Annotated in this window: 52 protein-coding genes, 2 tRNA genes and 3 pseudogenes (1 of these 57 running past the window's edge); 24 read left to right on the forward strand and 33 right to left on the reverse strand. The window is 41.5% G+C overall.

Annotated features, from left to right (window positions below):
• From EHQ64_RS07260 to EHQ64_RS07330, 15 genes and pseudogenes are all read right to left on the reverse strand, one after another.
• Positions 1-1,233: pseudogene (locus EHQ64_RS07260) on the reverse strand (peptidase M23); the annotation flags it as partial.
• Positions 1,226-1,423 carry a hypothetical protein gene (locus tag EHQ64_RS07265; protein ID WP_135648831.1) on the reverse strand — a complete coding sequence of 66 codons (198 nt, stop codon included), beginning with the start codon at positions 1,421-1,423 and terminating at the stop codon, positions 1,226-1,228. The pseudogene EHQ64_RS07260 and the gene EHQ64_RS07265, both read right to left, overlap by 8 nt.
• A 4-nt stretch (positions 1,424-1,427) precedes the next feature.
• Positions 1,428-1,712, reverse strand: coding sequence for an MORN repeat-containing protein (locus EHQ64_RS07270; RefSeq protein ID WP_135648832.1), 285 nt, complete (start codon positions 1,710-1,712; stop codon positions 1,428-1,430).
• Between the two features lie 25 nt (positions 1,713-1,737).
• Positions 1,738-2,160 (reverse strand): hypothetical protein, encoded by a 423-nt coding sequence (locus tag EHQ64_RS07275; protein WP_246048629.1) that lies wholly within the window; start codon positions 2,158-2,160, stop codon positions 1,738-1,740.
• 133 nt (positions 2,161-2,293) lie between these two features.
• On the reverse strand, positions 2,294-2,437 hold the full coding sequence (locus EHQ64_RS20175; RefSeq protein WP_167882371.1) for a hypothetical protein: 144 nt from the start codon (positions 2,435-2,437) through the stop codon (positions 2,294-2,296).
• A 161-nt stretch (positions 2,438-2,598) separates the two neighbouring features.
• Positions 2,599-3,795: an RtcB family protein gene (locus EHQ64_RS07280; RefSeq protein WP_135648833.1), complete on the reverse strand. Its 1,197-nt coding sequence runs from the start codon at positions 3,793-3,795 to the stop codon at positions 2,599-2,601.
• Between the two features lie 150 nt (positions 3,796-3,945).
• On the reverse strand, positions 3,946-4,347 hold the full coding sequence (locus tag EHQ64_RS07285; RefSeq protein WP_135648834.1) for a hypothetical protein: 402 nt from the start codon (positions 4,345-4,347) through the stop codon (positions 3,946-3,948).
• A gap of 313 nt (positions 4,348-4,660) precedes the next feature.
• Positions 4,661-7,817: pseudogene (locus EHQ64_RS07290) on the reverse strand (efflux RND transporter permease subunit); the annotation flags it as partial.
• Complete coding sequence (locus tag EHQ64_RS07295; RefSeq protein WP_135648836.1) at positions 7,814-8,557, reverse strand: hypothetical protein; 744 nt, start codon at positions 8,555-8,557, stop codon at positions 7,814-7,816. The pseudogene EHQ64_RS07290 and the gene EHQ64_RS07295, both read right to left, overlap by 4 nt.
• Positions 8,558-8,562: 5 nt before the next feature.
• Complete coding sequence (locus tag EHQ64_RS07300; protein ID WP_135648837.1) at positions 8,563-9,558, reverse strand: efflux RND transporter periplasmic adaptor subunit; 996 nt, start codon at positions 9,556-9,558, stop codon at positions 8,563-8,565.
• Positions 9,555-10,805 (reverse strand): annotated as a pseudogene (locus EHQ64_RS07305) (TolC family protein); the annotation flags it as partial. The gene EHQ64_RS07300 and the pseudogene EHQ64_RS07305, both read right to left, overlap by 4 nt.
• Before the next feature lie 742 nt (positions 10,806-11,547).
• Positions 11,548-12,027, reverse strand: a complete 480-nt coding sequence (locus tag EHQ64_RS07315) for a hypothetical protein (protein WP_135648839.1) — start codon at positions 12,025-12,027, stop codon at positions 11,548-11,550.
• Positions 12,024-14,741, reverse strand: a complete 2,718-nt coding sequence (gene secA / locus EHQ64_RS07320; RefSeq protein ID WP_135648840.1) for a preprotein translocase subunit SecA — start codon at positions 14,739-14,741, stop codon at positions 12,024-12,026. The genes EHQ64_RS07315 and secA overlap by 4 nt, the downstream gene beginning before the upstream one ends.
• Positions 14,742-14,808: 67 nt before the next feature.
• Positions 14,809-15,504 (reverse strand): type 1 glutamine amidotransferase, encoded by a 696-nt coding sequence (locus tag EHQ64_RS07325; protein WP_135648841.1) that lies wholly within the window; start codon positions 15,502-15,504, stop codon positions 14,809-14,811.
• Positions 15,501-16,130 carry a TlpA family protein disulfide reductase gene (locus EHQ64_RS07330; RefSeq protein WP_135648842.1) on the reverse strand — a complete coding sequence of 210 codons (630 nt, stop codon included), beginning with the start codon at positions 16,128-16,130 and terminating at the stop codon, positions 15,501-15,503. Before EHQ64_RS07330 ends, EHQ64_RS07325 begins: the two co-directional genes overlap by 4 nt.
• Positions 16,131-16,216: 86 nt before the next feature.
• On the opposite strand from EHQ64_RS07330, the gene EHQ64_RS20180 reads away from it, so the two are divergent.
• The 8 genes from EHQ64_RS20180 to EHQ64_RS07370 all read left to right on the forward strand — a co-directional run bounded on the left by EHQ64_RS20180 (position 16,217) and on the right by EHQ64_RS07370 (position 22,293).
• Positions 16,217-16,753 carry a DNA primase gene (locus EHQ64_RS20180; RefSeq protein ID WP_167882372.1) on the forward strand — a complete coding sequence of 179 codons (537 nt, stop codon included), beginning with the start codon at positions 16,217-16,219 and terminating at the stop codon, positions 16,751-16,753.
• 42 nt (positions 16,754-16,795) lie between these two features.
• A complete protein-coding gene (locus EHQ64_RS07340; RefSeq protein ID WP_135648843.1) occupies positions 16,796-18,118 on the forward strand; it encodes a 6-hydroxymethylpterin diphosphokinase MptE-like protein in 1,323 nt (440 codons plus the stop codon).
• 120 nt (positions 18,119-18,238) lie between these two features.
• Positions 18,239-18,730 carry a response regulator gene (locus EHQ64_RS07345; protein WP_135648844.1) on the forward strand — a complete coding sequence of 164 codons (492 nt, stop codon included), beginning with the start codon at positions 18,239-18,241 and terminating at the stop codon, positions 18,728-18,730.
• On the forward strand, positions 18,663-20,054 hold the full coding sequence (locus EHQ64_RS07350; protein WP_135648845.1) for a HEAT repeat domain-containing protein: 1,392 nt from the start codon (positions 18,663-18,665) through the stop codon (positions 20,052-20,054). Before EHQ64_RS07345 ends, EHQ64_RS07350 begins: the two co-directional genes overlap by 68 nt.
• Positions 20,055-20,056: 2 nt before the next feature.
• A complete protein-coding gene (locus EHQ64_RS07355; RefSeq protein WP_135648846.1) occupies positions 20,057-20,551 on the forward strand; it encodes an LIC_11959 family protein in 495 nt (164 codons plus the stop codon).
• Positions 20,548-21,045 (forward strand): hypothetical protein, encoded by a 498-nt coding sequence (locus tag EHQ64_RS07360; protein WP_135648847.1) that lies wholly within the window; start codon positions 20,548-20,550, stop codon positions 21,043-21,045. The genes EHQ64_RS07355 and EHQ64_RS07360 overlap by 4 nt, the downstream gene beginning before the upstream one ends.
• A gap of 50 nt (positions 21,046-21,095) precedes the next feature.
• Positions 21,096-21,169: transfer RNA gene (locus EHQ64_RS07365), tRNA-Ile, on the forward strand.
• 584 nt (positions 21,170-21,753) lie between these two features.
• Positions 21,754-22,293, forward strand: coding sequence for a GNAT family N-acetyltransferase (locus EHQ64_RS07370; RefSeq protein WP_135648848.1), 540 nt, complete (start codon positions 21,754-21,756; stop codon positions 22,291-22,293).
• Positions 22,294-22,573: 280 nt separating this feature from the next.
• Here the strand turns inward: EHQ64_RS07370 and EHQ64_RS07375 are convergent, their stop codons facing one another.
• Positions 22,574-22,903: a hypothetical protein gene (locus EHQ64_RS07375; RefSeq protein WP_135648849.1), complete on the reverse strand. Its 330-nt coding sequence runs from the start codon at positions 22,901-22,903 to the stop codon at positions 22,574-22,576.
• A 238-nt stretch (positions 22,904-23,141) separates the two neighbouring features.
• Between EHQ64_RS07375 and EHQ64_RS07380 the strand changes: the two genes are divergently transcribed.
• From EHQ64_RS07380 to EHQ64_RS07400, 5 genes are all read left to right on the forward strand, one after another.
• Positions 23,142-25,001, forward strand: a complete 1,860-nt coding sequence (locus EHQ64_RS07380) for a PAS domain S-box protein (RefSeq protein WP_135648850.1) — start codon at positions 23,142-23,144, stop codon at positions 24,999-25,001.
• A 114-nt stretch (positions 25,002-25,115) separates the two neighbouring features.
• Entirely contained in the window at positions 25,116-26,993 is a 1,878-nt protein-coding gene (locus EHQ64_RS07385; protein ID WP_135648851.1) for an alpha/beta fold hydrolase, read from the forward strand.
• A 60-nt stretch (positions 26,994-27,053) separates the two neighbouring features.
• Entirely contained in the window at positions 27,054-27,629 is a 576-nt protein-coding gene (locus tag EHQ64_RS07390; protein ID WP_008592198.1) for a bifunctional nuclease domain-containing protein, read from the forward strand.
• A gap of 99 nt (positions 27,630-27,728) precedes the next feature.
• Positions 27,729-28,082: a phasin-related domain-containing protein gene (locus EHQ64_RS07395; protein WP_135648852.1), complete on the forward strand. Its 354-nt coding sequence runs from the start codon at positions 27,729-27,731 to the stop codon at positions 28,080-28,082.
• Between the two features lie 76 nt (positions 28,083-28,158).
• On the forward strand, positions 28,159-29,475 hold the full coding sequence (locus tag EHQ64_RS07400; RefSeq protein WP_135648853.1) for an MFS transporter: 1,317 nt from the start codon (positions 28,159-28,161) through the stop codon (positions 29,473-29,475).
• Here EHQ64_RS07400 and EHQ64_RS07405 read toward each other — a convergent pair.
• From EHQ64_RS07405 to EHQ64_RS20185, 7 genes are all read right to left on the reverse strand, one after another.
• Positions 29,472-30,080, reverse strand: a complete 609-nt coding sequence (locus tag EHQ64_RS07405) for a hypothetical protein (protein ID WP_135648854.1) — start codon at positions 30,078-30,080, stop codon at positions 29,472-29,474. The two genes, EHQ64_RS07400 and EHQ64_RS07405, sit on opposite strands and share 4 nt — an antisense overlap.
• A gap of 210 nt (positions 30,081-30,290) precedes the next feature.
• On the reverse strand, positions 30,291-31,517 hold the full coding sequence (locus EHQ64_RS07410; protein ID WP_135648855.1) for an Lsa36 family surface (lipo)protein: 1,227 nt from the start codon (positions 31,515-31,517) through the stop codon (positions 30,291-30,293).
• A gap of 34 nt (positions 31,518-31,551) precedes the next feature.
• Positions 31,552-32,682 carry an acyl-CoA dehydrogenase family protein gene (locus EHQ64_RS07415; RefSeq protein ID WP_135648856.1) on the reverse strand — a complete coding sequence of 377 codons (1,131 nt, stop codon included), beginning with the start codon at positions 32,680-32,682 and terminating at the stop codon, positions 31,552-31,554.
• Between the two features lie 14 nt (positions 32,683-32,696).
• The gene (locus EHQ64_RS07420; RefSeq protein WP_135648857.1) at positions 32,697-34,847 is read right to left on the reverse strand and encodes a cAMP/cGMP-dependent 3',5'-cyclic-AMP/GMP phosphodiesterase; all 2,151 of its coding nucleotides are present in this window, start codon (positions 34,845-34,847) and stop codon (positions 32,697-32,699) included.
• Positions 34,848-34,879: 32 nt separating this feature from the next.
• Positions 34,880-35,194, reverse strand: a complete 315-nt coding sequence (gene trxA / locus EHQ64_RS07425) for a thioredoxin (RefSeq protein WP_135648858.1) — start codon at positions 35,192-35,194, stop codon at positions 34,880-34,882.
• 53 nt (positions 35,195-35,247) lie between these two features.
• Positions 35,248-36,057, reverse strand: a complete 810-nt coding sequence (locus EHQ64_RS07430; RefSeq protein ID WP_135648859.1) for a hypothetical protein — start codon at positions 36,055-36,057, stop codon at positions 35,248-35,250.
• Positions 36,058-36,062: 5 nt separating this feature from the next.
• Positions 36,063-36,230, reverse strand: a complete 168-nt coding sequence (locus EHQ64_RS20185) for a hypothetical protein (RefSeq protein WP_167882373.1) — start codon at positions 36,228-36,230, stop codon at positions 36,063-36,065.
• A 116-nt stretch (positions 36,231-36,346) separates the two neighbouring features.
• On the opposite strand from EHQ64_RS20185, the gene EHQ64_RS07435 reads away from it, so the two are divergent.
• From EHQ64_RS07435 to EHQ64_RS07450, 4 genes are all read left to right on the forward strand, one after another.
• On the forward strand, positions 36,347-36,592 hold the full coding sequence (locus tag EHQ64_RS07435) for a Sec-independent protein translocase subunit TatA/TatB (protein WP_135648860.1): 246 nt from the start codon (positions 36,347-36,349) through the stop codon (positions 36,590-36,592).
• A 128-nt stretch (positions 36,593-36,720) separates the two neighbouring features.
• Entirely contained in the window at positions 36,721-37,524 is an 804-nt protein-coding gene (tatC, locus tag EHQ64_RS07440) for a twin-arginine translocase subunit TatC (RefSeq protein ID WP_135648861.1), read from the forward strand.
• A gap of 3 nt (positions 37,525-37,527) precedes the next feature.
• Complete coding sequence (gene rktP / locus EHQ64_RS07445; protein ID WP_135648862.1) at positions 37,528-38,628, forward strand: Arg-Lys translocation region protein phosphatase RktP; 1,101 nt, start codon at positions 37,528-37,530, stop codon at positions 38,626-38,628.
• Positions 38,629-38,880: 252 nt separating this feature from the next.
• Positions 38,881-39,927, forward strand: coding sequence for an NAD(P)-dependent alcohol dehydrogenase (locus EHQ64_RS07450; protein ID WP_135648863.1), 1,047 nt, complete (start codon positions 38,881-38,883; stop codon positions 39,925-39,927).
• Positions 39,928-40,006: 79 nt separating this feature from the next.
• Here EHQ64_RS07450 and clpX read toward each other — a convergent pair whose 3' ends face one another.
• From clpX to EHQ64_RS07475, 5 genes are all read right to left on the reverse strand, one after another.
• Entirely contained in the window at positions 40,007-41,278 is a 1,272-nt protein-coding gene (gene clpX, locus EHQ64_RS07455) for an ATP-dependent Clp protease ATP-binding subunit ClpX (protein ID WP_135648864.1), read from the reverse strand.
• Positions 41,279-41,290: 12 nt separating this feature from the next.
• Complete coding sequence (gene clpP, locus EHQ64_RS07460) at positions 41,291-41,884, reverse strand: ATP-dependent Clp endopeptidase proteolytic subunit ClpP (RefSeq protein ID WP_008592146.1); 594 nt, start codon at positions 41,882-41,884, stop codon at positions 41,291-41,293.
• Positions 41,875-43,266, reverse strand: coding sequence for a trigger factor (gene tig / locus EHQ64_RS07465; protein ID WP_135648865.1), 1,392 nt, complete (start codon positions 43,264-43,266; stop codon positions 41,875-41,877). Before tig ends, clpP begins: the two co-directional genes overlap by 10 nt.
• A gap of 130 nt (positions 43,267-43,396) precedes the next feature.
• Positions 43,397-43,468: transfer RNA gene (locus EHQ64_RS07470), tRNA-Gly, on the reverse strand.
• A gap of 169 nt (positions 43,469-43,637) precedes the next feature.
• Positions 43,638-44,234, reverse strand: a complete 597-nt coding sequence (locus tag EHQ64_RS07475) for a DJ-1/PfpI family protein (protein WP_135648866.1) — start codon at positions 44,232-44,234, stop codon at positions 43,638-43,640.
• A gap of 107 nt (positions 44,235-44,341) precedes the next feature.
• On the opposite strand from EHQ64_RS07475, the gene EHQ64_RS07480 reads away from it, so the two are divergent.
• From EHQ64_RS07480 to EHQ64_RS07495, 4 genes are read left to right on the forward strand one after another with little or no spacing between them, the layout of a single operon-like run.
• Positions 44,342-44,728 (forward strand): ArsR/SmtB family transcription factor, encoded by a 387-nt coding sequence (locus tag EHQ64_RS07480; RefSeq protein ID WP_135648867.1) that lies wholly within the window; start codon positions 44,342-44,344, stop codon positions 44,726-44,728.
• Positions 44,725-45,231, forward strand: a complete 507-nt coding sequence (locus EHQ64_RS07485) for an SRPBCC family protein (RefSeq protein ID WP_135648868.1) — start codon at positions 44,725-44,727, stop codon at positions 45,229-45,231. The genes EHQ64_RS07480 and EHQ64_RS07485 overlap by 4 nt, the downstream gene beginning before the upstream one ends.
• A gap of 6 nt (positions 45,232-45,237) precedes the next feature.
• On the forward strand, positions 45,238-45,642 hold the full coding sequence (locus EHQ64_RS07490; protein ID WP_135648869.1) for a hypothetical protein: 405 nt from the start codon (positions 45,238-45,240) through the stop codon (positions 45,640-45,642).
• Between the two features lie 4 nt (positions 45,643-45,646).
• Positions 45,647-46,099 carry a VOC family protein gene (locus EHQ64_RS07495; RefSeq protein ID WP_135648870.1) on the forward strand — a complete coding sequence of 151 codons (453 nt, stop codon included), beginning with the start codon at positions 45,647-45,649 and terminating at the stop codon, positions 46,097-46,099.
• A 48-nt stretch (positions 46,100-46,147) separates the two neighbouring features.
• Here EHQ64_RS07495 and EHQ64_RS07500 read toward each other — a convergent pair whose 3' ends face one another.
• Complete coding sequence (locus tag EHQ64_RS07500; RefSeq protein ID WP_246048630.1) at positions 46,148-46,720, reverse strand: arylesterase; 573 nt, start codon at positions 46,718-46,720, stop codon at positions 46,148-46,150.
• Positions 46,721-46,934: 214 nt separating this feature from the next.
• On the opposite strand from EHQ64_RS07500, the gene EHQ64_RS07505 reads away from it, so the two are divergent.
• Together EHQ64_RS07505 and hemW are read left to right on the forward strand one after the other, a co-directional pair.
• Positions 46,935-48,719, forward strand: coding sequence for a glycoside hydrolase family 3 protein (locus EHQ64_RS07505; RefSeq protein WP_135648872.1), 1,785 nt, complete (start codon positions 46,935-46,937; stop codon positions 48,717-48,719).
• A gap of 1 nt (position 48,720) precedes the next feature.
• Entirely contained in the window at positions 48,721-49,884 is a 1,164-nt protein-coding gene (gene hemW, locus EHQ64_RS07510) for a radical SAM family heme chaperone HemW (protein ID WP_135648873.1), read from the forward strand.
• Here hemW and EHQ64_RS07515 read toward each other — a convergent pair.
• The 4 genes from EHQ64_RS07515 to ilvB all read right to left on the reverse strand — a co-directional run bounded on the left by EHQ64_RS07515 (position 49,881) and on the right by ilvB (position 56,663).
• Positions 49,881-51,956: a methyl-accepting chemotaxis protein gene (locus tag EHQ64_RS07515; protein ID WP_135648874.1), complete on the reverse strand. Its 2,076-nt coding sequence runs from the start codon at positions 51,954-51,956 to the stop codon at positions 49,881-49,883. The two genes, hemW and EHQ64_RS07515, sit on opposite strands and share 4 nt — an antisense overlap.
• A gap of 158 nt (positions 51,957-52,114) precedes the next feature.
• Positions 52,115-54,190 (reverse strand): methyl-accepting chemotaxis protein, encoded by a 2,076-nt coding sequence (locus EHQ64_RS07520; RefSeq protein WP_135648875.1) that lies wholly within the window; start codon positions 54,188-54,190, stop codon positions 52,115-52,117.
• Between the two features lie 287 nt (positions 54,191-54,477).
• On the reverse strand, positions 54,478-54,957 hold the full coding sequence (gene ilvN / locus EHQ64_RS07525) for an acetolactate synthase small subunit (RefSeq protein ID WP_135648876.1): 480 nt from the start codon (positions 54,955-54,957) through the stop codon (positions 54,478-54,480).
• Positions 54,954-56,663, reverse strand: coding sequence for a biosynthetic-type acetolactate synthase large subunit (gene ilvB / locus EHQ64_RS07530; RefSeq protein ID WP_210410825.1), 1,710 nt, complete (start codon positions 56,661-56,663; stop codon positions 54,954-54,956). Before ilvB ends, ilvN begins: the two co-directional genes overlap by 4 nt.
• A gap of 354 nt (positions 56,664-57,017) precedes the next feature.
• Between ilvB and EHQ64_RS07535 the strand changes: the two genes are divergently transcribed.
• Positions 57,018-57,671: the 5' portion of a tetratricopeptide repeat protein gene (locus tag EHQ64_RS07535; protein ID WP_135648878.1), read on the forward strand. The gene runs 465 nt beyond the window's last position; the window shows 654 of its 1,119 coding nt (coding positions 1-654); its start codon is at positions 57,018-57,020; its stop codon lies off the right edge, out of view.

The following is a 57,671-nucleotide window of genomic DNA, read 5'->3' on the forward strand; positions in this document are numbered from 1 at the left end:
AGATCTTTGTTTGTTCAACTCCTCCATCTCTTTGGCTTTATCGTCTAGATAAGAGAGGATTGCAGTATTTGCAGTGAGATTGATTCCTGTTCCAGCAGCTTGTTGGAGTTCGGACAACCTTCTTAAGTCGTCCGGACTTGTAAGAAGTGAATTCATATCCATTAGAAGAGAAGCGATCTCGTCCTGTGCTTCCATCGCTTTCTCGCTATCTGCTGCGATTACATCTGAGATCCCAGCAGTCGTCACTTCTTCCGGAAGTTGAGAAGTGAGATAATTCAGAACATCATTGAGTCCCGCGAGTAATTCTCCTCCGATAGAACGGTTTGCAAGTTCTTCGGATCTTGCGATGAGCTCTTTGACCTTATCTGCTTGCTCATCTCCTTGTTTTAAGAGTTGCTGAGAGTCGGAGATCATACTCTGGATATTTTTATAATCAATTCCTGATTGAGAAAGTGCGTATACTTGATCTTGGTTCTTGCGAATCTCATTTGCGACATCATTTGCGCTCATGGAACCTTTGCTTAATAGGCTCAGACCGTATACGATATAGGAATTTTTCGTATAATTTAATGTGCTTGTGGTGACCTGGTTTCCAGCGAATTCGCTAAGAGAGCCGTATCCGGAAGTCAATTTTTCTTGAGCAAGTTTCTGTTGTTTGATCGCAAGTCCTTTGTAGTATTCCGCTGTATCAAAATCTCCCTGGCTTGCAAATGTTTGAGAGAGTTCAGTATATTTCTTTTCTTGAATAAAGATCTCATTCACATCTTGGAGTAAGATTTTCTCTTGGTCCATGACCACTGCCTGCAAAGAAGCAGCCTGGTTAATATCTGCGAGCTTCCCTGCGTAGGAAGAATTTGTATTATCTGCTGCAGTCTTTCTTTCATCGAAACCAAATCCACTTGAGTTTCCATCGATCTCTTCCTGCCAGAAGGTTTGAGCAGAGTTATACCCAATGACACCTGTTTGGATTTGGCCCAGATCATTTGCATCATATGCATAAGCTCCGGTTCCATACAACATTTCAACAAGTTGATTGATTCTGTTACTTGCATCTAAGTCTGCAGTTCCGTATGCTTCTGCTCGGGCATAACTATCCCGTATACGAGCACTTAAGTCTGCACCATCTTGGTTCCATTGAGATTCGGATGCCTTGTTAGAAATAGCTTGGCTTAAACTATCTGCAGCTCCTTTATAATAATACACATCTACAAGTTTATTAGCAGTATCATACAAATTCCCAGAGTTCTGTTCTGAACTTGTGAATTGCTTTTTGAGGATCTTTCTGGAGCGCTTCTACACCTTGTAGATTACGATTTTCCGCTTCTTTCAAATTTTTCTCCCCTTTCTCTTTGCAGTCCACATGATTTAACGTGGTCAGGAATAAAACGAAAACAAATGAGCTTATATTCAGATTTTTAGACATAAAACTATTTAGTCCTATTCTTATTCAAACTTTCCTTAGGACCTTCTTTTCCGTCGATCCAGCGTCCGCTAAAAAGCACTTTACGATCCTTATCGACAAGAATTCCGAATCCGTCTGGGTCTCCATCTTTCCATTGGCCCACATATTTTTTTCCGTCCCAATATGTCATAGAACCGAATCCGTTACGGCAATTACCTTCACATTTTCCTTTAAAGAAGAACCAATATACAGCTCCTACCAAGACTACGAGTAATACAGACGCAGAGATTAAAATTGCTTTTTGTTTCATTTTATAACTATCTAATAGAAATTGATTATAGGAATGCGATTACCAATCTAAATATCGGATAAATCAAGGCTAAGTATCCGATTGCTAAGATCCATTTTTTATAACGAGAACAAAAGGCAAGAAATTTAGAGAATTTCCCAGGCGTTGAACCAAGCTCATCTATCGGTTCTTCAACGTTAGCCGAAAGTTTTTTCTTCTTTTTAGTAACTTTTTCAGGAACTTCTTCCTTGTCTGCATTCTCTAATTCTGCACCCAACCATAATAGTCTCTGTTTTTCGATCGGCCTTTTAAAAACAGATTCGGGAATTGTATAATGCGAAGAATAGTCCAAAACGATCGATTGGCAATCTGAGCAGTCATTTATATGTTTTTTCATTAAAAATGAAATTGTGCCGGATTTTAATATATCTTCCAATGCATCGGGAGTCATCTTAATGGAACAAGTCATACAAATAGCTCTATATACTTACTTTGGGAAATATAGAGAATCGAGCAAATAAGAAATAACGAAAGAATGATAAGAGAAGAAAGCTGGCTCGAACTAGGTCCTATCCCAAATGATAGAACCTCCTTTGGGTGATTCAAAAATCCAGATCGGATTGACCTGACATAGCAACTAAATGTTTTCTAAATGAATGAGGAAGGATATTCCAACAAGATTTGAACGTTCTTTTCCAAAAACCCGATTCTGCTCGTTTCAGTTTGGATTTTAAGTGTTCGCTCATCTTGCTACCCTCTAAGATCTTGGAGCGAAAAAAATGGTAAAATCCTTCTATAGTTAGTAGGTTTCTAGTATCGGAATTTTAAAATCCATCTAAGAAATGGCCTGTTCCCTAGATAGATTTTTCGTATTTTTTTAGTCGGATAATGGACAGTTTCGAAATGGCTATCCTTTCACACAAAGGACTTGTCTAAGTTCGGAAACTACTTCCACCAAATCCTTTTGGGCTTCGATCACATCATGGATGTCTTTATAAGCTCCCGGAATTTCGTCCAGAACGCCAGTATCCTTTCTGCATTCTACACCTTTGGTTTGTTCCAAAAGATCCGATTCTGTGAATTTCCTTTTGGCTTCTCCTCTACTCATTCTTCTACCAGCTCCATGAGAAGCGGATTCGAATGATTCTGGATTTCCTAAACCTTTTACGATGAAAGAACGAGTTCCCATAGAACCAGGAATGATCCCAAATTCACCCTTCTTAGCGCTGATCGCACCCTTACGAGTAACCACCACATCTTCTCCGAAATGAGTTTCTTCGGAAACATAATTATGGTGACAGATCACTCTAGATACTTCTTGGATCTGAGGAAAAAATTTCTTCAAAGCTTCGAAATACAACTCAATCATAGTAAGACGATTTAAATACGCATACCTTTGAGCCCAGAATAGATCTCTTCTGTATTCTTCCATCTCCACTGTTCCGGAAAGAAATACTGCAAGATCACGATCCGGCAGAAGTTCGTTATGAGCGAGTTTACGCGCTCTATGAATATGGAATTCCGCAAGTTCCTTTCCGATATTTCTAGAACCAGAGTGAAGCATCATCCAAACTCTGTTCTCAGTATCCAAACAAAGTTCTATAAAATGGTTTCCGCCACCCAAAGTCCCGCACTGGCTTAAAGAACGTTCGTATAATGGTTTTGCTCTCTCCGAAAGTGTTTCAAACTCTTGTTTAAACAAAGATTTTGCGAGAGCATACGTCTCTCCATGTTTAAAAAGTTTTTCCACCACCGGACGTTTATGCATACTGAACCCGACCGGGATATTTTTCTCGATCTCGGAACGGATCTCTTTCAAAGAATCCGGTAGATCATTCCCAGTTAAGTTCGTAAGAACTGCCGCCATTCCGCATCCTATGTCCACACCTACCGCAGCAGGCGCGACTGCATCCTTCATAGCAATAACGGATCCGACTGTAGCTCCTTTTCCGTAATGTACGTCCGGCATCACCGCCACATGTTTGAACACCCATGGCAGAGAAGCTATATTACGTAATTGTTGTAAAGCGGAAGACTCCACTTTATCCACGTCGGTCCATAACTTGACCTTTACTTTTTCTCCTTTTAATTCTGATTTACACATTGTTTAACCTAATTGATTCGAATGATATATACGAACGATAGGAAGAGACAGACAGATTTTTTATTTAAAGTGGATTTAATTTTTGAGAAGAAGTTTTGAAAGAAATTCCTAAACGAATTCGAAATTCCCTCCAAAACTTTTGGATCTTTCTTAAGCGGCTAAAACCCCGTATACTATGATTACGATCCCAACAATATTTGCAGTCACTCCGATCCCACCAAGGATTTTTCCAAGCGGAGGATTTTCTTTAAATTCATCCTTAATTCCTTGGAGCCAATTTACAGTATCTTTGAGAGCCAGAAATCCGGAAGAAACTGCGAATGAGATTGCTCCTATAATGGAAAGGGTCTCCGAAAGTGGAGCCAATTGGAAAGCGAATATCAATCCCAAGAGCATGGCACCTTGCATTAGAGATCCAATATGGGCGGCTTGTAAATATCTGGAGGGAAATTCCGCTTTCTTTCGAGCGAACGCGTATGCAAAACCGGTCAAACTTCCATAAGCTAAGTTTAAAACTCCGGTCAAGATGAGAATTTTTTCGGGTAAGTTCATAGTCATCACCTATTTGTATTAGGCTTTAGTGCATATTTTTGGATCGAAACCAAGTCAATTCGGTTTTAACAAATTCCAATTCCAGAAAAAATAAAAAAGGCTGCGAACTCGCAGCCTTTTTTTCGTTTGAAAAATCTATTTTGATCCGATCAACGTTTCTTTTTCGTAAGAAGTTTTTTCTTCACCTTCTTACCTCCGTTTCTATGTACCGGAACATCATTCAATTCGTCATCATCATAAAGAGAGACGTAAGCTTCCGGATGTAAAGCCATTGAACTCGTTCCACCCGTATTACCTGAACTCTGAGGTTTTTGTTTTTTCCCCATGATTACAATGTACAAGCTAGGCATAACAGTTAGTATCAGAAGAAGAGCAGAAGCAAGTCCTCCTACCATCACAGTAGCTAATGGCCTTTGCACGTCCGAACCTACTCCGGTTGCAATTGTTGCAGGGATCAAACCGAGCATTGCGAGTAACATTGTCATTAATCTAGGTCGAAGCTGAGTCACTGCGGAATGGATCGAAGCTTCCGTAACGCTCATATTCGGATGATCTCTCAGAATATGATTTGCTTTGGATACGAACAAGATCCCTGCCATAGTCGCGATCCCGAAAAGAGAAATAAATCCGACTCCGGCTGATACGTTAAAATAATACCCTCGTCCTAGAAGAGCGTAAATTCCTCCAAGTAAGGATAAAGGAATACAGGACAGGGCAACAATCACTGATTTCAGATCTCTGTATAATAGGAATAGTAATCCGAAAATGATCCCGATCGTTAGCGGGATCACGATGGCCAACTGCTTTCCTACGCGAGCCAGGTTTTCATACTGACCACCGTAACGAACTTCGTATCCATCCGGGATCTTGATTTCCTTATTCACTCTGTTCCTAAGTTCAGATACGAATCCACCCTGGTCTCTTCCCCTTACATTCAATCGAACCGTAAGAGTACGTTTTCCATCCTGACGGAAAATCATCGTAGGAGAATCTTCCTGAGTAATATCCGCGACCTGAGAAAGTGGGATCCTTTCTCCCTTAGGCGAAATGATCGGAATACTCGCAATCTCTCTTGCGGATTGTCTATAATCCTTAGAGAAACGAACTGCAATCCCGAATAAGGCACGCTCTTTAGGAGGATTGTCCATAGGACCTTCGTAAAGATAGCTGATAGGTTCCATACCTACTGCAGCCTCGATCACTCTTTGGATATCTTCCACATTGATACCATATCTCGCGGCTACTGCACGTTTGATCCGGATCACAAGCTGAGGAGCTGGAGCTTCCTGTTCGATCCCGTATTCACTCGCCCCTTTCATAGAAGCTACTATATCAAGGATTTGTAATGAAAGTTCCCTCATAATATGTAAGTCCTGTCCCGATACGAATACCGCCAAGTCGGCAATTGTACCCATAATCGCCTCGGACAAGTTGTCCATAATCGGCTGGGAGAAACTCACTCTCACTCCAGGAAGCCCGCTCTCCAGATTATCTCTCATCCGGAGAAGTAATTGTTCCTTAGTGATCCTTTCCTTCCACTGTTTATAATCTTTTAAACCAACATAAACTTCCAAACGGTTCGGAGGTAGAGGATCCGTTCCGTCGTCATTACGTCCGTACTGAGATAAGATCATGTTTACTTGTTCATTTTTATAAATGATCTCTCGGACCTTAGGCACGAATTTTTTGGCCTCTGGCAATGAGATCCCCACTGGGAAATACAATCTTAAGGTAAATCCACCTTCATCCAAAGAAGGTAGGAACTCCGTCCCTAAAGACAAACCTCCCACGACCAAAAGAGCAGTTACGATAGAGAAAGCGATCGTTACCACTCGTTTAGAACGATCTACTAAGTAATGTACGATCTTCTCGTATTTTGATTCTACCCAATGATATACAGGGTTATGCCATTCGATCGGTTTGTCAGAATTACTTTCGAAATATTTTCGGAAGAAGAAGGACATTAAAACCGGAACTACTGTCATCGTGAAGAGCAATGCACCGAAAATCGCGAAGGATAAGGTGAATGCCATCGGCTTGAATAATCGTCCTTCTATCCTTTCAAATGAGAAGATAGGAAGATACGCGAGAATGATGATCATGATCGCGAATAAGATCTCAGTTCCGACTTCAGTCGCACATTCGTAGGTAAATCGAACGATCCCCTTTTGTTTGTCGTCGGGCGAAGCTTCCTTATAGCGCCTCATGATATTTTCAACCATTACTACGGCACTATCCACCACGATCCCGAAGTCCACCGCACCTAGAGAGAGTAAACTCGCTGAGATCCCGGAGGCGTTCATGACCGTAAACGAGAACAATAAAGCGAATGGGATCGTCGCGACCACAACTACCGAAGCTCTAAAACTTCCGATAAAGAAGATCACGACCAAACTCACCACACCTATCCCTTCGATAAGAGTGGTCCCAACTGTTCTAAGAGTATAATTTACTAAGTCCGCACGATCATAAGTAGTTCTTAATCTAGTGCCATCCGGCATATACTTTTCGTTGATCTCTTGGACCTTGGCCCTTACTCTTTCGCCGAAAGCATTCGGTTCCACCCAACGTCTCATTGCAACGAGACCTTGTACTGCGGAATCTACGTCAATCAAACCTTCCGTATCGTTTTGGACTGTATATCCCAAGACCCCGCTCGGGATTGGGTGAGAGATTTCCACACTACCCACATCTCGAACATAAACCGGAACCCCGTTCACGGTTTTAACTACGATATCTTCAATATCTTCAGGAGTACGGATCGCACCCAAGGATCTGATAGGGAGTGATTGTTCCCCTTGTAATAGGAAGTTACCACCAGTGTTCAAGTTATTGTCTTGGATCGCATCGATCACTTCTGCGACAGTAACCTTATATCGGATCAGTTTATCTGGAGAAGTCACAACGTGATACTGTTTAGGCAAACCCCCGAACGTAACCACGTCTGCAATCCCTGAGATCTGAAGCATTTTAGGAATTACGATCCAGTCCTGGATACTCCTAAGCTCCATTGGAGTTTTGGTACCGTCGACGGATTCCACAACATAACGAAATACTTCCCCGACAGGAGAACTCATAGGAGCCAGAGTAGGACTTACTTCTTCCGGGATCACAGCGTCCCGAACCTTCTCCATAAGCCTCATACGTGCGAAATAATCGTCTGTTCCTTCTTCGAATACGAACTGGAATACAACGAGACCATTAATGGTCCTTGATCTACGAACGATCACATTCGGAGTAGAATGGAGCACCCTTTCTATCGGCATGGTGACCCGTTCTTCCACCTCTAAAGTGGCTTTTCCGGGAAACTTCGCTACAAGACGGACCTGAGTATCTGCTATATCGGAATATGCTTCTTTTCTAATATGAATCCAAGACCATACACCTAAGACGAGCAATAATACGGATAAGACTAAAGTAATTAATTTATACCGTAACGAGCTTTCTATGATAAGATTGATGAATTTCATTGAGAAGACCTCGTATCAAACAGATATCCTATTTGTATCAGAAGTTGAGGATTCTTATAATCTCCCGACCCGATACCTCCTCCAAGCTGAAGAAAGAAATTACCCATATAAAGATCGTAAGTCAATCCTATATAACGTTGGTTCAAGGTTACCTTTTGATTATCCCTACTTTGGTATTCCAAAACAGTCGCAAGATTCGGATTTTGTTCTGCGATATAGGATCTGATAATGGCGTCTTCGTAAGTGATATCCCTATGCTGGTATCCAGGAAAATCGGAGCCGGTTTTATATTGAGTTTGCCCACCTTTTCCTAATTCGGGAGCAAATGGATCCACCTGGAACTGGCCGATAACTGCGGATATACTATGAGCCAAAAACGGAGTTTTCCAAAAACTCACACCTATATCAGCCTGCCAACCCCACCAATGCGCTCCCCAATGACCACCGGAAGCTCGAACTACTAGATCCTTAAAATAGTATCCTACGTTTACGTTAATACTTCCTGGAGTTCCTACCGAAAGTCCGTAAACGAAAAAGTTCGTCGACTTAGGAAGAGGTTTTTGATCGAAAACATCTTTTTCAGATTTATCTTCGCCAAATCTGGTTTTACGATCCGCCTCCGGAGTCCATTCCGGAACCGGGTCCTCGTTCTTATTTTCCTTATTTTTTTCCTGAGCAAAAGCAGAAGAAACGAAAGAAAATAAGAATATTATAATAATAAAACTTAATATTCTTTTCATAGAGACTAAAATCCGAAACTAAGCCCTTTTAAAAGAATTGCTCCTTCGACCACCACTTTGTCCCCTTTAGTAAGTCCTTCCAGAACATTGACTTTTTCTCTGGTGGAAATTCCTAGAACCACTTCCCTTCTGTAAAATTCGTGAGGTGTTTCCTCGATGAATACGTAATTTTTACCTTCTATCGTAACAACAGAATTGAAAGGGATCACCACAGAATCCGATTTGGTTTCTTCAGGGAATTTTACGACCGCGAACATTCCAGGTTTTAATCTATAACCTTCATTCTTGATCGCGATACGGACTTTTACAGTTCTTGTATAAGGATCTACGTTATCTCCAAGAGCCTCCGCAGTTCCATTCCACTCCTGGCTCGGAAAAGAATTAAAGACAACTTTTACTCTTTTTCCATTTTGCAGTCGAGAAAGTTGAGATTCAGGAACATCAGAAATGATCCAAGCGGTTTGGCTCGGTGCTTTTTTGATCAAAGCAGGATTTAATCCGACCGCTCTTAACTTACCTTCAAACTCCGCAAATTCAGCTTCGTCGTTATTTACTTCGGTCTCGGCTTCCACCAAATCCTTTTCGGTCGCGACTCTATGTTTGAACATGTCTTTAATACGATCCAGATTTTTACGAGATCTGTTCAGACTGTTTTTAGCATGAACATAACCTACATACAGATCGTTGAGTTCTGCTGATTCGAATAATACGATTTGTTCCCCGTCTGATACGGAAGGAGAAGTTGTAGCGATCAATCTCGCAGGAGCTTCAACATTTACGAATTCTCCCGCTTTTCCGATTTCCGCACTTTTAACGATCTCGAGCCCAGGGCTATCTTCTTTGAACTCTATCCGTTCTCCCTTGTCGTGAACGATCGCTTTTTGAGGGCGTGGAGCATTCTTCTTCTGTGCCCGGTTCAAAGTTAAGGAAACAATGGAAACGGAAACCGCCGCCACCACTAATATTAGAATAAGTTTAAGTTTGTTTGATGATGGTATCATTTCGAACCTCCTTCCGTAGCACCGGATTCGCCATTTGTCTTAGGACTCGGTACGATCAGTCCTGTTCCTACACTGTAATTCACTCCTTCGATCGCTTCCATCCTATCTGTTTGAAGCCTTAACATCTCCACAATGCTGGATCTGTAAGTTTCGAAGAAATCCGCAAATTCCAAAATTGATATATAACGTTTTTCGTAACTAAGGATCATATCTTCGGCTAGATCCGAATAATCCTTGGTGTAAGTGTTCCTAAATTTCCGATAAAGATTGTCTTTCGCCTTTGCGGTCGCCAAAGCAACGTTTACTTCGTTTTCAACTTCCAAGATCAGGTTTTTCAATTCCTGTTTTCTTACTTGAACGTTCTTTTCAGCGGCCTTGATATTTCCTTGGTTTCTATCGAAAATAGGAATATTGAACTGGGCGGTAATACCCCAATAACTCTGGAAAGCGGTTCCTCCCCTATTATACATAGGTCCGATGCCTAGATCGGGAATCGCATTCGCATGCTGCAACTCCAGGTTCGCTTCTTCGTACCGTAAGGCATGAACTGCTTTTTTCAAGTCGGGTCTATACTCCCTAGCCTTCGAAAGCATCGCGTCCAATTTTAAATTTTCGATCGGAGCCTTTTCCACGAAGTCCAGGTCCAAAACAGGAACGATCGCGATCCCTTGATTCTTGTATGACTCTTCGTTCAGAAGAACGCGAAGATCCGCTTCTTTCTCCAAAACTTTGATCCTTAGATCTTCTCTTTCTTTTCTTAGGAAGAATAGAAGTGCTTTTAGACGTAGTACTTCTGACTGAAGGACCGCTCTTCTTTTATATGCGAGTTCCGCAGAATTTACGGTCTTCTCTAGAGCGATCAAACTTTTATCGTAAAAGGCGATCGCTTCTCTATAATAATGAATAAAGTAGAAGGTCCTACGAAGTTTCGTTAACAAAGCTCTTGCAAGATCGTAGAACTCTTGTTCTCCCATCTTTGCGTTTAACTCCGCTACTCGAACTCTTTTATCGATCTTTCCACCCAATAGGAAGACTTGTTGGATCTGGAATACGGTTTGTCCGGACCTCGTAGAATCGAAGTATCTCCCGGAAGGCTCTACATAAATACTTTGATCCAAAAATATGTTTGGATTCGCATATAGTCCGGCTTGTTCGATCCCTGCCTTACGTGCATCGATATCATATTTGGCAGCGAGTAAAAGCAGGTTATTCTTCCAAAGAAGTTCCTCTGCTTTGGCCAGATCCAAGCGAACTTGGGTTCTGTCCTGATCGCCTGAAGCGGCCGCGATCTTTGCATCTGTATACAAAGTCTCGCCCAAACTCCCGGGAGCACCACCCGAAGCAGGATCTGGTTGAGAAACGGTCTGATTAGTGGTCCAGACCAAAATTAGAAACGCTAATATCTTTTTATTCATAATTGTACGAAGTTATCCCAAGAGATAAGCTTATGCTTATGCAACGACCCCCTATGGAGAATTTTCCTACACCTTCGGCGTAGAAATTGCTCCGAAGTTAAAAAACAATTAGGACAAAGTTGGTGGAGGTAGGTTGATTAAACTGAAATGCAGGAAGCGGGTTGTTCTTTTCTGGCCGCTTAGAATGACGATTTTTGAGGAGTAAGAGGAAGGAGTCCAAGGAGAACTCGAAAAGAAATCCGCGAGGAAATCAATCGGTCTACTGTCTCTTTCTCTTGCTTGGGTATAGACTAAACCTTCCGACTCGGTTAAATCCGATTCGATAAAGGTAGGCATACTCTTTTTATTTTGGGAAAGGGAAATAATGTGGCTTGCTTCTTCCTTATCCATCCATTCCAAAGAGGAAGAAAAGATAACAAGAGCGATCTGTAAAAAAATCAGCAGAATGTAAGCTACGCGCCGCACTATAATTGCCAAAAGAATATAGACGATATTTCCGTCAAGTTTTTGAGATTTCGATTAAAAAAATGGAAACTTTTTTCGCTTAAATCAGTTCACAATTAACCCATTCGACTTAACGAATAGGATCTGGCTGAATATGTCTTACTTTAAGGACAGCGCCTCTAGAAAACAAAATTCTAATTTCCTTATCTGGCCTAGACCCTTCTGCGTATTTTGAAATAGGTCGATAGTACACCCATTCTTCCATTCCAGGTGCCCAACTATTAACAATCGCCTTTTCATCCGGCTCGCCAAGAAGGTTCTTTACAAAAAGTTTATTTTGGGACATGAGTTTTTGGATCATTTCAGAACGAATATATAATTTAGAAGATGTTTCTTCCGAAATTTGAGCAGTCGCTCCAAGTAACGTTACATCGGCATCAGGGATCGCTTTTAATACAAATTCCTTACACTTTGCATCATCCGAGAATGTATCCATACATTCCGTATAAAGTTGTTTCGGGCTTTTTCCTTCTTTTCCTGCGTTTGGAAAAAAGTATGCACAATGGACCAGTGCTAAAAAAGAAATTCCTAATAAGATTCTAAATTTCATCGACGCTTCCTCCGGCTCGTTTTTCTTTCCGAACCACCCCCTCCGGAAGACACAGGTAATGCCTCTGTTGCCGGATTTCTAGGTTTTGCTCCCTGTAACTCTTGGAAGCCGCCTGTTAACTCTTGTCCTACTTTTTTATACTCTTTTTTCTCTTCCGGCAACTGGGTTTTTTCCGTAACTTCCACACGAAGTAAGAAACTTACGATCTCATACTTCATATTTTCGATTGCTTGGTCGAATAAACGGAAACCTTGCAGTTTATATTCTACGAGCGGATTTTTTTCTCCATAACCTACGGTCCAGATCCCTTCTCTGAGATGGTCCATAGAATATAGGTGCTCTTTCCAACGATGATCTAGAATATCCAGGAAGATGTTTCTTTCTAATAATTTCCAAACGTCTCCGCCGATCCGATCCGCTTTCTCTTGGTAAAAAGACTGAGCGGTATTATTTAAAGAATCGAAAATCGAAAGCTGAGCATTTTTGGATTTTTTAATTTCTTCTATATCTACATTCCAAGGAAGTCCGAGACCCTCGAACCATTCCTTAAGAGTATCCAATTCCCAACCGTTCGGGTTTCCACCTTCGCAGGTAGTAACAACTTGGGCTTCGATCATTTCTTCTAAGAAACTTTTTGCGAGTCCTGTTACATCTCCGCCTTCCAGGACTTCGTTTCTCATCTTGTAGATCACGATACGTTGGCGGTTCATCACATCATCGTATTCCAATAGATGTTTACGAATATCGAAGTTATGACCTTCTACTCTTTTCTGAGCTCTCGCAATCGCGTTAGACACCATCGGATGTTCGATCTCTTGTCCTTCCGGCATCTTGAGTCTTTCCATGATCCCGGCAATTCGATCAGACCCGAAGATCCTCATCAGATCATCTTGAAGAGAAAGATAGAATCTACTAGATCCTGGATCTCCCTGACGACCGGAACGACCTCTTAACTGGTTATCAATCCTTCTCGCCTCATGTCTTTCTGTTCCTAAAATATGCAAACCACCCGCTTCTAAAACCTCGTCGTGGTTTTTTCTCCAGATCTTTGCGCTGGTTAGGATTTCATTTGCTTTGGATTTTTTATTTTGAGAATCCAATCTTTGAGAAATAGATTCAGCTCTTTCAAAATCGGCACGAACCACAGCTTCTTTAAATTCGCTGATCACAGGATCGGATTCGTTCCAAGATTCCAAACTTTCTTTAAAAAGTTGGGCTCCTCCTAAAACGATATCCGTTCCCCTTCCAGCCATGTTTGTCGCGATCGTAACAGCGGCAGGCTTTCCTGCGTTCGCGATAATCTCAGCTTCTTTTTCGTGGAACTTAGCGTTTAATACATTATGCTGAATTCCGGATTGGGTTAGAAGTTTTGCGAGCACTTCCGATTTTTCGATGGAGATAGTTCCAACAAGAACAGGTTGTTTTTTATCTCTGCATTCCTTGATCTCATTTAGGATCGCGGTGAATTTTTCTTTTTCAGTGCGATATACTCTGTCCGCAGCGTCCTTTCTTTGAACTGGAACGTTCGGAGGAATTACGGTTACATCTAGATTATAGATCTTATGGAATTCTTCCGCTTCCGTATCCGCGGTTCCTGTCATACCAGAAAGTTTATCGTACAATCTGAAATAATTCTGAAATGTGATACTCGCAAGAGTTTGGGATTCTCTTGCGATAGGAACTCCTTCCTTCGCTTCTAAAGCCTGGTGAAGTCCATCTGAATATCTTCTACCGGACATGAGACGACCGGTGAATTCGTCTACGATGATGACTTCTCCATTTTGAACCACATAGTCCACGTCTCTTTGGAATATTTTATGGGCTTTTAATGCTTGGTGAACATGATGAACTAGATCCACGTTTTGAGGAGCGTATAAGTTCTCGATCCCTAGGATCTCTTCTACATGGGCCACACCCTTTTCGGTCATGAGTGTGTTTTTGGCCTTCTCATCTTTTTCGTAATCTTCGCCTTCGATCAGCCTAGGAATGATCTTATCGATCCTAAGATATTTATCAGTAGATTCATCCGAAGGTCCTGAAATAATGAGAGGGGTCCTTGCTTCGTCGATAAGGATCGAGTCCACCTCATCCACGATCGCAAAAAAATGAGATCTCTGTACTTTATGATCTATATGAGAGACCATATTATCTCTCAAATAATCGAAACCGTATTCGTTATTGGTTCCGTAAGTGATATCTGCAGAATACGCTCTTTTACGATCATCATGATCCATATCATGCTGGATGATCCCTACAGAAAGGCCTAAAAATTCATAAATAGGCTTCATCCAGTTCGCATCCCTTCTAGCTAGATAATCGTTCACAGTAACTACGTGAACTCCCTTACCTGCGAGAGCGTTCAGATAAATTGCTAGGGTAGAAGTTAATGTTTTACCTTCTCCAGTCTTCATCTCGGAGATATTTCCCCAATGAAGAGCTGTTCCTCCCATCATCTGCACATCGAAATGGCGCATTCCTAATTTTCTTAATGCAGCCTCTCTTACAGTTGCGAATGCCTCCGGAAGAATATCATCCAAGGTCTGTCCATTCGCTATTCTTTCCTTGAACTTACTAGTTTGAGCGGAAAGGTCCGAATCACTAAGTGCTCGGATCGATTCTTCCAATGAATTGATCTGGATTACGATCGGAGTGAGTTTTTTAAGATCTCTTTCGTATTTGCTTCCGAATAAAACTCTGAGTAATTTCTGAATCATGTATGCACCATCAATCGTTTCGTCTTAATAATAGTCCCGGATTGTAGGAACATTCCGGTGAGAAAAATTATATATCTAAAATACCTTCAAACAAGGAGCGACCCGCTCTTTCCATTTGAGACCTAAGATCTTCCATTTCGGGTCCGGGAATCCATCCAGCTTTTTTGATAAACTCGGCATGGACATTCTTCCAAACACCAAACATAGGTTCTGTTACTTCCAAATGACATTGGATCCCGAATATCCTATTCTCGAACTCGAACATTTGATTCTGATAAAAGCTACCTTCTAAAAGCCGGTTGGCTCCTTTCGGGATCTCGAATACGTCTTCATGCAAATGGAATGCAGGAAAAGTAGTCATCCCGTTCAATTTTGCGAAAGCAGGATGAGAAGGATCCGCAACTTTAACATCAGAGAAACCGACTTCCGGCCCCTTCTCCCCTTCATACACTTTCGCACCTAGAACAGTTGCCAGGATTTGAGAACCCAAACAGATCCCGATCACCTTCTTATCTCTCATAGTTACCAGATGAGAGGCAAGTTCCAGCCAGGGCCTAAAAAATTTATGCTGATTAGGATCATGAACGGTTTGAGGTCCTCCCAAAAACACGACAAGATCGAACATCTGATGCGCAGCAGGAACGATATGAACTCGTTCGTCGTACGCGTTATGATAGGTTATCCTATAATTCCTAGCTTGCAAAGAATCTAATAGAGTTCCGGGACCCTCGCAGTCCTTGAACCGAACGATGAGACATCTCATGATTGGCCGGCCATTCTTTTGAAAAAGATCACTTTCATATTTTTAGGGATTTTGTTCGGATCGGACTCCTCGCTGATCGGTCCGATAAAATTATAATATAAGATCAAAGGTTTGGTTTTGAATAGGAGTGTTTCCGGAGTTCCTGTCACAAGTCCTTCCGCTCTGTCCACTTTGAAAGGAGCTTTCATAATAAGGACCGGAAGTTGTATCCCGAATTTTTTCACTTCTTCTTTCATAAGAATAGAAGCTTGTTTCATCTTCTCTTCCGGATCCATCGCTTCCGGATTATCAAAAAATATATCCGGGTCCACGATCATATACAATTTGATTTGAGGAGTTTTTTTCAACTCGGCATTTAGATAGTTCAAGACCGGGATCTCTTTGATACAAGGAAGACAATTCGGTCCGTAAACGTTCAGCGCTACACGATCAGCTTGGATCTGACTGATGCGAACAGTCTCTCCTTCTAAACTAATACCTTCGTAATCTTGGACACCAAGATTAGATTGTTCGGAAGGAGCACAAACTGATAGAAGGCTCAAAAGTAAAAATGGGATTAGGCGGAAGAAAATCCCCTTGGAAAAGGGAAAACTAAGCCTGGAATCGGAGTTGGCCTGAGAATCCATGGGCGTTTACCAAAATCGGAGATTCTCCCCAGAATTCAAGGAATAAACGAAAGATATAAGGGATTGACAGAGAAGAGAAATTGAGAATGATGGTAGTTTCAAAGGCCTCTATCCCCTTTCAGGAATACAAAATGACCCAAAACCAGAACTCAGAATTCGATATTGTAACTTTGATTGAACTGGCCAAAAAAAACAAGTACGAAAGAGCCGTAGCAGGCTTTCAAATCCTGGATAGAATCGACAGACTCGAATTACCTAAAAAAATCAAAGGACGTAAACTAGCGGTCCAAGCAATGTTTGCACTCGCTAACGACGAAGTCCAATACAAATACGTCACAAAAGAAGAAAGAGCCACTATCGAAGCGGAAGCTCAAGGAAACGGAGCAACCTACTCTCAATTCAATGGACTCTTTGAAGCTCCTCAAGCACCAATCGCAGAAGAAGATATGGAAGAAGATTTCATTCCGGAAGAAGCTGCGAAACCTCTTATGGATATGGAAGACGGTGAAGAGGGCGAATCCTATGACGAAGAGGAAGATGATTCCGACGACGATGAGGATGAAGACGAAGATGACGACGATGATGATGATTCGGACGACGAGGAAGAAGAAGACGAGGACTGATCTATCTTTCAGTTAATCCGGCAAGCCAACGGTTCTCTGAATTTGAAGGAGGAAAATTCCTCCTTCCATCTACATTCCACTCAAAATCCAATCAAAGAGGGAGAAAGAATCTCCCTCTCTATTCCAAACATAATCCAAAAAGACGAACTACTGATCCTGATTGGGATCGGTTGCGGATATCATATATTTCCGTATTTGAAATCCGTCGAAGTGACTACAAAAATCCTTCTACTCGAGCCTTTTGAAGAACTGGAAACTCTCGTTGGGACAGAACTCCGGGAAAACCTAGGAACTCGGTCTATATTTTACGGCTGGAATCGGTTCACTTCTCTTGAAAAAACCTCCTGGCTCCCTTCCGGAACAAAAAACATACGAATTTTCATTCATCCGAACTATTCCAGACGTTATCCGGAACTCGGTAAAGAGATCCAAGACTTCTTCCAGAAGAAAGAAGAAACTTCTCAGAATAAACTCGCAAAAGAAGAATATGGAAGACTTTGGGTCCGAAACTTCTTCAAACATCTTCAAAAATGTGAAGAAAACAAAAATTCCTATCGGATACTCGGTCGCTCTTTACAAGCTCAGTCCGGAAAGATCGGATGTTTTGTAGGAGCTTCGCCAAATTTAGAATCGGAGATCGATTGGATCCGAGAGAATCGAGAGAAAATTTTTCTTTTAAGCTCGGACACCGCACTCGGATTTTTATTAGAAAATAAGATCCAACCTCATGCGGTCCTTTCGATAGATAGTGGACTTGGGACATTCTACCATTTTCCGGAAAAGATCCCGGCAGATATTCCGATCTTCACTTGGTTTGGAGGAGCTTCTCGTATCTTCGATCTAAAAAATCCTAAGATCATTTATCTTTCCACTCATCCATTGGACCAAATCTTAGGAGCCAAATTTTATCCCAAGGCGCCCATCTTAGAAAATCCAAGCTTGAATGTAGCTGGGCTTGCTGTTTCTCTACTCAAGTCTTTAGGAGCAGAATCTGTTCTACTCAAAGGTTTCGGATTTTCCAGAGAAGGAAGTAAGACTCATTGTAGGTCTACAGGATATGAAAGATACGATCGATTTTTCCTGCATAGAAGAAGAAGTTTATTCAATTCGAGATATATTCCTGAATCCAGATGGAAAACAAGGACCAGTGTAGCCGAAATATTGCAGAAATGGAGCCCAATTCCTCTGATCTCTAAATTGGATCCGAAGGTCCAAACATTTTCTGATTGGGAAACTTCTTTGGAGAATTGCCCCTCCAATTTTCCAGGGACCGGAACAGAATGGAGAAAAATCTGCTCTCAGATCTCCGAACTTCCGGCCGACATCAAAATGTATCTTTCAAGAGAAACAAGGCTCCTAGACTAACTAACCCAAATTCAGTCGAAGAACCTACAAAAAGAATAGATTCTTCCTACTTGACATTCAAAGCGAAATCCTCAAGACTCTCTAGTTCCGGGAAGCCGCCCCGCCTTTCGGTCAAGGATTATGAATAAAGGTTATATTATTTGTGTCGATGATGAAGTGTCGGTTTTGGAGACTCTCCAGGAACAACTTCATAACGAATTCGGTAAAACTCACGAGATCGAAACAGCAAGAAGTGCGGAAGAGGCACTCGCTCTTTTGGATGAGATACAGGCTTCCGGCTTTGTGATCGAAGTCATCATCACGGACCAGGTAATGCCTGGAATGAAAGGAGCCGAATTCTTAGAGTCGGTCCATAAGATATCTCCGGATTCGATCAAAATACTGCTTACAGGTCAGGCCGGCCTAGATTCGGCTATCCATGCGATAAATTTCGGGGGATTGAGCAGATACGTGGAAAAACCTTGGAACATCGAGGATCTAACCAGAGATATCCGATCTTTGATAGATAAGTTCCGGCAGAACCTGGAGAATCAACATTTAGTCAATGAACTCAATAGAAGAATCAAGGACCTTGAAGAAGAAAACCGCAAATTGCAACAATCGGGAGAATGATTCCCTGTCCGTATTTCACACAGGAAAGATCCTTAGAAACGGACTAACCTGTCTAGTATTACTCTTTTCTTTTTTAATCCACGGAACTTCTAGTCTTTCCGCGAAGGAGGCACCTCCTAAGCCTAAATATACGGAAGAACAGATCCGTAAGAAGAAAGAAGTACTCTCCAAAGTTTTAAAATACGGTACAACAAAAGAAAGAGCCTCCGCACTCAGAGAACTGGAAGATTTCCCGAAGGAAGAAGCTGGAGAGCTATACGACCAAGTCGGAGTGATCCTTGGAAAAGATCCGGACTGGTCCATGAAAATTTATGCTCTTCGGATATCCGGTATATTAAAGCTAACTCAATTCGAAGATAAGATCATCGCTCTTCTAAAACATGACCAACAGGACGTTCAAAAAGAAGCGGTTTATGTTGTAAAAAAACTTAAATTCGATTCTGCAATCCCTACTCTAACAGAATTGCTAAAAAGCCAAGACTTTACTAAAAACACGAATTTCTTGATCGCTTTGATAGAAGCGTTCACAGAGTTTCCGCAAGCGAACGAGGCTTATTCCGTATTAGAAGCAAGATTCCAAGAGAAATTCAATGATCCGGAAGTAAGAGCACAGATCGCATTGTACTTCGGAAAAGTAAAAAACCCTTCTATAGAAAATGTGCTGATCACAACTGTAAAAGACGAGAAGGAACCGATTACGCTTCGCGCGTATTCGGTAAATGCACTAGGAAAGATCAAATCTACTGCGGCGATCACTCCCTTAAGAGAACTTTTGGAAAAGATCCGTGCATTAAAATCTAAGAACGATATCCAAGATTATCAGGCATTAAAGATCCATACGATCACCGCCTTAGTATCCTTAGGTGATAAAGAGATTATAGAAGAATTATATTCTTTTGCAAGGGACGACGACGCGATGGTTCGCTTAAGAGCGATCAAACATTTAGCGGAAACGGAAGATCCAGCTGTGATCGAAATTTTAGAATACAAAGCCCAAAGAGATCCGAGCGAAAAAGTAAAACGTGCGGCACAAAATGCATTAGATCAATTACGCAAAAAACTGGATCCAAGTTTTACACCAGTAGTGCCGGAAACAAAATCCTCTTCTACAAAGGAAGGCGGCACTAGAAAAGCAGGAGGCTCCTCTTCTTCTCGTAGGTCCAGACCAGGAAGCGGAGAAGGAGGATCCAATCCAGTTCCATTAAGTGGAGAGGGAGGAAGTACCGGAGGCGGTGGCGGAGGTTCTTCCGACTCTGGTGGATCATCCGGCGGATCTTCTTCCGGCGGAGGAAAAGGAGAATCGGAGGATCTGGAGAACGACTGAGGATGAAGATTCGACCTCTCCCATTTTGGATCTTATTGTTCGTTCTCATGATCATCGATGGGAGAAGGACCTCTGCGGAACCCGCAGGAAATACCTATCGAGGCACGATCACACTCCAAGATCCTAGGGCCTTAGATATTAAAGAAGCCTTAAGCGATTCTTCTCCAAATTATCCTGAGACTATTAAGTTATACTATCAAGGATTGAAGGAAAACTACGCAATCTTTTACGATTGGAACGGACATACTGTATATTATAAATACAGAGAAAACAAATTCGATAGAAGATTAAGAAAATACGTATCTAGATTAGCCGCCGGAGCTCCGTACGAAGTAACCGGAGAATACCAAGGGGTTTTAGTATTCGAAAACAAAACCATCCGAAGGTTCAAAAAAAAGGGAGAAGATACACTCGCGGATAAAAAAGAGAAACAATCCATTCCAGTCTTTCAACTCGTTAAGTATAGGGAACTGATCTTAGAGGAAATCATCTTTTGATCCGCCTAGTCTACTTTTCGATCTTTGCAATCTCTCTTTTATTCATCAGCTCACCTAATGATTCGGTCCCGTTAGATCCGGACCAAAAAGTCTATCAAGTTGGCGAAATTTTCACGGAAGAATTTATCAAAATCGATTTTCCGGAAAAAGCATTAGTCAGAACAGAATCCAGGAAAAGATGGAGAGCAGTTCCCTTAAAGGACCGTCCTTGGCTCGCAATTTGGAGAAAACTAGACAGAGTAGGAGAAGAAACGCTCGGAACCAAGGCACTTGAAGCGGTATTTGCAGGAACCACACCCGAAAAATTTACGATCTACCAAACGGAGATCCTAAGGTGGTCCAAGGAAGACATATCCGGAGGAAATCCATTACAGCTCTATTTTTTTCTACTCAGAAAAGGGGACAGTGCGTACACATTTTATATAGCATTCTATAAAGAACGCCAAGATCTAAAGGATTGGTTTTCCGATCCGAACAGATACCTAAAACCATAACTACAAAATCGACTTGCCCCCCACTCAGGTTCCCAAAAGATGGAGCCTCCGGGCCTATAGCTCAGTTGGTTAGAGCAGCAGACTCATAATCTGCGGGTCGAAGGTTCAAGTCCTTCTGGGCCCAAATTCCTTTCTAATTTACAATCATACATTCAATCAGGCCCAGAAGGACTTGAAGCTTTCGAGCGAAAGCGTTCATAGCAACCCATAGGGAGCGTAAATGAACGCGTGCCGAGTCCATGGATGGACGAAGGCGCGAGAAAGACGCCGTGGAGCAAAGTTTGCCAGGAAGGCAAACTGCGTAACGGCAAGTCCAAACCTTATCTCACATTGTTCATACATCAAAATCAGAATCTCCGGGTTGCAGGTGCAAATCCTCCGAGCCAAAATTCCTTTCTAATTTACAATCATACATTCAATCAGGCCCAGAAGGACTTGAAGCTTTTGCACGAAAGCATTCATAGCGACCCATAGGGAGCGTAAATGAATGCGCCGCGAGCCAGGGATGGCGAAGCGAGTGCAAAAGACGCCGCAGAACCAAGTCGAGCAGGATGCGAGACTGTGACGCGGCAAGTCCAATCCTTATTTGCCAAGCTTCAAATCCTTCACACTATGGTCAGCCTTATGCCAAATAGCTAAAAATTACTACTTTGATATAAATTTATAATATTCAAGACGAGCTTTAGATAAAACGATAACATTAAAAAAATGGAAACCGATAGATTAATTCTGAGAAATTGGGAAGAGAAAGATATCGATGACTTGATCGAAGGTCTAAATAACTTCAATATTTCGAAGTGGCTTGCGGTTGTACCTTTTCCTTATTTAAGAAAAGATGCGGAACAATGGATACACTATTGTATCAATACTGAAGCTAATAAAACCGGATATGAATTTTGCATTGAACTAAAATCAAATCAAAAAGTGATCGGTGGGATTAGCATTTCAAGAATCAACAAATTAAACGGAACAGCCGGTGGCGGGATATGGCTAAATGAAAATTTTCACGGAATGGGACTCGGAAAGGAGGCTTTCGCTGAAAAAATAAGATTTTCATTTGATGAATTAGGATTAAGAAAACTAGAAAATGGTTTCTTTGATGGAAACGAGTCATCCAAATCATTACAAGAAAGATTTGGCTACAAAATTGAAGGAAAAAGACGAAAGAAATACTTTTGTTTGGCAGACGGTGAGTTAAAAGATGAGATAATAACCGGTTTGCTCAAAGAAGAATGGATTAAATTATAAACTCGGCTACGAATGAACCTGGGATGCTCTCGATAACGCCTCCGGCTATCTCGAGCTTGCTCGCTCCCTTCGGAGTGACCCATAGGGAACGAGAAGGCGACTGCTTTAGCAAGTCGCTGCTATCCAATCGGATAGCAATCACCATAAGCTTTCATTAATACCAACAGTGTCGATTACGGGTCGCCGCGGCAGGGATACGCAGGGGAAGTCCGAAGGACCGGAGCGATAGCAAAGCCCGGAGTAGCCCGGTCTGAACGAAGTGAAGAGCCGCCCTATTATCTTATCCGCCTACCCCATGATCCAAAATAAATTTCAAGAACCATTCGATCGCAAAGAAGAGAAAAATACTTCCGGAGTAATATAATAAAAAGGTAATCCAGTTTTTTCTGGTCCCATAACCAAAGCCGAAGTAAACGAAAATAAGAATATGTAAAATATGCTGTATTCCAAAGATCAAATACAACCAATAATACGCCCGATCTAAATCGGAAAGATATCCATCAGGAAAACCTAAGAGAGATCTTTCGTAGAAGAGATATACAAGAAAAGCAAGAGAGCTAAGTCCTAAATAGATCGCAGTTGGTAAGATCCTTTTCTGAAACATATCCATAATTCATAAATTATTCCTATTTCAAATCTATAACAAGACATAAACCGATCAATGCGACAGAATAAGTTTAAAGAATTAGAATATTAGATCTTTCGCACTAGTTCCTTCAGTCTGTTTCTTACATTAAGCAGTCAAAAAATTTCCCTTTTGCTTGCCCTCCCAATTGAGATATTGTAAATTGTGTCAAAAAGAGCCAAGTAATGGAAAATTTGACACAATTTGTCTAAGGAGATTAGGGATGATCCAAAGCGTAGAAAAGATTTTTAGAGAATATTTCCCGATCCCGGAAGAAAGAAAAAAGACCGTCTTACTCGTAGAAGACGAAGCGATCATTGCTCTTTCTGAAACTCAAAGATTACAGAGAAACGGATTCAGAGTAATCTCCGCAAACTCATCAGAAGAAGCTGTGCAAATTGCAACTAACGATTACACAGTCGATCTGGTGCTAATGGATATCGATCTAGGCGGAGAGGAAGACGGCACAGATGCAGCGATGCAGATCCTAAAAATCAGAGATGTTCCTATCGTTTTTCTTTCTAGCCATACCGAGCCTGAGGTGGTGGAAAAAACGGAGAAGATCACATCCTACGGCTATGTAGTCAAAAATTCCGGAGAAACAGTTCTTATCGCGTCCATTAAAATGGCGTTCAAATTGTACGAGTCCCATCTTCGTTTAAAAAGAAGCGAAGAATCCTTAAAAGAAAATCAAGAATTACTAAAAGCAACCTTAAGATCTATCGGTGACGGAGTGATCTCTACTGACGAACTCGGGAATATCACAGACATGAATTACGTTGCAGAGAGCCTAACGGGTTGGTCTCCTAACGAAGCTGTTGGAGAGCCGATCGAACGAGTCTTTAAGATCGTAAACGCCAAGACAAGAAGAAGGATCCGAAATTCAGTCGAGCCCTTAGTCCCTAGAGGTAAGAACATGGGCTTAGAAAACGAAGCATTACTTCTTTCTAAAACAGGAAGAGAACATAGGATCTCAGAAAGTTCCGCACCAATCCGATCAGAGAAAGGTTATACAGTAGGCTCGGTCTTGGTCTTTCGAGATATATCTAAAGAATATTCTCTCTTAGAAAGCGTTAAAGAAAGTGAATCTAAGTTTAAGGCAGTTGCGAATGCCGCTCCCGTAATGATCTGGGTTTCCGGTTTGGACAAAAAATGCAATTGGTTCAACCAGACATGGTTGGATTTTACTGGTAGAAGTATGAGCCAAGAATTAGGTGATGGTTGGGCAGAAGGTGTTCATCCGAATGATCTGGAACATTGTATCCAGATCTACACTTCTCATTTCGAAGAAAGAAAACCTTTCAGCATGACATATCGTTTAAAAAATAAAAAAGGAGATTGGAGATGGATCCAAGACAACGGGGTCCCTATCACGAACGAGTCTGGCGTTTTTGCAGGTTTTATAGGTTCCTGCGTAGATATCACGGAGGCAAAGGAAGCATTAGAAACCTTATCCAAAGATCTTCATGAAAGAGAGTATTTGTTTAAGGAACTCCAACATCGTGTGAAAAATAGTATGACTATGATCAGTTCTATCATTGAGATAGAAGCGAGCAGAACCTCCAATCCGAAATTGGAAAGTATATTGGGGAGTATAGTCAACCGGATCCAGTCTGTCGGAAATTTATACGACCTACTCTATTCTTCCAATAATTCCCACACTGTTCGAATCGATACCTATATTAGAAAGATCACAAATACATTGCTTGCAGCTTTCAAAGAATCAAGTACCGGGATCCATTTAGATTTGGATATGGAAGAATTGGATGTGGATGTAAAATCCGCAATCCCTCTGGGTCTGATCGTAAACGAATTAATCACGAATGTTCTCAAATATGCATTCCCTAAAAATCAGAATGGAAAAATTTCAATTAAACTTTTCCAAGAAAATTCTTGGTTACATCTGATCCTTTCGGATAATGGAGTTCCTTTTCCAAAAGGATTCCGGACAGATTATTCCCCAGGTTTAGGACTCCAACTTGTTCATATGTTAGTCGACCAATTGAGAGGGAACATTCAATGGAAATTGAATGGAGAGAAAATAGTTTCTATTAGTATATCTTTAAAAGAAGATCAGTACTAATCCGATCTACCTATTTCCTGAACTTCAGATTTTCCGGTCCATTTCCAAAATTCTCGGCAAATTCGTCTCGAATTCCCGATTGCCAGCCTGCAGGCAGGAATGGAAACTTATACTATGGACCAGACCCTAGCCCGAAAGGTCAACCCCAGACCCCGCCGAAAAGGTGGAGCTTACGCCGTTGGAGCAGAGGATATTTATATTTTTCCTCTCTCCGAGAGTACAAACTTATTTCTACAGAAAGTATGGACCGCCTTCGTAAACAAAATGGTCTCCATGACCCTTCCAAATGGGAAACCCGTTTTTCAATATTCTGTTTTCGAAGCGATCCAAGATAAAAATCTAAAGATCGTCGCTTCTGCCACCCATTTCAGAATGAAACAGGTGACCGACAGGATAGGTTCCCAAAGTATCGAGGATTTCATTCGAAACACGATCCCGATCTCTATCCAGGATCCGGGAAATCTTTCAGCAAGATATTTGAGAGAAGCGATTCTCTCGGTGGAAAAGAAAGCAAGACCCGAAGTTTATTTTCATAGCTTGGATGACGAAAGGGTCCATCCGAACTTAAAACAACTTCTTACCAAGACCATGAACTATGCGGCAGGAATTCCCTTATTTATAAAAGGGTTTCCGATCGGAATGTTATGGGGGATCCGCAGGGACAATATGACTCCAGAACAGGAGGAAGAAGTCCGCCAACAATTATACAGCTTATACGATGTAGTCGATTTCGTGATTACCAGAGAAATGGGAGTCAAAGGAGATCCGTATTATGCGCGTAAGAATATAGAAAAATCGGATCTTCATTCCAGAGCGAAACATCTTTTCTATACTCGAGGTTTCGGACAAGAAGAGCCTGTTACTACCATCGTATTCGATTCTCATACCTACCAAAGATCTTATCGCCTGGATGCGAGTTTTCTCATCCCTTCCGGAGACGGATATTCCGTTAGTTTAAAAAGATTCGAGCCCAAAGATAGAAATGATACAGGGAAAAACCTTCTTTTAATCCCGGGTTTTTTTTGTAGAAGATCGGTAATGGACAAGGTAGCCAGAGAACTTTGCCTCAGACATGGATACAGAGTTTTCTCTATGGATATGAGGGGAAGATCCAGAAGGACACTACCTCTATTCGGAATACGAGAAGGCTGGACCGTAGATGATTTTATCCAAGAGGATTTTCCGGCTGTACTTGGTTGGATCCGAGATAATTTCCCGAACGAAAAATTAGTAGTGGTCGGCCATAGTATGGGGGGAATGATCCCTCGTTTTTATTCTTCCGCATATGAAGAGATCGTAAAACAAAAGCCGAATTCTCCGGTCCCTCTTCCTCGTCCGGAAGATGTGATCTCTGGAATTGTTTCCATCACTTCTCCGAACTTCGTAAGACTTCAGGCTCAAATTCCAGGATTGGATATTTTGAAGATGGGATTAAAACTAGTTCCTTCCAAAACGATCTCCGATTTTCTTTTCGATCTAACTTCTTTTTCTCTCCAAACAACTCTTCCTACAGTGGATCTGAATAAATTTTTCAAATTTCTTTTGGGATTACACTCTTCTCTCAGAGCTGTTTCTTTTGATCTTCATGCAAAAGTTGTCAACCTAAGAGATTTCGTGGGGTACAAACAGATCTCTCCACCGGAATGGTATTTTCTGATAGAAGATATTTTCTGCGAAGAATCCACTAAAGTGGTTCTACAATTTCTTCGTTCCCAATTGAGTCAGGACAGATCTTTCCTTTCTTACGATGGAAGTTTGGATTATACCGCGCTCCAAAAAAATCTGCAAATTCCTCTTTTTTCCGTTTTAGGTTCGGTGGACAAAGTGGTTCCGAGTGAGACGATCGAAGAAGATCTCGCAGCACTTCCTCACAAAAAAAATAAGATTCTTTCTTACGAACAGGGTCACTTAGGTATCGTTTTCCACATGCCTGTAGTGAAGGAAATGTGCGGAGAAATCGACACCTGGATCAAAGGATTGGACTCGACTTGAGCCCCAGGTTTAGAACGCTTGACATTTCGGGAAACGAAAGATAGGTTCAAATACTAGGAAATGGATCTTTTGGAAGCGACCATATATAATATCTCTCTCACGAATGTGGGCTTTGCCGTATTCTTGAAGGCAAAAGACGATTCGGATCAGAGGGTCGTTCCTATTTTTATCGGTCCGTTGGAAACTCATTCCATCACTTCCGTTCTGGAAGGCACAAAACCTCCTCGTCCGATGACCCATGATCTGATGACAATCCTTCTCACTACTCTTGGAGTTCAGATCGTAAAAATCGCGATCGAAGAGATCATCGACAATACTTTCTACGCAAAAATCACTCTGCGCAAAGACGAGGAATTGATCGTTCTAGACGCAAGACCTAGCGATTCTATCGCACTCGCGCTCAGAGCAAATGCTCCGATCTATTTGGCAAAAAAAGTGATCGAAGAGGCTGGGATCGTAATGAAAGACGATGAGATCCCTGGCGAAACCATCGGAAAAGAGAAAATTTCCCAACTTCCTAAATCCCAGTTGGAGATCCTACAGGACTCTTTAGACAATGCTCTAAAAGCCGAGGATTACGAAACAGCCGCAAAAATCAGGGATCAAATCCGTAAACTCCTAGAAAATCCTTCCTAATTTCTTCATAGGAATTGCTAAAAAATCGGTCGGGGATATTACAACCGGCTGGACCAATCCTCTTATATTCTATATCCTTGGTCCCCTCGGAGTACGATCATGGAAAAATCACTAATGGACATTCTAAATGCCGGAATCGCATTATTTCAATCTGGAGAAGATAAACTAAAATCAAGTCTATCCGATCTGGACAAGGCTTATCAGGAATTAAAGAATAAAGGAGCAGGAAATCAGTCCGAACAAGCTAATCGTCTCAGGGACCTGATCCAGAAGACTGTTATGGATGCTCAGGAAAAACTACTAAACGCAAATGAAAGTTCGAGAGCCGTAATCAGCCAACTCAAAGACAATTTCGAAAAGATATCCGTCCAGATAGACGAGTCCTTACCGGAAGAATTTAAAGCAAAGGCAAAATCGGCAATTGAAGAATTGAAAAAGCTCACTAAAAAATGAGATTCGGAAAATCTGATATACGGGGGCGGTTCGAAAAATTCGGGACAAAGAAACCAGGTCTCGGATACTAGCCCCCATGAGGAACCAATCCTTCATTTTAATTCTTACTGTCTTCATAGACATGATGGGATTTTCTCTCATCTTCCCTATTTTCCCCGAAACATTGAATCATTTTTTAGCGCAAGCCGGGGATCCTGTTTTGGATCTATTGGCAGGTTGGACTTCCCGAATTTTGGACGGAAGAACAAGTGATTGGAAACTTTTCGTAGCCTTGTTCGGAGGGATCGTAGCAAGTTTATATTCCATCCTACAATTTTTATTCTCCCCTATTTGGGGAAAACTTTCGGACACAACAGGAAGAAGACCTGTGTTAGTGTTCACTTGCACCGGTAGTTTTTTAGGATACCTAGTTTGGTTATTCTCAGGAAGTTTTTCCCTATTCGTTCTTTCCAGATTAGTTACCGGACTCATGGGAGGAAATATTTCCGTTGCAACTGCTGCAATGGCCGATTCAACTTCCGAGCAGGACAGGACGAAAGGAATGGGAATGGTAGGTGCCGGTATCGGACTAGGATTTATCGCAGGCCCTTCCATAGGAGGGATATTAGCTCATACGGACCCTTCTTATATACTACCTTTTCTTCCTTTAGAAAAAATGACTATATTCCCATCGGTCGCTCTTATGGCGACTGCAGCTTCTTTTGTGAATCTTCTGCTAATTCTTTTTAGATTTAGAGAAACTCTTCCTCACCATCTTAGAAAAAAATCGGAAGGTAGACTCCATCCTGCTCTTGGGATTTTTGACCTTGGTTCCAAAGAGATCATGTATGTAAGTTTCTTAAATTTATTCTTCTTACTGTTCTTTTCCGGATTCGAATTCTCTCTTAACTTTTATTTGGATCAGTTTTTAGGATTCAAGCCTGTTAGCATCGGTTACACATTCGTATATATCGGTTTGATCATCGTATTCGTACAAGGAGGCATCATACGTAGGATCAGTGGCAAAGTTGCAGAGACCAAGGTAGGGATCTTAGCCTCAATTTTTCTGATCTTAGGATTTTCTTTCTTATATTTTTCCAGCACCTCGGTCATAGCATCCGAGCAATCCAATTTTCTACTATTCGTCTCTTTGACATTTCTTGCGATGGGAAGCGCATTCTTAAATCCTTCAATCTCTTCAATCGTATCTCTATTCTCTTCCGCAAGCGAACAGGGAAAAAATTTGGGGCTTTTAAGAAGTTTAGGTTCTTTCGGAAGAGGGATCTCTCCGATCTTATTCAGCGTAGTGTATTCCCAAAAAGGACCTCAAACTTCCTTTTTGGTCTCTGGAATTTGCAGTGTGATCTTTTTAGGATTATTCCTATTAGTAAAACAGCCGAATTCTAAAAATTAAAGAACTGCTGTCAAAGCTTCCTTCAAACGGAAGAAGTGTAAGTTCTCATCCAATTTAGAGCCATTTTCCAATCTCAGAAGGAATGTGTCTCGAACTTGGCCTGAATCTGTAACCGCTTTAAAGGACAAAATATCTACTCCGAACAGAAATAGGATTTGGGAGATCTCGAACAGGATCCCCGGTCTATCTTCCATTCTAAGATCCATTACGGTAGAATCACTGATTTCCGAGTTGAAAAGGAAAATTTCAGGAGCAGTTTCTACCTTAGCTCTTAGACTTTCCATCTTTTCAGGATGAAGAGCCAGATAATTCATTACGGACATTCCCCCGTAAAATAACTCATGAAGATCCGCATGGATAGCGTTCAAATGTTCATCGGTCATAGGAGAACGATCAATTCGTTTAACAATAAAGATATCTTGTATATAACCGTCTGTGGATGTCTCGGCGATTGCCTCTTCTATATTCCACCCATGGACATATAGAACGGCCGTTACCCTATAAATAATTCCAATCTCATTTTTGGAAATATTCACTTTTAAGGCATAAGCCTCCCCTCTGGGGATACAAGAAAGGTGAAGCGGTTTTCCTGGGCTAGTAATCATAGGATACCTTTAATGCTAAATGCTGAATTCCTGAACAATATATCCAGTAGAATCAAGCCTTTCACATTGTATCTTTATTAATGCAAAAGGCGTGCCCTTTTTATATGTATATCTTAAAAAGTAAGAATTTTATACTTACCGTGCTCGTGAAAGCAACCTTATCAGGTGGCTATACTCATTCTCTTCGTGAAGCCGCTCTTCGAGCGACTACTATAAAGCGAATTTAATTCCTAGGTTTGCAGAATAGATCTTATCATCTGTAGCCATAGCTTCTGCAAGAACCTTGAACATCAGAATGTTCAGCTCGAAACCACCCACAAAGTAATTCATCTGAGTCCTTACTTCCGCAGAACCGCTAGTTCTCAAGGATAATGTTCCACCCGCATTCCCATTCATCTGTTGGATGACTTCAGGAGGAAGCCCGGAAGCATTCGCATCCAATGCAAGATATAACGGGCCACTAACTCCCAAATTCAATTTGGTATAACCTGTATTATTGGAGATTCCAGCTCCTGCAAATAATGTCAGTATGTAGAATAAGCGAACACCTGTCCTAATATCCACCGGCACCGATTGCACTCTAGATTGGTATGCAAAGTTTACATCTGCGTCCCATTTACCTGTTGCAGGACCAAATTCTACTTTAACAGCGTCGCTTCCCGTAGGTTGGTATCCAAGATTGATCTCTTCCCATTTTCTATGGAAACCGATCCCGAGACTAAGCCCCGTAAATCCGAAAAAGTCCAATCTAGTATAACGTTCTCTTAAAATTTGAAAGCGGACAGTCACTCCGAAACTATTCACATTTCCTGCAAGACGAAGGTCCTTGGAAGAAGCGGAATCCGTAAGAGATTTCAGATCTCCGGCACCGATATTTCCCTGAAATCCGTGACCATAGATATTGATACGATGTAAGAAGGATCTACCTGAAGAATTTTTATCCTTATCGTTCGCATCCGGTTGATCAGCCGGCCCTTGCCCTAGTAACCAACCTAAATTCACTCCCACCATAAAGCCCGGATTGATCGAAGCTCCTACGTTCGGGAATTTCGGGATAGCGATATCACCGTATTGGATATTAATATCATCTTTCTGGACTCCGGCAACACCGAGTCCCGCCCCTACTTGGAATCGGTTCACAGTTCCCGGTCCCATCATCGAGGCATTAATATTTGCAAGAACTGCTGCATCCGCCATCGATTTGGTAAGTTCGTTTAAATATTCCTTTCGGATCGTTTCCTCTAAGCCGTTAAATTGGGCGGCTGTTGAAGCAGGAATTAAAGTACAAACGTTATTTCCTGACGCAGGAGGAAGGCAAGAAACCTGGGCTTCCGCAGAAGAAACTGGGAAAAAATATAAGGAAGAAGCTAAAATAAGGAAGGCGGCGCCTTGAAAACACCGCCTAAGTTTACTCGATATAAGAGCCATTCGATCCATTCTACCTTTGGACGAGGGCAATTTCGAGAATATTTCAGAGTCCTAAACTACCACCAATAATTTCTTTCATGATTTCGGTAGTTCCCGCGTAGATCGTTTGGATCCTTGCATCCAAATACGCCCTTGCGATCGGGTACTCCATCATATATCCATAACCTCCGAAGAATTGGAGGCAAAGATCTGTATGACGTTTTTGCATTTCTGTGGAATAATATTTAGCCATAGAAGCCTCTACAGTTAATTTTTTTCCGGCGATATGCTCCGACACCACTTTGTCGACGAAAGTACGGCACATTTCCAGTTCCGTAGCCATTTCCGCCATTTGAAATTTGATATGTTGAAAACTTCCGATCTTTTTCCCGAACGCCATCCTCTCTTTAATATATTTTAGAGTCATTCTTTGAACGAGTGCAGTAGCTTCCACCGCCGCAATCGCTAGCACCAAACGCTCTTGAGCGAGTTTCATCATCAAATAACGGAAACCTTGTCCGTCTTTTCCGATTACGTTCTCTTTAGGGACTTTTACGTCGTTGAAGTATAATTCCGAGGTATCTTGGGCTTTTAGTCCGATCTTCTCGAGATTACGGCCTCTTTCGAAACCTTTCATCCCCTCTTCTATCATAACAAGTGAAATCGTACCGTTTTCATGTTTCACGGCAGTAATTACTAAATTTGCAAGCTGTCCGTTGGAAATAAATGTTTTTTGGCCGTTGACTAAATAATGGTCTCCCTTGTCCACGGCAGTAGTCCTGAGACTTTTTAAGTCAGAACCTGCTCCAGGTTCCGTCATAGCGACCGCTAAAATGCTGTCCCCTGTGCAACAACCAGGCAACCATCTCTTTTTTTGTTCATCATTTGCGTAAGCACTGATATAAGGAGCGATTACGTCATTATGTAAGGAGACAAAAAATCCGCTGTTCCCTGATCTTGAAGATTCTTCTATTACAACAACGTTATATAGAAAGTCTGCACCTGATCCACCGTATTCTTCCGGAACATCCGGGCAAAGAAGACCGCTTGCTCCAGCCTTCTTCCAAAGTTCTTTCGGGACCATTCCGACTTTTTCCCATTCATGATGATGAGGTGTAACTTCGGTTTCGAAAAATTTGCGTGTCATGTCCCGAAAAGCTTCGTGCTCTTCGGTAAATTGTAGGACTCTATCCATTTATATCCCCCCGCTTAATAGACGGTATTCATTCTCATGTAAACGCCGGGATTCCGTTTGATGTACTGGATGAGCTCGTTCTGAGAAATAGAAAACAATTCCGTTTCCGATTCCGCTTTGAACGTGTAGTTGGACACCAGTTTTTTGGAGATCGCATAGATCTCTCCTACGAAATCACCGTCCGTCAACTCGGCTAACTTCTTGCCTTGTTGGTATACGCTTACTTTTCCATGACGGATAATATATGCTTCGTGGTAAAACGCTTTTTCCGAGATAAGCACTGAACCTTTGTTCACCTTGGAAAGTCGCATAATCATCTCTAATTGAGTGACCTGATGGCTCGTAAGTCCTTTAAAATGGCGAGAATCGATCAAAGTTTTCCAAGAGTTGCTATCGCGAATGCTGTTCAGTCGAATTAGGTTTTGTCTTAGGTCAGTATTTCTAATAAACTGTAGGAACTTATTCTTTTCAATAGTGAGTGCTACTACATCCGTTTCTGCGTAAACATCTGCGGCACGAGGTAGATCCAAAACGAGAGATGCTTCTCCGAAATATTCGTATTGCCCGTATCGTTTAACCGGCGCTATATCCGAATCTCCTAAAAGTCCTTCGAACTTTACGTTTCCGGATGCAATGATATAAAATTTATCTCCAGGAGTTCCCTTCTTAATGATCTGATCCCCGCGTTTATATTTTTCTTCGCGAACGATCAGTAGGAATTCCTTCGCCTTCTCTATAGGGAATCCGCTGAAAATATCGATTTGGCTTAAGATATCGAGTAAGTTATACGCCTCCATATGTTTTGGAGGAGTAATTTCCGGATAAACAGTGTTCTCTATACCGAAACGAGCTAGTTTCAGTTTTGTGCCAGGAGGCATATCCGTTCTTGCGATATGATAGACTGTGATCTTTTCTTGGATCTCAGGAGGAAGACTTGCAAGATAGCTTACTCTTGTATGAAGAGGAGGAATTCCTGCCTCATGATAAATGATCCTTCTATCCCAAGGGAATTCTTTCAAAAATTTCCAGCGAGATTCAGGAAGAACTCCCTTTTCATACATCTTGTCGTGAACATCCGGTTCGTTCAAATGATCCGAAGTATACACGAAGGATTGATCCTGGAAGAAGAACTCGAAACCTACGGAAGGAATAGAATGTAATGCATAATGAAAATTGAATTCTCCCCCATTGATCATCGCAGGTCTTCCTATGATGATTTGTTGGAAATGGAAGAGTTCTAGTAATTCTTTACGCGGAATTTTTGTAAGTGCGGAATATTTGCGGATGAAACTTTCCATTACGGTCGCGGTCGCGTGAATGGTGATTTTAGTTTCTTCCATAATTTTTTGGAAGGTACCCGCGTCATGATCCGCATGACAATGTGTAAGAATAACGTGGTTAATAAGTTTCGGATTCACATTGGACATGCGAAGCCATTCCGTAGAATTCACAGGAGGATCCACCATGATCCCTTGGTGATTCAACCAAATGATAAATCCGGATGTATTGTCTTCCGGATCGAATCCATGAGAAGGTCCAAGACAGGTGATCCCGAGTAACGGAGCTTGGAAAGGTTCCTCTAGTCTATGACCGATCTCGTATTTGATATTAAATCCAACTTCTCCTGGGATCTCTGTTTCTTTTGTTCCGTCAGTGATCCTAAAATCTCCGGAAGGAAGTTTTCGAACTAAAACTTTTCCGAGATTTACCATATTATCTCTATCGAATACTTGGAAATCGACCACATCGTCTAGTCCCTTGTATCCTCTGAAATAACCCATCTCGGCTTTCATGTCCGGAAAACCGAAAGACTCGGCTCCGTTCAAATACTCGGATTCCAAATTGATCTCTTCCGGACCCATTAAGGATTCTTTAAGTACTGTGATGAGCTGATCTTTTTGTTCAGCCGTACATATGATCGTGGTCTTTTTTTGTCTTAAGAAGAAGTTGAAGTAGATCGGGAACTCAAGCTCCGCGGTGCTGATCCCTTTTTCTACATGGAAAAATTTATTAGGAAGTATAAATACCAGGGGAGTCTTTTTGTCGGCCATCGTATCTTTGATGGTCTCGGGAGGAGAGCCGATCTGGAAATAGCCTTCGCTTGTTTCGACTAGATAACCTCCTCTAGGAAGTTCTATATATCCCCTGGTTTGTTCTTTTAGCATGGAAAATTCCGCCGCAGTCGAGATCGAATTTTTTATTTATGTCTTTCGATGAAACTTTTGATTTGCGCCTTAGGAAGAGCCCCTATGATCTTATCCACCAATTGTCCGTCTTTAAAAAGTAGAAGTGTCGGTAAGGATTGGATATTTAATTTTTGAGCTGTATCTTGATTATCGTCTACGTTTAATTTTTTGATTTTTAGGATATCGTTCATTTCAGATGAAAGTTCTTCCAAAACCGGGGATACCATTCTACAAGGACCGCACCATTCGGCCCAGCAATCTACTAGAACCATTCCTCCGCCGATCTCGGAACTGAAAGTTGAATCATTAATTTCGGTCAATGCCATGTGCTAGATTTACTCCTGTTTTTTTCCCACTCTTTATAACAAATTGGACGGGTCTATTTCTTCTTTTTCTTCTTTTCCTTCTCAGCTTCTATCGCTTCTACCTTTTCTTTTAAGGATTCTATCAGGGTTTTGGTCTTTCCGAGGTCCTCTGTCTCCCCTGTTGTTTGGAGGATTTTGCGGTTTACCTCCAAAAGGGATATGGATTTTTTCAAATCCCCGGTGTCCTGGGTAGAAAGGTCGAATTTGGCGCGATACTCCTGGGCTGCGAAGTTACAAAGTTCCAGAATCAGATTATAATGTTCCTGTCTGGGATAATAAAACGGATTCTCTAAGTCTCTTTCCTTCTCAAAAGCCCGGAAGTCAAAAAGATTCTTACTAAGTATGGCGATTTTAAAATGGATCTCTGGAAAACTCCATTTCCATTTAGAGTTAGAGCCGAATGCCTCGATGGTATTCGTAGTACAGGTCCGAAGGCCCTTTACATAATTCAGCCTCTGAAGAGGATTAAACTCCAGGATTTTGGCAATAAGATCCTTATTCTCCCCTAAACCAGACTCGAAGTCGGTCCCGACCACTTTTTCCATAAAAGAGATCGCACTATAAATTTCTTTCCGTCCCTGATTCAAGTAGGTATCCGATTTTAGATCCAAAACCGCGACCGAGATCTCATTGATGAGAAGACAGGTATTTATGTTTTTGATAGAATTTAGAGAAAGAGCCACATTGAAGTAAGGTTCCATTTTCGGATCCTTTCTGGATTGGGCTTTGAGAAGATTTGCTTCTTTCTTTAAATCTTCCAAAAACGCCCGAAAATCCACGAGTTTCTCTTGGAATTCCTGCTTTTGTTCCTTGGTAAGAGCCATTCTAATTACACCTGCACATTGATCAAACTTCCGACAGAAAGGGCATACATATAATCGGCATTCGGAGTATTCTCCTCTTTTTTCCGATCTTCTTCTTGCTCGACCTCTCCCCCGGGTTCTCGAACAGGGAGAGGGACGGAGATTGAATCTAGGGGATTTGATTCTATTCTCATAAACTCGTCCTTTTCGCCATTCTAAGGAACTTTCGTCCCAATAGAATTATCGGCTTGTTCCTACTAACTATTTGACATATATTACTGAGGCAAAATCCTAACAAAGGAGACCATATATGTACGCACCACTTGCATTTTTAAATTTAGGCCCTTGGGAAATCTTTTTCATACTAGGTTTAGCTCTCCTGCTTTTCGGGGGCAAGCGACTTCCCTCTTTGGCAAAAGATTTAGGGGACGGAATTCGCCAATTCCGCAAATCTCTTTCCGGAGATGCAGAGTCAGAATCTGCTAAGATCCAAGAACCGGAAACAAAACCGACCCCAGCCCCTTCTTCTAACAAAAAATCCAAAAAATCCGCTTAATAACGCGATTTCGCACTGAGGACACAGAGTTCACTGAGATAGTTTAGGAGAAAATTCTCCGCATTGAAAACCTCTGTGTTCTTTCGCGAACTCTGTGCGAAACCTTATATTAATTCCGACCTTTCCATATGCCTGCTAAAAAAAAGATCCAAAACTCTCAGGAAAATCTAACTCCTTCTATCGAAGCATCCGAAGAATCTTTACCTCATGATCGTGAGAAGTATATGACTTTGGGAGAACACCTAGAGGAATTACGTTCCGTTCTCATTCGATCCATACTTGTATTTACTCTTTTTTTCATAGTGGCTCTGTATTTCGGGGAAGAACTCCATAAGTTAGTAATCAAACCGTATAAGAATATTCTAGGGGATTCAGCGACCTTCTATCAGATCAAATTGATGGCTCCATTCATGGTCTATTTACGGACCGGGTTTATGGTTTCCTTACTAATCACCTTCCCTTTTGTATTAGCATTCTTATGGGGATTTGTTTCCCCCGCTTTAGAACCAAAAACTGCAAGACTCGGAAAAGCTCTCATCGCATTTTCCACAGTACTATTCTGGCTGGGTGTTTGGTTATGCTGGGCTCAGGCATTTGAAAGTTTTCTAAAAATTTTCTTAGTCACAGTACGTCCTTTGGATATAGAAACTAGACTTCCTATAGACGAATACTACGACGTATTCTTTAATATGCATTTGATCTTCGGATTGTCTTTTCAACTTCCGGTGATCATGGTCCTTCTTGCAGCTGTCGGTATATTAAAACTTTCTTTCTTATTAAAACATTGGAGAGAAGCGTTTGTTGGGATCGCATTTGCTGCAGCGGTATTATCTCCGGGGCCGGACGTAATTTCCATGCTGATGCTCTTTGTTCCGCTCATCCTATTATTCGCAATTTCATTGGTGTTGATCGCAATTATAGAGAGGAAATAAACTTTGTTTCCGAACCTTCAGTCCAAACATAAATTAGCATTTGCTTCTTTTACCGCGGCATTCGTTCTATTTTTGTCGTATCTTCTTTTGGATGATTTTTTATTCGGAGAAGAGATCAGAAAAGAACTTAGAGCCTATGTTTGGGTTCGCTTATCCGTAGGTTTTATTTTTTCGGGTCTACTTGGAATTTTAACGTATTACTTGATCGGGCTCGGTTTTAAATCCTTAAAATCGCTCTCTCAACTCTTACAAAATTGGACCCAGGATGTATACGAGGATTCCGGAGAAACTGAAAGAGAAGACGAACTTGGAGAATTAGCTAGACATTTCAGGATCGCTCTCTATCAGAAAAAAGCGAAGGAAGAAAATTTCTCCCAAGAAGCTTTAAACAAAAGAGAAAGAGAACTTTCGGACAAGATCCAAATTTTTTTTCATAAGATCCGTTTGCATAAGATCAAAAATTTGGATATAACCGTTTTCCCTCGCACAAGTGATTCCAGTGAAACGGACTACGCAAATATCATTCCGACTGCAGACGGTTGTTTCGGGATCTTGGCGGGATTTCCAAACCATGGGGCGGTAGAATCTTCCATGAAGGCCAGGATTGAAGGCATGATCTCCTTGGCCCAGGAAACCACTGGGATGCGAGGAGAAGATCTTTTGTATAAGATAGATCGTTCTCTTAGGTCCACACCTATCTCTTATTTAAATTTGACCCTATTTTATCTAGAAACCCGTAATGGAGAAGCTGGAATTCTTCAATACCAAAAACTTCCTGCACTCGTCCATAAAAACGGTAAAACAACTTCATTACCGATCTCTAAACAAGTTTTTTACGATTTCAGAAACTCCACTCGCGATGTGAAAAAGATCCAAGTGAAGCCCGGAGAATTTCTGGTCTTCTTGAGCGATCGTCTGACTGAGATCACAAGTTCTGCCGGGGTTGCCCCACTTCTTATCCAACTCCAAAATTGGAGTTCCAACAGAGAATACAAAAACTCTAGAGAACTCACTTTGGACTTCGGAAGATTCCTGGAAATGGAAGCAGGTAAAAAAGGACTCTCCAAGGCAGCAATCCTGACAGTCGGTCGCGTGAGGGATTAGTTTCGCACTGAGAACACAGAGCACACAGAGGGTTTAACTTTCTCTGTGATCTCCGTGAACTCTGTGCGAAATATTAAGCAGACCAAGGGCTAATGTAAAATTTTGCGATTCGCAGAAAAAAGAAAAACAGTTCTTCTTGTAGTCTGTCTAATCCTCTGAAAAATCAGTTCGGAAAATTCTCCGGATCCGGTTTTTGAATTTCTTCCCCCCACTTGAAATTCATCCAATATTAAATCCAAAACGAGGAACAAAATGATTCCAACAAAAGGTTTTGCTGCAGCTACGGCCAAAGTTCCGCTAGCTCCATTCACTTTCGACAGAAGAGAAGCAAAAGACGAAGACGTAGTGATCGATATCAAATATTGCGGTATCTGCCATTCCGATATTCACCAAGCCAGAGACGAATGGGGAGGTTCAATTTTCCCAATGGTCCCAGGGCATGAGATCACTGGTGTAGTTTCTAAAGTCGGCTCCAAGGTCACTAAGTTCAAAGTTGGAGATAAGGTAGGAGTCGGTTGTTTTGTGGACTCTTGTAGAGAATGCCAATATTGCAAAAGCGGATTGGAACAATTCTGCGAAGGTGGAATGAGTGCCACTTACAACGGAAGAGAGCAAGACAAGAAAACTCCTACTTATGGTGGTTATTCCGACAAGATCGTCGTAGCTCAAGATTATGTTTTGAGAATTCCGGACAATCTTCCTTTGGATGCTGCTGCTCCACTTCTTTGTGCAGGGATCACTCTTTACTCTCCTTTAGCTCATTGGAAAGCGGGTCCAGGTAAAAAAGTTGCGATCATCGGTTTAGGTGGTCTAGGCCATATGGGAGTTAAGATCGCTCATGCTTTAGGAGCAGAAGTAACAGTTCTCAGCCAATCCAATAAAAAAGAAGCGGATGCGAAACGTCTAGGCGCAGATCATTTTTATGCAACTTCTGAGAAGAACACTTTTACGAAGTTAAGAGGAAGTTTTGATCTCATCATCAATACGGTTTCTATGTCTATGGATTGGAATCTTTACTTAAGTCTTCTTAGAGTAGACGGCTCTATGGTGGTTGTAGGAGTTCCGGAAGATCAGGTCCCAATCGGAGCATTCTCCTTGATCGGTGGCCGCAAAAGTCTTGCTGGTTCTCTTATTGGAGGGATCCAAGAAACACAAGAGATGTTGGATTTCTGCGGAAAACATAATATCACCAGTGATATCGAGCTAATCCCGATCCAAAAAGTAAACGAGGCCTACGAGAGAGTGGTCAAAAGTGATGTGCGCTACAGATTTGTGATCGATATCGCTAGTTTAAATTAATTTAAAGTTTCGCACGGAGTTCACGAAGAACACAGAGTTTATAAAGCCTCTCTCCGTGACCTCAGTGCGAAATCTGTTCTTAAGCGATTTTTGGTTCTTTTTTCAGAATGAGTTTAGGTGGCTTGGTTCCAGCAACCGCTTCTTCAGTAATGATAACTTCTTCCACATCTTTGCGAGAAGGAATTTCATACATTAGATCTAGCATCAGATTTTCTACGATTGCACGTAGTCCGCGAGCACCGGACTCTCTTTCTATTGCAAGCTGAGCGATCTTCTCGATTGCAGCTTCTTCGAAGGAAAGTTTTACATTTTCCATTTCTAGGATCTTGGTGTACTGACGAAGAATTGCGTTTTTAGGCTCTCTGAAAATACGTTTGAGCATTTCTACACTCAAATCTTGGAGAGTAGCGATCACAGGCATACGACCGATGAACTCCGGGATGAGTCCGAACTTCATCAAATCTTCCGGGATCACTCGAGCAAGGATCTCTCCTTTACTTTCGTCTCGAAGGATCTTGCCGTCTTTTTCATCGCTACCGAATCCGATCGTTTTCACACCGGTCCTGGTTTTGATGATATTGTCCAGGTCTACGAAAGCTCCACCCAAGATGAATAGGATATTTTTGGTATCCACTTGTAGATATTCTTGGTGAGGGTGTTTTCTTCCGCCCTGAGGAGGAACGTTTGCAACTGTTCCTTCTATAATTTTTAATAATGCTTGTTGGACACCTTCCCCACTCACGTCTCGAGTGATGGAAGCGCTGTCTGATTTGCGAGCGATCTTATCTACTTCGTCTATGTAGATGATCCCGATCTCCGCTTTTTTGATATCGTTATCAGCGTTTTGGATCAGTTTAAGAATGATATTTTCTACGTCTTCTCCCACATAACCTGCTTCGGTTAATGCGGTCGCGTCTACGATCGCAAAAGGAACTTTTATGATCTTAGCAAGAGTTTGTGCAAGAAGTGTTTTTCCGGAACCTGTAGGCCCGATCAAAAGAATATTCGATTTTTCTAATTCGATATCAGCTTTTTTGTCTTTAAGATAAATTCGTTTGTAGTGGTTATAAACTGCAACAGAAAGAGCTTTTTTAGCATGATCTTGACCGATCACATACTGGTCCAGGATCGCTTTGATTGCTGCAGGATTTGGGACCTCGCCCAAGAGTTCCGTGCGTTCTTTTTCCTGCTCGGGCTCTTCGGCGATGATCTCGTTACAAAGAGAAATACACTCGTCGCAAATATAAACACCGGGACCTGCAACCAGACGTTTTACGGAGTCTTGTTCTTTTCCGCAAAACGAACAAAATAATTTTTGCTTATTATTGGTTCCGGTCGGTTTCTTTGCCACGGGATCCCCCTATCAGTTCTTTTGACGCTCTATAGAAATTACGGAATCGATAATCCCGTACTTTTGGGCTTCTTCCGGAGTCATGTAAAGGTCCCTTTCGGTATCCTTTTGCACTTCTTCCACCGATTTGCCCGTATGTTTCGCGTACAAGCCGTTCAACACCTGCTTCAGTTTCAAAACTTCCTTCGCTTGGATCGCGATATCGGAAGCTTGTCCGGTAGCTCCTCCGGTAGGCTGGTGCATCATAATTCTGGAATGAGGAAGAGCGGATCTTTTGCCCTTTGCCCCACCAGCAAGTAGAAGCGCAGCCATGGAAGACGCTTGCCCGATACAAAGGGTACGAACGTCAGCCTTAATATACTGCATAGTATCGTAAATGGCAAGCCCGGAAGATACGTAACCACCCGGAGAATTGAGATAAAGATAAATATCTCTGTCCGGATTTTCCGCATCCAGGAACAAAAGTTGGGCGATGATTACGTTCGCGTAATCATCCGAAATCGCGTCACCTAGAAAGATAATTCTGTCTTTTAAGAGGCGGGAAAATACGTCATACCGCATCTCACCTCTACCGGTTTGCTCTATAACTGTGGGAATTATTGCCATACTTCTCCAGTTTCCTTATTTGAAAGGAATTCCTTTAGCTGACGGATACTCATCTTCTCGTTGTATTTCTTTTCTACAAGCTGGAAGAGGGTATCGTCTATCTTTTTTGCTAAAAAATTGTCCCGGTAAGTTTCCAGAAGTTTACCTTTTTCCAACTCTTTTTTAAAATCGGCGTCCGGCATACCGTATCTTGAGGCAAGAGACTCGATTTCCTTGTCGAAATCATCCTCTGTCAGAACGATATTTTCTGCCGCAGCCAATTTCTGTCTGGAGAAGTATCCCTTAAGTCGGTTTTCTGCGATGGTCTTGAAGGATTCTTTGACTTCCTCCAAAGGTTTTCCGACCATTTCCGCGTATTTTTCGATCGTAGGAAGATGTTCTTTTGGGATCCGAGCTCCCTGTCTTCCACCTAGAGCGTCTTGGATCATGTTTTGGTACACATGTTCAGACTCTTCGGTGATATAAGAATCCGGGAAAACGAACTTGGAATCAGCAACCAATTCCTTGTAGATTTCTTCCATCTTCTTGGATTTTACGGCTTCGGTATAATTTTTCTGTAAATCTGTTTTGATCTTATCTTTCAAAACTTGTAGAGAAGCAGAACCGTCGTATTCGCTCGCGAGGTCATCGTCTAACTCCGGTAAAACTTCCTTGTAGATAGCCTTTAGGGTCATCGCGAAGTCCATTTTTTTACCTGCGAGATCTTCTCTTGCATAATCAGTAGGATAAGTATAAGAGAAATCTTTTGTCTCTCCAGTCTTGATCCCGTAAAGATGATCATCGAAACCAGGAAGATTATTCGGTTCTCCTAATTTATAATCGCTAGAACCGTTCTTCGCGTTTTTGGCTTCTAAGCCCTCTTCTTTCACTTCGAATTCCATGTCCACGATATCGCCGACTTCTGCACCTTCGGAAGGTTCTCTGAGAAGTTTGCGAGCAAGTTGTTTACGGACGAATTGAAGTTCTTCTACCACATCCTCGTCAGTGACTTGGACTTCCGGAAGTTTGATCTTGATCTTTTTATATTTTCCTAAACTAACTTCAGGATCCGTATCATAGACCGCGGTGGCCACGAGACTTTTTCCCGGAACATAGTCCTCTACAGTGAATTTAGGAAAACGGACCATCTTATGCTCCAACTTTCCTGAAAGTTCGCTGATCGATTCTACAAGAAGAAGGTTGATCGCGTCGTTTGCGACCGAGTCTCCTAAATGGCGTTTGACCATTTCGATAGGAGCCTTGCCGGGACGAAAGCCCGGGATCTTGAGATCCTTCTGTTTTTCTTGATACGCCTTTTCGAACGCTTTTTCTAAGTCGCTCTTATCAAAGGTCAATTTTAACTCTACGGATGCGTTTTGATTTTTCTTAGTCTTGAATTCCATTGTCTTCAGAAGACAGAAGGCGGGGGACTGTAAGACAGAATTCTAATACTTGTCGGTTTTGGTCCAAAAAGGAGAAGAAGCGGTCGGTTACCCCGGGCCGTTTTCTGTATTCTGTCCTCTGTCTTCTGTAAGCGGGAAACGGGATTCGAACCCGCGACCCCCTCCTTGGCAAGGAGGTGCTCTACCACTGAGCTATTCCCGCATGGTTGGTAGAACCATGATTTCTCTCTCGGACCCCATGTAAATCGGTTTTTAACATCAAACTTCCCTTCTGAATGGTCCGCAAAAGAAGCTTTCTAACCGCAAATTCGGGCTTTAGATTTGGTAGCTCTCCCCTTCTGGAAAGAAATTATTTCTACAATACAGGAATCTTATTCCGAAAAATAAGGATCGAATTCCATTCTTCTCGCAGTAAATTCTGCGATCTTTCTTCCAACCAATTTTTCCACAAGATGTAGGGACATTAAAATCCCTCTGGAAACTCCACCTGAAGTCAGAATATGCCCATGATCTATAAATTTTTCGTGAACTACTTTTTTGATCTTTGGATACTTATTTCTGAGTGCCTCTTGGTCCATCCAATGAGTCGTAATTTCCATCCCGTCCAAAATTCCCGCTTCTGCGAGTAAAAACGCTCCGGTGCAGATCGAAGCGAGGATCTTAACTTTGGATTCCATTTCCCTGATCCATCCGATCAATTTTTTATTATGGATCTCTATCTCTTCCGCGCCATAGCCTCCCGGAATGATCAATATATCCGGTACCGTGGCTTCTTCTAAACTTAAATGAGGAAATATGGGGAATCCGTTACGAGCATGTAGGAGTTCCTTCTTTTCCGCAACGAGTGAAACTTTGAAAAGTTTCTTTTTATCCTCGTCTTCGGTTATAGAAAAAACTTCAAAGGGACCGGAAAAATCCAGAACTTCTACTTCATTAAAAATCAGGATGTGGACGGAGATTTCTTTCATATTCTACCTTTTTCTCTATTTTTTACAACAAACGATTTCTGAAATAATTTTACTAAAAAAGAGTTGATTATTCTAAATATATAACCATATGGTTATATATAGAAAATATGAATCGTGTAATGAATCATTCCGATCGATTGGATGCGACATTTGCCGCACTCGCAGACCCTACTAGACGAGCAATTCTTGCTCGTCTAGCAAAGGGAGATGTTTCCGTCATGGATCTGGCAAAACCATTCTCCATGAGCCAACCAGCTATTTCTAAACATCTGAAGGTGTTGGAAAAAGCGGGACTCATCTCGGGCGCAAAAGAAGCTCAAAAGAGGCCTAGGAAAATAGAGGCCAAAGCTTTAGGGGAAGCAAGCGAATGGTTAGAGAATTACAGAGAGTTCTGGGAAGGAAGATACCAACAATTGGATTCCCTCTTAGAAGAACTAAAATTAACGAGAGATAAACGTCCTAAACGTAAACATCGCAAAGGAGAAAAAGAATGAGTTTTGTTGGTACATTAAAAGTTTCCGCTAAAGGGGATCGTGAACTGGTTATGGCCAGGGAATTTAACGCTGATCAAGAATTGGTATTCGAATGTTTCACCACGCCGGATCTAGTGAAGAAATGGTTACATGGCCCTGACGGTTGGGAAATGATCGTTTGCGAGATAGATCTCAAGGTCGGTGGAAAATATAGATATGTTTGGAAAAGTTTAAAAGACGGAACGATCATGGGTATGGGCGGAGAATACAAAGAGATTAGTGGGCCGAAAAAAATAGTATGCACCGAAGTTTTCGACGAATCTTGGTATGCCGGCGATGCAATCGTTACTACTACCTTCACTGAATCCAAGGGGATCACTTCTATGGTGGTAACTATATTATATGGATCGAAAGAAACGAGAGATATGGTGATCAAATCGCCGATGGAAGGCGGAGTTGCCCAAAGTTATAACCGTTTGGAAACATTATTGAATGGCCTTACAGAAACTGCGAAAAGGAAATAAATAATCATGGCTGCGAAAGAAAAAATTTTCACAATTCTCAAAAGTATCGGTGCTGTTTTCCTAGGAATTCTAATCAATGCAATTCCTGCCATATCGATCGATGCAGTCCTGCATTCTACGGGAGTTTATCCTCCGATGGGAGTAAGAATGTCCGATCCACTTTTTGCATTAGCTTTTTCTTATAGATTTGCTCTAGCTCTTATAGGTGGAATGGGGACTGCAAAATTTGCGCCAAAATCACCTATCGTTCATGTTTGGATCTTGGGAATCATAGGAACATTGGCAAGCACTGCGGGGCATTTACAAATGGGACATTTAGGGCCTTCTTGGTATTCGATCGGACTCATAGTAATATCCATCCCGATCTCATTACTCGGTGCGCAATTTTATTTAAAAAATCGCAAAGGATAAAATTATGAAAAAGATCACTCCATTTTTGATGTTCGAAAGTAATTTAGAGGAAGCCGTCCAATTCTATTCCGGTATATTCAAAAATATGAAAGTAGAAAGTTTATCCAGAATAGGAGAAGGAATGGTTTCCGCAACTTTCCATATAGAAGACCAGAAATTTTTAGCTTTCTCAGGAGGACATCATTTCAAATTTTCGGAAGCGATCTCTCTTTATATCAATGCTGATACCCAAGAAGAGATAGACGATCTATACGAAAAACTTTCAGTAGGTGGTGCCAAACAACCCTGCGGATGGGTAAAAGACAAATTCGGTCTTTCTTGGCAGATCATTCCCCCTGTCTTGGAAAAATATCTTAAAGATAAGGACCAAGCTAAGGCAGGGAGAGTAATGCAGGCAATGTTAAAGATGTTTAAAATAGATATCTCCAAATTGCAGGAAGCTTACGATCAAAACTGATCTTACAGATAAAAACCGCCTTACTAAAAGGCGGTTTTACTTTTCGAACTATTTCAATAATTTTATTAAGTAAGGAATGATATGTTTGGCAAGGATTTTGTGCCCTTCCGCTGTAGGATGAATTCCATCGTCTTGATTCAGCCTTCTATCGCCAGCAACTCCATCGAGTAAGAAAGGCATAAACTCTATCTTCTCCCTTTTGGCAACTCTTGGGAAGATTGCTCCGAAATCCTTTGCGTACTGAGGTCCCATATTCGGGAGTGTTTTCATTCCAATCAATAGGATCTTAATGGAAGGATATTTTGCACGGACTCCTCGGATAATATTGGTTAGATTCTCTTCGGTTACCTTTGTAGGAACTCCTCTCAAAGAATCGTTTGCTCCTAATTCCAATACGAATACATCGAATTTCGTATTTAAGACCCAGTCCAGTCTTGCAAGTCCGCCCGAAGTAGTGTCTCCACTAACTCCTGCATTCACATATTCCAGATCCGAATATTTTTTCTTTAATTCCAGATACGCTAAATGAGCGAATGATTCTTCCGGACCTTCCAAACCGTAACCTGCGGTGAGACTGTCTCCGAAAAATAGGATCTTTTTTCCATTCGAATTGATTTCCATTTTAGGACCGGGCACGGATCCAGTTTCAACCTTCTCCTTCTCACATCCAACAAAAACGAATAATAAAATCAAAATAGAGAAAGTTCGAAAAGATAATAAATGCTTCATTTCTACTCCTACTGATCATTTCGACCTCCGTAGATCCGTCAAGGTCCAAGAAAAGATCGGGTAAGTTCTGCTTTACGAATACGCATAAGATTAGGATCTAGTACGTATGTTCAAACGGTTTCTAATCGCTGGCGTTTTTGCCGCATTCTTACTATTCCTTTATTTTTGGTTAGGCCAATTCAGAAGCGAACTCCAAGCCCAGGAAATCCAAGACGGAATGCTTCGTCAAGCCGAGGAGATCACCTCTAAACTTAGTCCGGAAGAATTGGTAGGACAAGTCATCCATGTAGCGATCCCTGGAACCATTTTAGATCCGATCGCGAAAAAAGAAATTGAAACGATTAAACCCGGAGGAGTGATCTTATTCGGAAGAAATTTAGGCTCCAGATCAGAGATCCAATCCTTAAACCAAAATTTACAGACAAACGCACTTGAAAACACAGGTCTTCCTCTTCTTATCTCCGTAGACCAAGAAGGCGGAAGGGTGATACGTGTAAAAGATGGAGTGACTCAGTTCCCAGGTGCAATGGCTCTAGGACAAACAAAGGATAAGGACATGGCTAAAAAAGTCGGCTTTGTCACTTCTTACCAACTTAGAAAGCTGGGCTTAAATTTTTTATTCGCTCCAGACATGGACATCAATAATAATCCGTTCAATCCTGTGATCAATACTAGATCACTCGGAAGTAATTTAGAAACAGTTTTGAATGCAGGGGTTGCTTACGAAGAAGGAGCAAGACTTGGAGGTTCCATCCCTGTCATAAAACATTTTCCCGGACATGGGGACACAAATGTGGATAGTCATTTAGGACTTCCTAAAATAGAAAAGACGATCGAAGAATTAAAAAATTTCGAACTCATCCCTTTTCAAACTTCCATTCAAAACGGAGCAGATGCGATCATGAGTGCCCATATCGTATATCCCAAAATTGATCCGAATTTTCCGGCAACTCTATCTTCTAAAATTTTAGGAGAACTACTTAGAAAAGAATTCCAGTACAAAGGTTTGATAATAACGGACGCAATGGAAATGGATGCGATCGACGAACATTATCAAAAAGATGATCCGGGAGTCTTAGCACTTCTTGCAGGTGCAGATATTATTCTTATGACTAGTTGGGGAAAAACCACCGAGTCCATGAGAGATCAGATCTTAAAAGCGTATAAAAAAGGAAGTTTAGTTCGCGAAGGAAAAGACCTCCTGAAAGAAGCCGTTAAAAGACAAATTTATTATAAACTAAAATACGGTATCGTTTGGGAATTTTCCGGATCGAACAAAACAGGGAGAGCGGATACTATTTTTCCAAAAGAAATTCCGGAAGTATTAAAAACTCATTTCACCGAACAAGATAAACAAAGAGAAATTTTAGCCTCAGAATACAATCAGGAAACTCTCAATCGAGACGTGAGTAGAAAAGCGGTTGTTGTATTTCCAAAAACTTATTCTCCAGAACAAATCTCTTCTGCTGACACTGCTTTTTACTTAAAAGGAGAAGAGTTTCTCTCCGATCTAAAATCACGTTCTATTACGAATCTAGATTTAGCTACTCTACGTAAAAAATTAGAAAAGAAAGAAGTAAAAAGAGCAGTCCTTAACTCTTCTTCACAGCCCGAATTGGATCTGGCTGCTTCTTTAGCTCAAAAATTTCCGGATATTGAAATAGTAAGCCTTCATTATGGAACTCCGTTCTTGGATCTGCCGGAACATCCGAATCTAAAAATACTATTTTCCTTCTCCCCTACTTTAGAATCCAAAAAAGCTCTTCTGTATTCTATTTTAGATAGAAAGAACGAAATCCCTTTAGTGGATCTAATCCTAAAACCGAATCCTAAAAAATCTTCCACGTCCACGGAAGCGAAAACAAACGCGGCAAGCAAAAACACTCCTTAATTTGGAAACAAATCTCCCGGTCATACAAAAGACAAACAGGCCGGGGATTTACGTACATTATCCTTTCTGCGTTCATAAATGTAGTTACTGTGATTTTTATTCGGAGGGGATCGGCTTAGATCCTTCTCCTTTAGAAGGAAAACTTTTCGAAAAATATAAAGAAGAATTAATACTTCGTTTAAAACATTTTCCGGATCACAAGGATCTTATTTTCGATAGTTTGTTTTTTGGAGGTGGAACTCCTTCCAAGGCTTCCTACATAAAATATGCAGATTATATAAAATTCCTAAAGGAAAATCTAAATCTTTCTCCTGATTCAGAGATCACCTTAGAATGTAATCCTGAAGATCTGAATTTAGAATATTTAGAAGGTTTAGCGGACGCTGGGGTCAACCGGATCCATGTAGGGATCCAATCCTTTCTCCCTAAAAATTTGAAATTTTTGGATCGCTATTTCGATCCGGACACCTACCCGAGGATCTTAGAAGCATTACAAAATTCTAAAATTAAGAACTACGGAGCAGATTTGATGTTCGGAGTCCCGGGGCAAACGGAAGAAGAATTTTACGAGGATGCAAATTCGGTGCTTTCTTCTGGAGTTTCCCATATCAGTATTTACGCTCTGACTGTGGAAAAAGGAACGGAATACAGTAGAAAAGTATCCGCTGGGTCCATGCTTCCTCCTTCGGAAGATGTTCAAGAGAATATTCTTAAAAACCTACCGAACTTCTTAAGATCAAAAGGATTTATTCAGTATGAGGTTTCTAATTATTCTAAATCTGGAATGCATTCTCGCCATAATATGAAATATTGGACCTACGAATATTATTTGGGGATCGGTCCCGGAGCTCATGGATTTCTTCCTAGTGGTAGGTATTCCAACCCTAGGAATACATCTGCTTATATCGGTGGAACAGGAAACAATATATACGAAGTTTCCGATCCTTTCGAAGAAATCTTACTTTCCCTGTTCAGAGTTTTTCTGCCAATCGATCTAAAGAATTTTTTAGAATATTTCCCGGATAAAAAAGAAAGGATACTTTCCAAACTAAAGAAAAAAGTTTCGGAAGGTAAATGTAGTTTGGACGGAAGCATTTTCCAATGGAAACAATCCTCCGTCCTATTCTTAGATTCGGAAATATTGGATTTAGCGGATCTGGATTAATTTATCTTAAATCTTTCGATCAACTTAGAAAGTTGCTCCGCAAGCCTTTGTGTCTCCCCGGAGAATGTAGTTAGATCGTCTGCTCCGCCTGCAATTTCCTGAGTACCTTCTGAAATACTAATGATCGTTTTCGTAATCTCAGAAGTTGCGTTCTTTTGCTCGATCACAGCTTCTTCTATCTGCATGCTGAAAGAGGTCAATGTGTTGGAACTTTTTTGGATCTGACTCGTATTTGCTTCCTGATCTTTTACGGATGCTAAAACTTTATTCGCAGAGATCTCAAACTCGTTCACACTCGCTTTTAACTTTTTCAAGATCTGAGAAGCCTCGTCGACTTTCGAATTTCCATTCATGACCGCGTCATTTGTGGATTCTACTAATTCTCCGATCTCTTGTACCGAACTAGAAGTCTGAGAAGCGAGTTTTCCGATCTCTTCCGCCACCACTGCAAATCCTTTTCCTGCTTCTCCCGCGCGGGCTGCCTCAATTGCCGCATTCAACGCGAGTAGATTCGTTTTTTCAGATATCTCGGTAATAATAGATAAGATTTCCGTAATTCTAGAAGCGCTTTCTCCGATCTCGCCCATTGCTGTCGTTGAAGCAGACATTGCATTCTCTCCTGTAACCGCTTGCCTCTTGGATTCGACAGCTAGATTTACAAGGCCTTGCATTTCTTGATTGATACTTACGATCTGCTCTTTCAAACGCATGGAGTTTCCGTCGATCTCTTTCGTATTTTCAACCGCCTTCTCCATAGATTTCCCTACGTTTTGAGCGGAAGCAGCCAGCTCCTCAACAGCTGCAGATGATTCTTCTGCGGCCGATGCCTGTGTCTGTGCGATGTCAGCGAAGTTACGAGAAGAGATTGCCATCTCTTCCGATTTGGAACTAAGTTTTTCGGAAGAAGATCTCATCTCCTTGACCACATTCATAAGATTTTCTCTCATTTGGTCCATGGAAATGAATAAGGTCCCTATCTCATCTTTCACTGGATAATCGTTTTTAACTGTAAGATTTCCTTTTGCGATCTCATCCGAAAATCCGATCGCCTTTAAAAGCCCTGAACTAACAAGTCGATCAAAGATCAGATTCAAAGATAAAAGTACTACGATCAGGATCAGAAAAGAAGAGAGGGCAGCTTTTAAGATAATTTCTCCAATATTTTCATAATATACTGAATTTGGAATATTAACCAGAAGTGTCCAAAATTTAGGATCTTTACCTATATGGAATGGGAAATAGAAACCTGTATTCCCATTCGATTCGTATACGAATCTTTTTCCTTCTTTTACATTTTCTAGATATTGTTTGAGTTCCTCTTCGTTCGGGATCTTCTTTCCCAATAATTCAGGATTTTCCCCATTGATAGCATAAAGTCCTGCTGGAGAGATAAGAGCAATATATCCTTTGTTCCGGAACGGCTTTTTGTTTCCTATCTTCTCTTGTAAAAGTTTAAGATCGATATCCATCCCTGCAGCACCGTAAAAATGCCCGTCCACACTGATAGGGACGACAAGAGAGATCATCAGGATACTTTTCCCGCTTACGGTATAATTATACGGTCCTACAACGGACATTTTATCCGTCTTTTTTGTGATCTGATAGAAGTCACCGGTTCCATCAGTATTATTATAATCTCTTAATGGTTCCAGATCTACGATATCTTTTCCACGAGCTCTGTTTAAGTATGGAATAAATCTACCGGATGCATCATGCCCTGCTCTATTCCTATATATAGCGTCTTTTCCGTCGTATGCATTCTGTTCGTAACAAAGCCACATTCCGAAATAATCTTCGTTACGTTTCATGATCTCTCTAATCGTTTGGATCACTTGCTCTCTCTGGGGAGAAGCATACATCAATGGAAATCTAAAACCTCTGATAACTCCCATGAGAGTGTTTAGCTGTTCCATAATCTCGTAGGTCCATCTTTCCGCAGTGACGTCGGAACTCTGTTCCACTTCTTCTCTCAGGTTTTGGTAAGAAGAATATGAATTGTAGGCCGCGAGCAGGGAAAACGCGACGAATAATACGATGGAAATATACAAAGAAATTCGGAACCGAATACTCATAAGGCTTCCATTGTAAAATTGGAAAGAAATTTTGGAACGCTTTTTATTTCCGGATCGCCAAGAAAGAAAAGATTTGTAGGAATTCCTACAATCTATGTCTCACTGAGAATTGGCTAATAGATTGGAATTCCTACAAAGAAGGTTGAAGCTTATCTTTCTTAACCTACTTTAAATTTACCGATTAGATTGGACAATTGCTCCGATTGCCCATGCATATCTCCAGAGAACGAGGTCAGATCATCCGCTCCACTCGCAATTTCCTGAGTACCTTCCGAAATATTTACGATTGTTTTAGTGATCTCTTCCGTTGCTCTTCTTTGCTCGGAGACAGCTTCTTCTATCTGCAAACTGAAAGTCATGAGTGAATTCGCACTTTCTGCGATCTCTTTCGTATTCGATTCCTGTGTTTTCACCGAACTTAAAACGGATTTTGCGGATTTATCGAACTCATCCACTCTTTCCTTGATCCTTTGTAGTATCTGAGCCGCCTCATGCATTTTACTATTTCCGTCTGACACAGCCGTATTGGTAGAATTCACAAGCCCGCTGATCTCCTGAACGCTTGTAGAAGTTTGGGATGCAAGTTTGCCGATCTCTTCGGCAACAACCGCAAAACCTTTTCCTGCTTCTCCGGCGCGAGCCGCTTCTATCGCAGCGTTCAACGCTAATAAATTCGTTTTTTCGGAAATTTCAGTGATCAAAGACAAGATCTCGTTGATCCTAGATGCGCTATCTCCGATCGCACCCATCGCACGATTAGAAGTACTCATCGCAGACTCTCCGGTTACTGCTTCTTCTTTAGAAGAGGCAGCTAAACTTACTAGTCCCTGCATCTCTCCATTGATACTTGCGATCTGTTCTTTTAATAAGATAACATTTCCGTCGATCTCTCTCATGCTAGAAACTGCTTTCTGCATGGATCTTCCCACATTCTGAGCGGAAGCTGCAAGTTCCTCTACAGCAGCGGAACATTCTTCCGCGGCCGAAGCTTGGGTTTGGGCGACATCTGAGAAATTCCTAGACGAAACCGCCATCTTCTCCGCTGTTCCGGCTAACTTACTTGTGGAAGTTCCTATTTCCCTTACCACATTGAACAGGTGCTCTCTCATCGTGTTCATTGCGGAAAGTAATGCACCGATCTCATCCTTTCTTTCATATGTGGAAGAAGCCAACAAATTCCCTTTTGCAATCTCTTCAGAGAACCCGATGGCTTGTAGTAATCCTGCAGAAATTAATTTTTGGAAAATAAAATGTAATACAACTACGATCAAACTAACGATTAATAAGGAAGAAAGTGCATTCTGAAATAAGACACTCAAAAGTTCAGTGGTAAAAATGGAATTCGGAACGCTAACTTGCATGATCCATTGTTTCTGCCCTTTTCCGATCTTGAACGGAAAGAAATGATGTGTAAAACCGCCCGCCTCGTAAGTAAAACGATCATGTTCTTCTGATTTAGATTGTACTAATTTTAATTCTTCCGCATCCGGAATTACTTTCCCTACAAGATCCGGGTTCCCTCCATTGGCAGCATAAATTCCTTTCGGGGAAATAAGAGCGATATATCCCAGCCCACGAAATGGTTTTATACTTCCCATAGTCTCTTGGAGTTGAGCTGTCGTGATATCCATTCCAAGGACACCCCAAAATTTCCCTCCATTACTTACCGGAACACAAAGAGAGATCATCTGGACCTGCTTTCCACCTGCAGTATATAAATAAGGATCTGTGACCAGAGGCTCCATGGTCTTTTTAGGGATTTGATAAAAATCTCCGGACCCGTCCGTATTATCATAGTTAGTCGAAGGTTCTATGACTGCATCCGTAAGCGATTTTACGGAATGTACATAGGTGATAAACCTCCCGCTAGAATCATGCCCCTTCTTGTTTTTGAACTGCGCATCTTGACCGTCAAAAGCGTTCGGCTCATATACTGCCCACATTCCGAACCATTTAGGGTTCCGATGTAGGATCTCCAACATCGTATCCACTACTTCCTGGCGTTTAGGATTAGAAAAGATAAGAAGCATCCTGAAGCCCCTAGTCATTCCCATAGCGGAATCTAGGTAATCCTTTACTTCGAAAGTATATCTTTCTGCACTCAAAGCCGAACCCGACTCGATCTCCGTATGTAAACTTCTATACGAAATGATAGAGTTGATCGCAGTTAAGACCGCAAAACCTAAAAATAAAACCAAAGAAAGATAAAGAGAGATGCGGGTTCGAATACTCATAGGAGGGAATTAGAATGCGGAATTGGAAATTACGGAACAAAAAAATTTTCTTTTGATACGAAATTGTAAAAAAAGAAAATTTACGATTTCTAACAATTGTTAGAAATGAAATCCGCTCTATTGGTATTTAAGAAATAAATTTTTATAAGGATTTTTACTGTAATTAAATTGTAATAATATTGTAACATTTAGTTTTACCGGAAAATTCGGACCGAAAACTCAAATCCAAATAAAAAACCCGGAGAATAAATCCGGGTTTCTCTTAACTAAATCGATTTTAGAAGCAATTAAACGGATCTATATCTTAAAGCGATCTGCCCAGTACGTGCAATCTCTTGAATCCCGTATTTTTGCATCATTTCTATGAAATGCTCAACCTGTCTGGTATTGCCTGAGAACTCGATCGTCATGGTCGTTTTAGTGAGATCTGCAATCTTTGCCTGAAAAACTTCACAAATGGAGATAATTTCAGTTCGATTCGTTTCCTCCGTCTTAACTACTACCAAGATCAGTTCCCTGCTGATACAATCGTGATATGCAAGGTCTTCCACTTCGATCACATCGGGAAGTTTTAATAGCTGGCGTTTCACCTGTTCCACCACAGAGTCGTCGCCTTTGACTACGATTACCATATTGGAAATTTCAGGATTATCAGTAACTCCCACAGCGATCGAATCTATATTATAACTTCTTCTGGTGAATAGACCGGAAACATGGCTCATTACACCTGGATGGTTATTGACCAAAATTTTCAGTATATGTTTCATTTTTTACCGGCCCGAACCGTATCTGAAAATTCGATCATATCTTTTTGGGATTTTCCTGCTGGGATCATTGGGAAAACTTTTTCTTCCGCAGGGATCATAACTTCTAAGATCCTTGCATCGTCGTCTTCCAAGAAGAAATCAATTGCCTTATCCACTTCGGATTTATTAGAGATCTTTAATCCTTTTATGGAATAAGCCTCCCCTATTTTTACGAAATCCGGATTATAATTCCATTCCGATTCGGAGAATCTCTCCTCGTAAAAAAGTTCCTGCCATTGACGAACCATTCCCAGGAAGTTATTATTAAAGATGAGTATCTTTACTCCCTTCTTATACATCGCAATGGTAGCAAGCTCTTGGATATTCATCTGGATCGATCCATCTCCTGAAACGCAGATCACTGTGTCTTTAGGATTCCCGAATTTTGCACCGATCGCTGCTGGTAGTCCATACCCCATAGTGCCTAACCCACCGGAAGTCAACCAACGGTTTGCTTCGTCGAAAAGATAATATTGAGCGGCCCACATCTGGTGCTGTCCTACATCCGTAGAGACAATCGCCTTCCCCTTGCTCTTCTCATACAATCTATGCAAGAACGCCTGTGGCTTGATCGTATCCGTTGTATTATCGAATTCTAATGGATGATTTTTCTTGATCGTATCTAAAAATCCCGTCCAATCGGAACGATCCACCTTATTCACCTTAGGGATCAAAACCTTTAAAACTTCTTTCAGATCCCCGTGGAGTAAATAATCTACTGAAACCCTTTTATTAAATTCAGCAGTATCAATGTCTATATGAGCTCTAGTTGCATTCTCCGCGAACTCTCCAGGTTTTGCGACCCGATCGTCGAATCTAGCTCCTAAATTTAGAATATAATCACATTCTAATACAGCTTTATTCGCGTAAGCGGTTCCGTGCATCCCAAGCATTCCGACTGAAAGAGGATGTGTTCCGGGAAATGCACCGATCCCCATAAGAGTTGTGGTAACAGGAATATTTCCCTTCTCCGCTAACTCCCTAATTTCTTTGGAAGCATTCGCATTGATCGCACCGCCACCCACATAAAGAAGAGGACGTTTTGCTTTATTCAATGCCGCAGCGAAAGAATCCAAGTCTCCACCGATCGGAGGTTTTTGATAATGTCTAGGATCTATTTTAAGTTTTTCTGCTTTTCGCACGGAAGTAAGTTCGGTCTGCACATCTTTTGGAAAATCCAAAAGTACAGGACCTGGTCTTCCACCTAGAGCGACTAAGGTCGCTTCTTGGAAATGTCTCGCGATATCATCCGCAGATTTGATAAGAGCATTGTATTTTGTGATTGGGATCGTGATCCCATAAATATCAGCTTCTTGGAAAGCATCCGTCCCGATCGCATTCGTAGCGACCTGACCGGTGATCGCAAGGATTGGAACGGAATCCAATTTTGCATCCGTAAGTCCGGTAACTAGATTGGTTGCTCCAGGTCCGGAAGTTGCAATACATACCCCTAACTTACCTGTGGAACGAGCGTAACCTTCGGCCATATGGATCGCGCCCTGTTCATGACGGACTAGGATATGTTTAATTTTAGTACTTTTGTATAATTCATCATAGAAAGGTAGAATGGCTCCGCCGGGATATCCAAACACGATATCCACTCCATATTCTTCCAGGAGTTCGACCATCAACCGGGCGCCGGAGATTTTTGCTTCACTTTTCGGCATCTTTCCCTCGTTAGAATCCATTTCATGCGAAGTAAGGCCCCTGTCAAGGAGGTTCCCCTGTATAAGCCCTAACAAGTCCCCAAGGAGGTTGATCCAAAATAAAAATGATAAGGCCATTCTATCCAAGATCAATGTAGGAATTCCAACATGAGATCGAAAGACCCGACTATAACTTTCACTCTATTTTATGCGGCGCAAACCGGGTTTTCTCTCTTTTTTTCCAATTTCAAATTTTCTTTACGGATTTAGTACCAAGGAAAACCTTTACTCATCCGTCAAAGTAATATTAAATAAAAAATTGAATGAAGAGCCTCCCGGATCTTCGTTCCAAATTTAAAAAGGAACTTCGGTCCGATGAACGACCCTATTGAAAAACCCCAAGCAGGAAAGGAAGAAGAAGATTCACATTTCGCTCAGATCAAAAGTTTAGCGAAAGAAGCCTACCGTTTTCTAGATAGCAGACAATGGGACAAGGCCGAGTCTAAGTTAAAGGAACTTCTGGCTAAGGAACCGGGGAATACCTACGGACTAGTCGGAATGGGAGACCTTCACTTCAAACGGAAGGAATTCAGACAGGCTCTGGATTTTTATAACCGTTGTATTAAAGAAGATTCCTCCAATAAATTCTCCCTCATGGGTCTCATGAATTGTTACAGGGAGATGAACCTACTCAATCGAGTCATTGAAGTAGCGGAAGAATACAGACATATTACTATTACGGATGCATCCATTCTAAGCAGGGTCGCGGACGCTCATAGGAAACTCAAAAACTTCAAAGAATCAGAAGTGTATTATATGCAAGCACTTCAGATCAATCCTAAAGACCAGTACGTGATTGTCGGACTTGGGCATTTATTCTTTGCCTGCCAAAGATATAAGGACGCAATTAGCTGGTGGGAAAAACTTTTAGTCATCCAACCGGATAATATCAAGATCTTGACCGAGATCGGAAATAGTTATCGTAAGATCAAAGATTTCGACGAAGCGATCCGTTATTATCGTAGAGCA

Source organism: Leptospira sarikeiensis, from assembly GCF_004769615.1.
Classification (GTDB): Bacteria; Spirochaetota; Leptospiria; order Leptospirales; family Leptospiraceae; genus Leptospira_B; species Leptospira_B sarikeiensis.

Coding starts and splice junctions, on each gene's coding strand:
- EHQ64_RS07265 (WP_135648831.1), bottom strand. CDS start 1,423: ATGTCTAAAAATCTGAATATAAGCTCATTTGTTTTCGTTTTATTCCTG.
- EHQ64_RS07270 (WP_135648832.1), bottom strand. CDS start 1,712: ATGAAACAAAAAGCAATTTTAATCTCTGCGTCTGTATTACTCGTAGTC.
- EHQ64_RS07275 (WP_246048629.1), bottom strand. CDS start 2,160: ATGACTTGTTCCATTAAGATGACTCCCGATGCATTGGAAGATATATTA.
- EHQ64_RS20175 (WP_167882371.1), bottom strand. CDS start 2,437: ATGAGCGAACACTTAAAATCCAAACTGAAACGAGCAGAATCGGGTTTT.
- EHQ64_RS07280 (WP_135648833.1), bottom strand. CDS start 3,795: ATGTGTAAATCAGAATTAAAAGGAGAAAAAGTAAAGGTCAAGTTATGG.
- EHQ64_RS07285 (WP_135648834.1), bottom strand. CDS start 4,347: ATGAACTTACCCGAAAAAATTCTCATCTTGACCGGAGTTTTAAACTTA.
- EHQ64_RS07295 (WP_135648836.1), bottom strand. CDS start 8,557: ATGAAAAGAATATTAAGTTTTATTATTATAATATTCTTATTTTCTTTC.
- EHQ64_RS07300 (WP_135648837.1), bottom strand. CDS start 9,558: ATGATACCATCATCAAACAAACTTAAACTTATTCTAATATTAGTGGTG.
- EHQ64_RS07315 (WP_135648839.1), bottom strand. CDS start 12,027: ATGAAATTTAGAATCTTATTAGGAATTTCTTTTTTAGCACTGGTCCAT.
- secA (WP_135648840.1), bottom strand. CDS start 14,741: ATGATTCAGAAATTACTCAGAGTTTTATTCGGAAGCAAATACGAAAGA.
- EHQ64_RS07325 (WP_135648841.1), bottom strand. CDS start 15,504: ATGAGATGTCTCATCGTTCGGTTCAAGGACTGCGAGGGTCCCGGAACT.
- EHQ64_RS07330 (WP_135648842.1), bottom strand. CDS start 16,130: ATGGATTCTCAGGCCAACTCCGATTCCAGGCTTAGTTTTCCCTTTTCC.
- EHQ64_RS20180 (WP_167882372.1), top strand. CDS start 16,217: ATGATGGTAGTTTCAAAGGCCTCTATCCCCTTTCAGGAATACAAAATG.
- EHQ64_RS07345 (WP_135648844.1), top strand. CDS start 18,239: ATGAATAAAGGTTATATTATTTGTGTCGATGATGAAGTGTCGGTTTTG.
- EHQ64_RS07350 (WP_135648845.1), top strand. CDS start 18,663: ATGAACTCAATAGAAGAATCAAGGACCTTGAAGAAGAAAACCGCAAAT.
- EHQ64_RS07355 (WP_135648846.1), top strand. CDS start 20,057: ATGAAGATTCGACCTCTCCCATTTTGGATCTTATTGTTCGTTCTCATG.
- EHQ64_RS07370 (WP_135648848.1), top strand. CDS start 21,754: ATGGAAACCGATAGATTAATTCTGAGAAATTGGGAAGAGAAAGATATC.
- EHQ64_RS07375 (WP_135648849.1), bottom strand. CDS start 22,903: ATGGATATGTTTCAGAAAAGGATCTTACCAACTGCGATCTATTTAGGA.
- EHQ64_RS07380 (WP_135648850.1), top strand. CDS start 23,142: ATGATCCAAAGCGTAGAAAAGATTTTTAGAGAATATTTCCCGATCCCG.
- EHQ64_RS07385 (WP_135648851.1), top strand. CDS start 25,116: ATGGACCAGACCCTAGCCCGAAAGGTCAACCCCAGACCCCGCCGAAAA.
- EHQ64_RS07390 (WP_008592198.1), top strand. CDS start 27,054: ATGGATCTTTTGGAAGCGACCATATATAATATCTCTCTCACGAATGTG.
- EHQ64_RS07395 (WP_135648852.1), top strand. CDS start 27,729: ATGGAAAAATCACTAATGGACATTCTAAATGCCGGAATCGCATTATTT.
- EHQ64_RS07400 (WP_135648853.1), top strand. CDS start 28,159: ATGAGGAACCAATCCTTCATTTTAATTCTTACTGTCTTCATAGACATG.
- EHQ64_RS07405 (WP_135648854.1), bottom strand. CDS start 30,080: ATGATTACTAGCCCAGGAAAACCGCTTCACCTTTCTTGTATCCCCAGA.
- EHQ64_RS07410 (WP_135648855.1), bottom strand. CDS start 31,517: ATGGATCGAATGGCTCTTATATCGAGTAAACTTAGGCGGTGTTTTCAA.
- EHQ64_RS07415 (WP_135648856.1), bottom strand. CDS start 32,682: ATGGATAGAGTCCTACAATTTACCGAAGAGCACGAAGCTTTTCGGGAC.
- EHQ64_RS07420 (WP_135648857.1), bottom strand. CDS start 34,847: ATGCTAAAAGAACAAACCAGGGGATATATAGAACTTCCTAGAGGAGGT.
- trxA (WP_135648858.1), bottom strand. CDS start 35,194: ATGGCATTGACCGAAATTAATGATTCAACTTTCAGTTCCGAGATCGGC.
- EHQ64_RS07430 (WP_135648859.1), bottom strand. CDS start 36,057: ATGGCTCTTACCAAGGAACAAAAGCAGGAATTCCAAGAGAAACTCGTG.
- EHQ64_RS20185 (WP_167882373.1), bottom strand. CDS start 36,230: ATGAGAATAGAATCAAATCCCCTAGATTCAATCTCCGTCCCTCTCCCT.
- EHQ64_RS07435 (WP_135648860.1), top strand. CDS start 36,347: ATGTACGCACCACTTGCATTTTTAAATTTAGGCCCTTGGGAAATCTTT.
- tatC (WP_135648861.1), top strand. CDS start 36,721: ATGCCTGCTAAAAAAAAGATCCAAAACTCTCAGGAAAATCTAACTCCT.
- EHQ64_RS07450 (WP_135648863.1), top strand. CDS start 38,881: ATGATTCCAACAAAAGGTTTTGCTGCAGCTACGGCCAAAGTTCCGCTA.
- clpP (WP_008592146.1), bottom strand. CDS start 41,884: ATGGCAATAATTCCCACAGTTATAGAGCAAACCGGTAGAGGTGAGATG.
- tig (WP_135648865.1), bottom strand. CDS start 43,266: ATGGAATTCAAGACTAAGAAAAATCAAAACGCATCCGTAGAGTTAAAA.
- EHQ64_RS07475 (WP_135648866.1), bottom strand. CDS start 44,234: ATGAAAGAAATCTCCGTCCACATCCTGATTTTTAATGAAGTAGAAGTT.
- EHQ64_RS07480 (WP_135648867.1), top strand. CDS start 44,342: ATGAATCGTGTAATGAATCATTCCGATCGATTGGATGCGACATTTGCC.
- EHQ64_RS07485 (WP_135648868.1), top strand. CDS start 44,725: ATGAGTTTTGTTGGTACATTAAAAGTTTCCGCTAAAGGGGATCGTGAA.
- EHQ64_RS07490 (WP_135648869.1), top strand. CDS start 45,238: ATGGCTGCGAAAGAAAAAATTTTCACAATTCTCAAAAGTATCGGTGCT.
- EHQ64_RS07495 (WP_135648870.1), top strand. CDS start 45,647: ATGAAAAAGATCACTCCATTTTTGATGTTCGAAAGTAATTTAGAGGAA.
- EHQ64_RS07500 (WP_246048630.1), bottom strand. CDS start 46,720: ATGGAAATCAATTCGAATGGAAAAAAGATCCTATTTTTCGGAGACAGT.
- EHQ64_RS07505 (WP_135648872.1), top strand. CDS start 46,935: ATGTTCAAACGGTTTCTAATCGCTGGCGTTTTTGCCGCATTCTTACTA.
- EHQ64_RS07515 (WP_135648874.1), bottom strand. CDS start 51,956: ATGAGTATTCGGTTCCGAATTTCTTTGTATATTTCCATCGTATTATTC.
- EHQ64_RS07520 (WP_135648875.1), bottom strand. CDS start 54,190: ATGAGTATTCGAACCCGCATCTCTCTTTATCTTTCTTTGGTTTTATTT.
- ilvN (WP_135648876.1), bottom strand. CDS start 54,957: ATGAAACATATACTGAAAATTTTGGTCAATAACCATCCAGGTGTAATG.
- ilvB (WP_210410825.1), bottom strand. CDS start 56,663: ATGCCGAAAAGTGAAGCAAAAATCTCCGGCGCCCGGTTGATGGTCGAA.